The sequence below is a fragment of the Pseudoalteromonas sp. CO342X genome (assembly GCF_004208915.1).
Classification (GTDB): domain Bacteria; phylum Pseudomonadota; class Gammaproteobacteria; order Enterobacterales; family Alteromonadaceae; genus Pseudoalteromonas; species Pseudoalteromonas maricaloris.
Map to the genome: position 1 here is coordinate 403,700 of NZ_SGPH01000016.1, position 57,671 is coordinate 461,370.

Below are 57,671 nucleotides of genomic sequence, written 5' to 3' on the forward strand. Positions count from 1 at the left end.
ACTACTTTCTTTTGTAATTAGCTTATTATTAAAGCCGCTTGATGAAATCAACACCGCCATGGCTGCTATCGCACGCGGTAATGCGGACTTAACCGTACGATTAAATACCGAGCATGAACCCGAATTTGCAGCACTGGCGCAAAATTTTAATGCCTTTACCAGTAGCTTACAGTCTCTAATAGCGAATATTCAGGGTTTAGGCCATGAAGTTTTAAACGATGCTCAACAAACATCTAAAGTTGCAAATAAAGCCAAACTTTCCATTCAAGAGCAATTAGCGAGTATCAAAGTCCTTGATGAAGCAACAACACACATGTCTACAACTGAACATCAAGTAACACAATCTGCCCATGAAGCCGCTGAAGCAATTAAAACCACCGATCAAGTTGCTCGCCAAGGAGAAAAAATCGTTGCAGAAACAACGGAGACAATTCAAGAGCTATCTAATCAAATCAGTTCGGCAATGACCGTAGTTACGGAGTTAGAAAGCTCGTCTACAGCTATTGAGCAAATATTATCGGTTATCAACAGCATCGCTGAGCAAACCAATCTCCTAGCGCTCAATGCTGCCATTGAAGCCGCAAGGGCCGGTGAGTCTGGCCGCGGCTTTGCCGTCGTTGCTGACGAAGTGAGATCGCTTGCACAAAGAACACAAGAAGCCACAACTGAAATCCGTGGAATGATAAGTCAACTACAGTCAGGTTCAGAAAGCGCGGTTACTGTAATGAAGCAAAGCCAACATTATGTCGATAAAACGGTTGAAAAGGCAGACCAAACTCGAGCCGCGCTTGAAGATATGCGTAGTGCCATTCGCCATATTGTCGATTTGAATTCCCGCATTGCTGATATGCTGAATGAGCAAAATGATATTGTAAATAACGTGAATAGCAGTAGCTCATCAATTCGTGGTATTTCCGAATCGGTGTATAGCGAAGCTAAGAGCGTAGATGCCACCATGCAGTCTCAAGTAGAAAAGATAACAACCCAAGAACAACTACTTGAGCAATTCAAAGTTTGATTATCGGTAAACTAAACCGTTACTATAGAGACAGTTGTAAAGCGGCGCGATGCCAAGAGATAAAACATGAAAGCGAATTTGCAGGAATTATTTGAACAGTATTTTCAGATAGCTGAACAGGTTCAGATCAACCTCTACCCGGTTGATGACAATATGGTTCCAGAAAACGAATATCAATTAGAAGCTGCAATTCCGCCGCTATTTAAACTCGCGAACGAAATTAATGAGTTAGATCTTAATGCCCTGCGACCACTTCGTAATCTGGGTGATATTGCCAATGAGTTAGCAGCTTATTTGCAGGCGCAATCACGTAAGATTGATTTAATTATCAGCCATATTCTCGCAACCGAAGAGCCTGACGACAACCATCTATCTTGTGACAGCTACGGCGGCGGCGGCCTGACCGCAACGTTAGAAGCAGATTATGAAGTCGGACAATCGTTACGAACTAAAATATTTTTGCGCAATGAAGCCAGTGCTATCTTTTGCTACTCACAAGTCATTGCCAAGCAAGATGGTAAATTCACCCTCGCCTTTACCGCTATTAGAGAAGCGGATCAAGAGTTGCTCGTACGGGCGAGCTTACACGCCCAGACCAGACAACTTAAGCTAAAGCAGCAAAAAGACCAATAAGGCATTTAACGCATTAAGTGCCTTCTTTAAATGCTCAATTATCTTCACAAAACTTACTGACACACCTGAGGTTAATGATAAACTATAGGCTTATTATTATATGGTGATGATTTAATGAGTTTTACTTTACTCCCAGAATGGGCACCACAAGACGCTATCATGCTTACTTGGCCGCATTCTGATACCGATTGGAGCGACATTCTCAGTGACGTTGAACCTGTGTACGTTGCACTTTGCCAACATATTACCCAAGTTCAAGAAGTCGTTATCGTGGCGCATAATGATGCGTTAAAACAGCATATCGAAAACCTACTCGGCGCAGCTGAGGTTAGCTTAACCAAGTGTCACTTTGTTGTGACGCCTTGCGATGACACCTGGGCCCGTGACCACGGTCCACTTACGACGCAAACAAGTACAGGAAATCTATGTATTAAAGATTTCACCTTTACGGGTTGGGGTAACAAGTTTGCTGCGGATTTAGACAATAAGATCAATCAGCAGCTAGCCAAACAGGTCCTCAACCCAAACTGTACCTTTGAAAAAGTTGACGTGGTACTTGAAGGCGGCGGTATTGAGATCAACGAGTCCAATGTCCTATTGACTACTTCAGAGTGTCTGTTGAACCCAAATCGCAATCCACATCTAAGTAAAACCGAATTAGAACTATTGTTGCAAAAAGAGTTGGGTGCTGAGTCATTCCTGTGGGTAGATCATGGATACTTAGCCGGTGATGATACGGATAGTCATATCGACACGTTAGTGCGTTTTGCACCGGATAACACCTTGGTATATGTAAAGTGCGACGACAAATCAGACGAGCACTATGATGCTCTCAATAAAATGGAACAGCAGCTACGCACATTCCGCACCCCAAATGGCGATCCATACCGTTTGATTAGTTTACCTTGGCCTAGCGCTAAATTTGATAACGAGGGTGAGAGATTACCTGCAACCTATGCAAACTATCTGATCTTGAATAAAACGGTGTTAGTACCTATCTATGGCGACGACAAAGATCAAGAAGCACTGGACAAAGTCTCTCTTGCCCACCCAGAAAGAACGGTAATTGGCGTTAACTGCCTACCAATCATCCATCAATTCGGTAGCCTGCACTGTATTACGATGCAGTTACCAAAAGGTTTTTTAAGGTAAGTACCATGACTGAAAAAAACATCAAAGTTGGTATTGTTCAACATAGCAACTCTACAGATCTCGTAAACAACTTTGCGAAAACCTGTGACGGTATCCGAAAAGCGGCAAGTCAGGGTGCTAAGCTTATCGTTTTACAAGAATTGCACCGCAGCTTGTATTTTTGCCAGACTGAAGACACCGATCTCTTCGACTTAGCGGAAACCATTCCAGGCCCAAGCACAGACTCACTAGGCGCACTTGCAAAAGAGCTGAATGTTGTCATCGTTGCGTCGTTATTTGAAAAGCGTGCAACAGGGCTTTATCACAACACTGCAGTTGTACTTGAGTCTGACGGTACGATTGCTGGCAAATACCGTAAAATGCATATTCCTGATGACCCAGGTTTTTATGAAAAGTTTTACTTCACTCCTGGCGACATGGGCTTTACTCCGATTCAGACTTCTGTAGGCAAATTAGGCGTACTGGTGTGTTGGGATCAATGGTTCCCAGAAGGTGCGCGTCTGATGGCAATGGCGGGCGCTGAGTTTTTAATCTACCCAACGGCAATCGGCTGGGATCCTCGCGATGACAAAGCAGAGCAAATTCGTCAACGAGATGCTTGGATAATTGCACAGCGTGCACATGCAGTGTCGAACGGAGTACCTGTGATCAGCGTTAACCGTGTTGGCCATGAATCAGACCCTTCAGGTCAAAGTGAAGGTATTCAATTCTGGGGCAATTCTTTTGTTACCGGTCCACAAGGCGAAATGTTATTGCATGCATCTGAAGAAGCTGAGGAAATCTCTGTTGTTGATGTTGATCTTGCACGCAGTGAATCTGTTCGTCGCATCTGGCCGTATTTAAGAGACAGACGAATCGATCACTATCAGGATCTTTGCAAAATTTATCGCGATTAATAAATAGGAGTAATCAATGGCGAATGTGCAATGGAACAATTTACCTTGGGTAAAATCAAACAAGGATAAAATTTCGTGGGGTAATTTAGTTGGCAGTAGCTTATCACTGTGTTTGAGTGAGCACATCCAACAGCATGACAACTTAGTTGTACTCGTCACCCCCGATACACCTTCTGCACTTCGCCTTGAACATGAACTGGGGTATCTTTTAAAAGATACCCCAGTCATGATGTTTCCTGACTGGGAAACATTACCCTATGATCACTTTTCACCACATCAAGACATTATTTCTCAGCGTCTTGCGACGCTAAATACACTCAAACAGGAAAAGCAATCCGTACTCATCATTCCTGTTTCAACCCTCATGCTACGTACCGCACCACCAAGCTTCATCCACGGCATGAGTCTTCAGGTAACAAAAGGTGACACAGTCGACGCACAAAGCTTGCGTGATACCTTAACTCAAGCGGGTTATCGTCATGTTCAACAGGTAATGGAGCACGGTGAGTTTGCTGTTCGAGGCTCTATTATTGATTTATACCCCATGGGTAGCCCACTCCCCTTTAGATTAGATTTCTTTGATGATGAGTTAGACTCCATTCGTCATTTTGATATCGAAAGCCAACGCTCAAACGATGAGATTGATGCTATCGATTTATTACCGGCGCACGAATTCCCAACCAATGCAGAAGACATTGAACGCTTTAGAATTAATTACCGTGAAGCGTTCGGCGCAAGCAGTGAAAAAGACAGTATCTATATGCAAGTCAGTAAGGGGAACTGGCCAGCAGGTATAGAGTACTATTTGCCGCTCTTTTTTGATTCGTTAGCGACGGTGTTTGACTATTTGCCTGAAGATACCGTATTTATGCCTTTTGGCGACATTGAATCTGCAGCGCAAACCTTTTGGCAAGACGTATCTAAACGCTACGAAAGTCGCCGGGTTGACCCTCTTCGCCCTCTACTTTCACCAGCCAAGCTATATCAGCCTATAGAGACCTTGTTTGAAGGCCTTAACGGCTTCTCTCGAATAAAGCTTAGTCAAGCAATGCTGGGAACCAAAGCGGGCAATAACAATGTCGCAGCGGAATTAATCGACGATGTCCGCATTGAGCATAAACAAGCTAATCCATATCAAAAAATCCTCGATTACATCGCAGCTGAGAAAAAGCAAAAGTCTCGGGTGTTATTCAGTGTTGAATCAGAGGGCCGACGAGAGTCACTGCTTACCTTATTAAAACCGACAGGACTAAAGCTTAAGCCTTATAAACGCATTGCAGAGTTTGTCTCTAGCGACTCAGATGTTGGTGTGGTCGTCACTCCACTTGCGACCAGCGTGAAACTACTGGATAAAAAATCGCTGTCTATCATCACCGAGCAAGAACTGTTAGGTGTTAAAATCTCCCAAAAACGCCGCCGCAAACATAAATACGAGCAAGGGCAAGATGCGCTGATCCGAAACCTCGCTGAGTTAAAAGAAGGTCAACCTATTGTTCATTTAGATCATGGTGTAGGTCGCTATTTAGGGCTAGAAACCATAGATGCAGCGGGTATTGCTACCGAGTTTGTGACTATCATCTATGCCAATGACGCTAAACTTTATGTGCCTGTCTCTTCACTCCATATGCTCAGTCGTTACTCTGGAGGTGAAGAAGCTTCTGCACCACTTCATAAACTGGGTAATGACGCTTGGGAAAAAGCAAAACGCAAAGCGGCTGAAAAAGTCAGAGATGTTGCTGCTGAACTCCTAGACATATACGCAAAACGTCAAAGTAAACCGGGTTATGCATTTAAGCTAGATGCAAGTGCCTATCGAGACTTTTCTGATAGCTTCCCATTTGAAGAAACAGACGATCAACGCAATGCAATCACAGCCGTACTTGCAGACATGCAATCAAGCCTAGCGATGGACAGACTTGTTTGTGGCGATGTTGGCTTTGGTAAAACCGAAGTGGCCATGCGTGCTGCATTTGTTGCCGTCAACGATAGCAAACAAGTGGCTGTCTTAGTGCCAACTACGCTACTTGCCCAACAACACTTCGAGAACTTTAAAGACCGTTTTGCCGATCTGCCTGTTGAAGTCGGTGTGCTTTCGCGTTTTAACTCAGCGAAAGAACAAAAAGAGACGTTACAAAAACTTGAAGAAGGCAAAATTGATATTGTGATAGGCACCCATAAGCTTATTCAAGAAAACATCAAGTTCGCCGATTTGGGTTTGTTGATTGTTGACGAAGAACACCGCTTTGGTGTGAGGCAAAAAGAAAAGATTAAGCAGCTTAGAGCGGATGTCGACATTCTTACCCTTACCGCTACCCCAATTCCACGTACACTGAATATGGCAATGAGTGGTATGCGTGATCTCTCTATTATCGCGACACCGCCAGCCAAACGATTAGCAGTAAAGACCTTTGTGCGAGAGCGCAACGACGAGCTTATCCGCGAAGCAATTTTGCGTGAAATCAAGCGCGGTGGACAAGTTTACTTCCTCCACAATAATGTCGAGACGATAGACAAGGTCACTGCTGATATCTCCGCGCTCGTGCCAGAAGCCAACGTCACCACTGCCCACGGTCAAATGCGTGAAAAAGAACTAGAGCATTTGATGGGTGAATTCTATCACCAAAAGTACAACGTGCTTGTGTGTACAACCATTATTGAAACCGGTATCGATATCCCCTCTGCTAATACCATCATAATGGATAGAGCCGATAAACTCGGATTGGCACAGTTACATCAGCTTCGCGGCCGTGTAGGACGAAGCCATCACCAAGCATACGCCTACCTACTCACGAAGAATAGCCAAGCCTTAACTAAAGACGCGGTCAAGCGCTTACAGGCCATTGAGCAACTCGAAGACTTAGGTGCAGGTTTTGCCCTTGCCACCCACGATTTAGAGATCCGTGGTGCGGGTGAGTTACTGGGAGACGACCAAAGCGGTCAAATTCAAACCGTTGGCTTTACGCTGTATATGGAAATGCTGGAACAAGCAGTTGAAGCCTTGAAAAATGGTAAAGAACCAACACTCGACAACCTACTTCAGCAGCAAAGCGAGGTTGACCTTAAATTCCCAGCACTGCTACCGGATGATTATATTCATGATGTAAATATTCGTCTTAGCATGTATAAACGCATCGCAAGCACGAAATCACTGGCGGAGCTTGATGAGCTGCAAATCGAATTAATCGACCGCTTTGGGCTGTTGCCAGATGCGGCGAAAAACCTTTTTGCGGTGCAGTCTGTTAAGCTAAAGGCAACTCAATTGGGCATTAACAAGGTCGAGGCAAACCCTAAGGGTGGCTTCTTTGAGTTCAGTAGTCATACAAAAGTTAACCCAACATTCATCATAGGATTGATACAAAGTAGCCCGTCAACCTATAGAATGGAAGGCGCGAATAAACTGAAGTTCCTGATAGAAGAAAAAAATGGCCAAGAGAGATTAAAACTGGTCAATGCGATGATTGATGACTTTGAGAAAAAGGCTGTAGCATGAAAACAATAAAAAGTCTGGCCATCCTAGCGGCTTTGGTAAGTAGCGCGTCTGCACATGCCACCCGTTGGTTTGAAGTAGAAATGATAGCATTTGAGCAAGAGCCTAGTTTCTCTTTGCGAGAAGACTTTAGTATTGAACCTGAGCCGCTCAATCAAAAAAACATCAAGTCACTATTATTCGACGGTTTTAATACCACCGGTCATAAACTATGCTTGGAAGGCAGTGAGGAGTTTGCTGATCAAGATTTTATTCGAGGATTAACGTCGGGCGCACGCTCTAGTTCTTGCGATCCAGATGCAAACTATGTTGAAAAATTTGGCACTTTGCCTCTTTCACCGCAAGTTGAGCCACAAGAACATATGAACTCAATTTATTTGTTGGATGAGTCCCAGCTTAATTTTTCTAACAAAATTGCCGAGTTAAAACGTAAAGGACTCAAGCCACTGTTGCACACTGGTTGGCGATTCCCTGAACAAAGTAACAAGCGTGCTCCCAACATCGAAATTATTGCTGGCAAACAGTTTGCGCCACCATCCAGTTATAGCGTAACTGAAAATGACGATCAGTTTTCGTCACTATCGAAGCGCTTTAATATTCAAGAATCAAAAGAGCAAGTGCATTGGCAACTTGAAGGCTTGATTAAAATTCACGTGAGACACTACCTTTACGTGACCACGGATTTAGATTTAAAGTACGAAGACGGCAACGACATTCGTACTGCTCGTATGTCCCAATATACACGCGTGTATAGCGGCGACATACATTACTTAGATCACCCCAAACTTGGGGTCATCTTTCAAATAAGAAAATACAAACATTAGACGGGCAACCCTATGAAAAAATTACTAACTGCTGCTGCGCTACTCACCCTAGTCGGCTGTTCTAAAGTAAGTTTAGAAAACTACAATAAGCTAGAAGTAGGCATGGACAAAGCTGAAGTTGAGAATATTCTTGGCTCTGCTGATAAATGTGAAGAAAAAACGCTACACACCAATTGCATTTGGGGAAGCGAAAACAAGCACATTAAAGTAACGCTGCTTTCAGATAAAGTAACTCTTTATTCAAAGAAAGGTATTGAATAATCCTGAAACTTGTTATCGAGACTCAATAATAAATTGATTGAGTCTCATACCTTCCATCACTCAGTAGTTAAATAATGTTATAAAATTAGTGTCAAATAAGTTATCTCTCTTTGAACAAATATCCAATTCGTAAACCAATCAATACAATTAATTTTTAATTTCCCCAATACAACAACAATAAATTTAACAATTAATAACAAGATACTAAAAAAACGCGTAAATACTAGCTGCACAGTATAAAATGTAACAAGTTAATTTTGAAAAAGTAAATTATCAATTGAGTGTGTAAATTTGTAATTAATCTAAATATAGTCGCTATTGCATACATAGATATGCTAAAAAAATAGGAATAATTATGAAAATCAATACACTCTCATCGTCGATCAAAGCGGCTTTAGCCGTAAGTGCGACAATCGCAGCGGTATCTCCAGCAGTATACGCAGAAGAACAAGATGCAAATCAAGCTGTAGCAGATAAAGTTGAGCGCATAGAAGTAACAGGTTCACGTATTTCTCGAGTTGATCTAGAGCCGACACAACCTATAGAAACAATTGACTCAGAATATATAAGTAAACGAGGTACAACTAACTTAGCATCAGTGTTAGAGGAAGTTCCTGGTATCGCGCTTGCAGCGACAGCAAACCTTTCAAGTAACGAACAAGCCGCTTCCCAAGGGGTTGGTCAAAGTACCGTTAATTTGTACGGACTGGGTTCTCAACGTACCCTAACTCTTGTTAATGGTTCACGTTTTGTGTCAAGTAACTCACCTGTAGGTGGCGGTAGTGCACCTGGTAGTCAGGTAGATATAAACAATATCCCGGTTTCTCTTATTGAGCGAGTAGAAGTAGTTAAGGTGGGTGGTGCCCCGGTGTATGGCGCCGATGCAGTTTCAGGTGTTGTAAACTTTATCTTAAAAACTGACTATGAAGGTGCCGAATTCTCAGCTGACGTAACAAATTATGATGAAGCAGGTAAGTACGATAAGTCATTCCGCGGTTTATTTGGCGGAAACTTCAATGAAGATAAAGGCAACTTAGTTTTTAGTTTTGAATACCAAGATCAGAAGAGTATCTTAGCATCCGAATTACCATCATGGGTTGACCAATGGGGTGGTTATACGCCTTTGGGATCTGACGCGGTAGTTGATGCCGATGGCAACCCTGTTGCAGGTCAACGTCGTTTATACCCAAATGGTAGAGCTGGAATTCTATCAAACTCTGGTCTTATCACACCAGGACCGACAGCGGTAGTTAATGCGGGTTTAGGTGCGTGGCCAGACGGTTCATTTTTGCAATTTGACCCAAGTGGTAACGGACAATTAATTCCTTTCAACACAGGAACACCTACAGGTAATGCTGTTTGGTCTTCTGGTGGTGACGGCTTAGACCTTGCTGAATCTAATACTGCTCGAGAAGGGTTTGAGCGTTACAACTTTACTATATCAGGTAATTATAAGCTTACAGATGATGTCAACATGTCTGTACTAGGTTTCTTTAACTCATCAGATGCGGTAAATGAAGGCTACCAGCCAAACAAATATAGTTCTGGTCTATTCGGTGGCCTTGGCGCTGCACTTAAATTCGATACAGACTATGTTTACTTACCAAGTGAAACAAGGAATCGCCTTGAAAACTACCTTGGTGGTCCTGGTGAGTTTTATATGCACAAAGCTTGGACTTCACTGGGTAAACGTAAAATTACCAATGAATCTGATGTAAGAAGTATAAAAATTGGCTTTGATGGTTATTTTGAACTGGGAGAAAACGAATGGAAATGGGATGTTTTCTATCAACAGGGTGTAAGCAAAATATTCTCTCAAGACTTTAACATCAACGAAAATCGCTTCTTAGCGGCTATCGATGTAGGTTTTAACAATGGCGCTATTGACTGTAAAGCCAACTATGTCGACGGCTATCACGACAAGTATACAACTAGCGGTTTTGGTGTAACAGAAACCCAATCAGTACTGGGTGAAGTTGGCAAGTGTGTTGCGTACAACCCATTTGGCCCTGCTTCTCAAGAAGTTCTTGATTATATCACCTACCCTGCAATGGGTTATTCACGTGTTGAACAAGATATCCTTCAAGCGTTCACCACAGGTGATATTATCGAATTACCTGCAGGTTATTTAGCAGCCGCATTTGGTTACGAAAGACGTACAGAAAAAGCAAGCTTTAGTGAAGATGGCACAAATGTGTTAAACAGTGGTTTGGCTAATGCATCTACTTCAGGTTCGTATACTACACAAGATTTATTTGCTGAAATCAGTCTACCGCTAGTTTCAAGCGACATGGATATTCCACTTGTAAATACACTGAGCGTTGACGCTTCGTTCCGTAGAATTGACAATGATTCGGCGGGTAAAGACAATGTTTGGGCTGTAGGTCTAAATTACCAGCCAATCAGTGACCTAATGGTTAGAGCTAACTATTCAGAAACCGTTAGAGCCCCGTCTGTTACCGAACTATTTTTACCTGTAATTCTAGACTCTCAATTCGGCACAGATCCTTGTGATATCAATAATATAGATAAAGGTCCAAGCCCAGCAACAAGAAGAGCTAACTGTGAAGCTGCTGGTGTACCAGATGGTTATAAGGCGGTATCAGGAAATGCCTCAAGGGTTGGTACAACTGGTGGTAATGTAGACCTTGAAAGTGAAAAAGCAGAAGGTTTAAATATTGGACTTGTTTATGCTCCAGAGTGGTTTGAAGGCTTCAGCTTTAAAATTGATTATATAAAGATCGATATTGAAGACGCGATTGTTGATTTTACTCTCACCGACATCTTAAATGCATGTTACGACTCTACTAATTACCCGAATGAGTTCTGTGGTAAATTTAGACGAGGCGCAGACTTCCAGATCCCTGCTGATAAAGCGTTTGAATCTGGTTATGTAAATGCTGCACTTCAAGAGTTTGAGACATATGAATATGAGGTCATGTTCAAGCGTCCATTGCACCAATATCCGCTTATTGGTGGATTACTACCTGAAAACTCTGGTGAGTTAGGTATTCGTTCACGTCTATATAACCTTAAAAAAGACGCAAAATCTAATACCGGCTTCGACTTCGAAGACAATACAGGTGAATACGACAACCCTGATTGGCTTGGTGATTTAAGATTTGACTATACTCTCGAAGACATTAACGTGTATTTTGATGTTGAGTACCACGGTGAAGGTAATCGCAACAACGACTCTACTAATTTCTATGATTATATCGATCAAAACGGTAATCCGTATAACAAGATCCAATCACAGACTTTATATACTTTAGGTGGTTCATATTACCTGAATGATAATGCCGTTGTGCGTTTCAGAGTGGATAATCTATTCGATTGGTACCCAAGTGTTCGTGAGCTATCAGTTGCTAGATACACTTATGGCCGCGTATTCAGCGCTGGTTTCACGTACAAGTTTTAAAATTTCTTAGTACGTTATAAATCTAGATGCCATTTCACTCATGAAATGGCATCTTTTTAAGGCTTCTTTTTGCTCCCATGAACAGAGAGCTTAACAGTACAACTTAATACTTGCTCAATTTGAAGGAGCAAATCTGACGCTAACTGCGTTAAAAGTTTCTCATTTAGAACAACTAAATAGCAAAATTTTCGCCTTCCCACAGGATGTAGGTACCTTGGCGTAAGCAGGATGCGGAAGCGGTGTTATTGACAAGATCCTCTCGCCTAAAAATAGAGCACTTAGTTAAGCGCATTGGTATAAGACTTCCAGCTACACACCTACTACACCCAAACTACAATTCCAACGAAGTATATGGGAAGTAATTCACATTCACTAATCAAATTGAACTACGTAAGATTTAGGGTTAAATATATAACTTGCAGATATTTGGAGTTATGCAACCTTGTAAAGAATTGTCTCGCACATCAGAGATGGTGCGCCAATCAATCCAAGTAATTCAATCAGTGAAACTTATCTAGTTTTAAAGCCTTATAATTGATTGAATGGCTATTTTTATCGGCCAAATCATGTTCAGCTATTACATTGACATAATTTCAGCATGACTTTCACAGTAATTTCCAATTAAAAAATTTGAATATTACCGCTTACTACTGTTAAATTTTTACAAATAAAAAAGGGCCGTAAAGGCCCTTTACAACAAGTAGAAACTAGCAAAAACAAGGATTAGCGCATTGCCATCATCATTTTAGCGGGTTCCTCTAGGAAGGTTTTCCATAAATTATTGAAACGTGCGATCGTGCCACCATCAATAATACGGTGGTCGCCAGACCAACTTACTTGCATGATAGAGCGTGCAACCACATTACCTTGTGCATCGAAGCGTGGTAGCTGCTGAACTTTGCCAAGTGCAACGATAGCAACTTCCGGTTTATTGATAATCGGTGTCGCAACCGTACCGCCAATCGCCCCTATGTTTGAGATTGAGATAGTACCGCCTTTCAGAGAATCAGGAGACACACGCCCTTCCCTAGCGGCTTCTGTCAGTTCTGTAACAGATTGGGCAACTTCAATAATCGATTTGCTTTGGCATGATTTAATATTTGGCACTAGAAGACCCAGCTTGCTGTCCACTGCCATACCAATATTATGGTCATCAAAATAAGTGATTTCCGTACAGTCATCATTTACTTTTGCATTCAAAATTGGGAATTCGTTGATAGCAAGTGACAACGCCTTGATAAAAAATGGCATCATCGTCAGCGTCACGCCTTGTTTGGCATATTGCTCTTTCAAAGCGCCACGAAGTGCAATTAAATCGGTTAAGTCAATCTCGTCGCAGTAAGTGAAATGTGGGATCGTCGAAACAGAGGCCACCATCTGTTTGGCCATCGCCGCTTTCATACCTCGTAGAGGCTCAACTCTTTTACCACCTTCTGAGGTAGAAGTCGGCTTTTGTGTTTGAGACTGTATCGGTGTGTTAGCTTCATTCGTGGTCGAAGCGCCACCTACACCGTGCTCAAGGAAATGTTCGATGTCCTCTTTATAAACACGACCATTTTTACCAGAGCCTGGCACTTCAGAGAGGTCAACACCAACTTCGCGCGCCTTGCGGCGTACTGCCGGAGAGGCAATTGCTTTACCATTTTTCGGCAAACTGCGCGTAGCATCATCGTTTGCAGTAGCAGCTTGTGCATTACTTTCTTTAGGCTTGTGGACATCAGCGATTGGATCGTCTGACTTCCCGGCATGAGATGACGCCAACTTCATTTGAAATAGCGGACTATGCACCTGTGCTATCTCACCTTTTTGATAATAGAGTTTTTCAACAATACCATCGTACTTGGCTGGAATTTGCACTAGTGCCTTGTCAGTCATTACATCACAAACGGCCTGATCTTCTTTGATTTCATCGCCTTCAGCGACAAGCCATTCAACAATTTCGCACTCAACAATGCCTTCACCAATATCTGGTAAGATAAAGTCTTCAAGTACAGTACTGGTTGAAGTTGTTGGCGAGGATTGAGGTGCCGATTGCTCCGGCTGAGCTGCCTGCTCGCCGACAACATCCATTGCAAACAAAGGCTCATGCACCTTCGCAATTTCACCTTTTTCGTAATGCAGCTTAGTGATCACACCGTCATGTACTGCAGGGATCTGCACTAGTGCCTTATCCGTCATCACGTCACAAATAGGTTGATCTTCTTTTACTTCGTCACCAACAGCCACCAACCACTCGACGATTTCGCATTCTACGATGCCTTCACCAATATCTGGTAAGATAAATTCTTTAGCCATAACTTATCCTTAAAATTCCATAGAACGTTTGATAGCGGCGAACACTTTCAGTGCATCTGGCACATACTCTTTTTCAAGTGCTAGAGGGTATGGCGTATCTAATCCACAAACTCGCTCAATTGGAGATTCTAAATGCAGGAAACACTCTTTTTGTATGGTTGCTGCAATCTCAGCACCAAAACCATTTGTGATTGGCGCTTCGTGGCTCACGACCAAACGACCCGTTTTAACCACTGACTTGGCTACCGTGTCCATATCCCAAGGAAGAATGCTTCTTAAGTCGATTATCTCACAGCTAATACCCGCTTCTTCAGCTTTTTGCGCCGCTTGTTCAATGATTTCCATCTGCGCGCCCCAAGCCAATAGCGTTATGTCAGTACCTTCTTTAATCACTTCGGCTTTACCAAGCTCAATGCTGTAATCTTCTTCAGGCACTTCACCAACAGAAGCGCGATATAAGCGCTTAGGTTCAAAGAAAATAACCGGGTTATCATCTTTAATGGCAGCACGCAGCAGGCCTTTTGCTTGATACGGGTTACGCGGTACTACAATTTTAAGACCAGGTGTATGTGCAAAGTAAGCTTCTGGTGATTGTGAATGATATAGACCACCTGCAATACCGCCACCGTATGGCGTACGGATTGTTAAGTTACCCACATCAAACTCATTACCTGAGCGATAACGGAACTTGGCCGACTCGTTCACGATTTGGTCAAATGCTGGGAAGATATAATCCGCAAATTGAATTTCAGCAAGCGCAGGGGCACCAAACGCTGCAAGACCATTGGCAAAACCCAAAATACCTTGTTCAGTCAATGGCGTATTAAAAACACGGTGTTTTCCGTATTTTTCTTGAAGGCCTGAAGTTGCACGGAATACACCACCAAAGTAGCCAACGTCTTCACCAAAAATACAAGCCTGCGGATGCTCCGCCATCGTGATATCTAGCGCCGAATTAATGGCGTGTAGCATGTTCATTTTAGCCATTATTTAATTCTCCCTGCGGTGACTGGGTATGCGTCTGGATAAGCTTTAATATGCGCTTTCAATTCATCATATTGCTTATGCAGCGATGGAATTGGCGTGTCATAAACATCTGAGACCAGATCTTCTAATGCAGGCTTCTGTACTTTCTCTGCAACCTTCAATGCAGCCAAGATATCTTCACGGATTTTCTCTTTTTCCGCATCATCTTGGGCTTCATCCAGCCAACCTTGTTTTAGAAGCCATTGCTTAAATCGATTTACCGGGCAACTATTTTTAAATTCCGCTTCTTCGTCTTTAGTACGGTAACCAGACGGATCATCAGAAGTTGAATGTGCACCCAATCGGTATGCAATAGATTCAATCATCACAGGCTCACCGTTTTCAACTGCGATTTTACGCGCGGCTTGTGTCGCGGCGTAAACGGCAAGCGCATCAGCACCATCCACACGGATGGTCTTAATACCATAGCCCACACCGCGAGCAGCAATACCATCACCTTTGAATTGTTCATCCGCAGGTGTTGAAATCGCATAACCATTATTACGTGCATAAAAGATGACTGGTGAACCATGCACTGCGGCCATGTTTAGACCAGCGTGGAAATCACCTTCTGACGCTGCACCTTCACCAAAATAGCAAATCGTGACGTTATCGATTTCAGACGTTAGCTCACCGGTTTCTTTATCAATGTGTTTTAGCTTTTGCCCGTACGCATAGCCCGTTGCTTGAGGAATTTGCGTTCCTAGCGGCGACGAAATAGTCAGGTAATGTAATTCTTTAGAACCATAATGCACAGGCATTTGGCGGCCTTTGCCTAAGTCCTTCTCATTCGAGAATAACTGATTCATGAACTGCTCAAGCGAAAAACCACGATAGTGAATTGCGGCTTGCTCACGGTACTGAGCCATGATCATGTCATCTTCTTTAAGCGCCGCAGCACTTGCCGTAACAGCGGCTTCTTCGCCAAGACATTGCATGTAGAAGCTAATACGTCCTTGACGCTGAGCACCTTGCATACGCTCGTCAAGTAAACGAATAAACCGCATTGTAGAGTAAATTCTTAATGCTGTTTCTTTATCAATATCTGGTGCTGTTGCACCGTCTAAAACATCGCCTTGGTCACTTAAAATCTTTAATGTAGGGATATTGAGTGCATGACCATCTATAAATTCCAGCGCGTGGCTGATATTTAAGGATATATTATTGGGGTTAGTCATAACCTACCTTCTCTTGTTGTCATAACAAACTTACGGAGTTCAAACCCGACTTTCTCATACGAGATCTGGCTTCAGATTGCGTAAGACGAAAAGAGTCTTAACTCACCTCGCATTTATGATTGTGTTAATTGGTCTTGATCACATTCGTGGTTAGTATGAATAACTGGTCTAACAACTTATCAAAGACTGAATAATATTTGCGATTTAAGTAAGTAAATTAAATTAAAGCGTTTCAACTTTACGTTAACGTAAACGGTTATTCAACTAATCCTAGATGAATAACCGTGAAAATGCATCAATGTTTTTGGAAAGATTTTGATACGAAGGCAAGTAGAATTTTACATCTATGATTTATATGAAGTTTTCATCAACCTCTAACGGTACAACGGTTAGTAATGCACGTTGCCCCAAAGCAACATTGGCATTTGGGAAGATAATAGCTTCGCCCTCAACCTCAGCGAAATACTGCTTATCTCCGTCCGTCGCTAGTAATTCACCTTTCGAAAAGCCTGTAAAATTCTCTGCAGAATCAGGGAATGGAAAAGAAAACTCGGCTTGAGTACGATTGATAGTACGATGAACGGTAAATAGCTCAAATTCATCTGCATTAAATTCTTTATATTCTACCTTTTCTTGGCTAATTAATGCTTTTAGAGTTTCCTTGGTTTTTGCAAAGCTCGCCATGTTATTCTCACCAAATGGCTTCACCTGCCCAAGTTCGATAGTGAAAGCATCGGCCCCAAACTGGTAAGAAGAAAAATAACTAAATGTTGTCGCCGCCGAGCGCATCATTAATACGGTATTGACACCGCATGACAATAAAAACTGCAGCTGTGATTTCTTCCACGGCTTACCATGTAAAAACGGATAAACTGCAAACTTTTCGTTTTTAGACCCTCGAATAGCGGTATGAAGGTCATAGTGACAACGATAGCGCTCGTCACCGCCCTGTTCAAAGAAAGCCCTAACATAACCTTCTAGCTTTTGAGCTCGGACCTTTTCGGGGTTATCTGTTTCTTGATTATGTGCACCGTTAAATAGACGGTTTAGATTTTCATCGACAAAACGCTGGCCAATATTAATGGATTTCGGGTTACCAAAAATAAATAACACCCGCTGAGCCAACACTAGCTTGCCGGTAATAATATGTTGGATAAGCTCATCACATATCTCAATTGGCGCGGTTTCATTGCCGTGCACAGCGCTCGATAGCACAATATCTTTCGTTGTTTCACCCGCGGGCGTAAACTGGATCACACCAGTATCATGGACTTCAACCAAGGTACCGTTGTCTAAAGTGAAGTTTACGGGTTCGAGTGTAAATTCGTTATTTCTTGTGATAGTAAGAAAGTCACCGCTTTGTTTTAATTCTGCTAAGTACGTCATAATTCCAAATTGATGTTGTTGAGTAATCCGCATTGGGATACAAAAAAGCCATACGAGGAGTATGGCTTTTAGAAGCTTTTTGTTAACTAATCACTGAGTCAACCAATGTCTTTGCCTCATGTTCAAGTTCAGCTAAATGCGCTTCACCTTTAAATGATTCAAGATAAATTTTGTAGATATCTTCAGTGCCCGATGGGCGCGCCGCAAACCAACCGTTTTCGGTAACGACTTTAAGGCCACCAATAGCCGCGCCGTTACCAGGGGCATTGGTTAATATCTGAGTAATTTTATCACCTGCTAGGGTGTCCGCCTTGATATTGTCCGCGCTCAATGCCTTGAGCTTTGCTTTTTGCTCAGTATTTGCGGGTGCATCGATACGTTTGTATACAGGCGCACCAAATGCTTGTTCAAATGCTTGGTAATGCTGAGATGGCGATTTACCCGTAACAGCTAGGATCTCAGCGGCAAGTAACCCCATGATAAAGCCGTCTTTGTCTGTACACCATGTGGTGCCGTCTTTTCTTAAAAATGCTGCGCCAGCACTCTCTTCACCGCCAAATGCGAGCTCTCCAGCTGCTAACCCGTCTACAAACCATTTAAAGCCAACTGGCACTTCGTAAACTTCTCGACCATTTGCACCACACACTTTGTCAATCATGGCACTAGATACCAATGTTTTACCGATTTTTACTGAGCTCTTCCAGCCTCGGTGTTTAATGAGGTAGTCAATTGCAACCGCTAAAAAGTGATTAGGATTCATCAGGCCATCAGGTGTGACAATGCCATGTCTGTCGAAGTCTGGGTCATTACCAATACCGATATCGTAGTCATCTTTCAGTGCTATCAAATTAGCCATTGCATAAGGTGATGAACAGTCCATGCGCACCTTGCCGTCTTTATCAAGTGGCATAAAGGCAAAACTTGGGTCGACGACGTCATTTACAACCGTTAGCTTCAAGTCGTAGTGTTTGGCGATCACAGGCCAGAAATTAACACCTGAACCACCAAGAGGATCCACACCAATATTAACTCCGGCTCGAGCAATGGCTTCCATATCAATTATATTACCCAAGTCTTGAACGTATGGTGTGATCAGATCTTCATACTTGATAAATCCAGATCTTCTCGCTTTCGCAAACGGGAATAACTCAACTTCAACCAAATCTTCGAGTAGTAGCTGATTGGCTCTATCTTCAATCCATTTGGTGACATCGGTATCGGCCGGTCCACCATTTGGTGGGTTATATTTGAACCCGCCATCTTCTGGCGGGTTATGTGATGGCGTCACCACAATGCCATCTGCAAGCTCGTGTGGATTGTTTAAATTGTGCGAGACAATCGCGTGGCTGATCACAGGGGTTGGTGTGTAGTCATCATTTTCTTGTGTGATAACTTGTACTTCGTTGGCAACCAAGACCTCAATAGCCGAGTTGAAAGCGGCTTCCGACAACGCATGGGTGTCTTTACCAAGAAAAAGCGGACCGTAAATATTGTTGTTTTTACGGTAATCGCAAATCGCTTGAGTGATGGCCAGAATATGCGACTCATTAAACTTAAAATTAAGTGAGCAACCTCGGTGGCCACTTGTGCCAAAGGCGACACAATGCTCTGGATGCGCTTCTAAGTCAGGCTCATTTAAATAGTACGATGAAACCAGCTTAGGTACATTTACCAATAATTCTTTCGATACCTTTTTGCCAGCTTGCGGATGGATCGCCATAAGATTTCCTTACTTATAGGTAGTCTCTAATTTTCTCGGCAGCTTCATCTGTGTAACCTAACACCTTAGCTACTTCATGAAGCATCATTTTCTTTCTAGTCGTATTTGAATTTGTCATCACCCAATATTCACTGTCTGCAATATTTTTCGGGTTCATACTGCTACCACTTTCGAGTAGAGCATTTTTACTCGTAGCGAAGTAAATTCTATCGCGGCCCTTAATTTCAAGCACACTATTAAATTCGGATTTATGTGTACGATGGAGCGCCGATAGGATAAACAAAAAGCGCCCGACTACACCTTTTTGCATGGCGAGCTCTTCTTTATTTAGAATATTAAAGACATTCGCTGCTGGCTTTACAGGTTGGCTTGGTGTTTTTGTTTGTGACTCAGCTGCAATTTCTTGTACTTGTTTTTCTTCCTGCTGTGCGACGGGTTTAGATTCTGTCCCAGGAGTAAGTTTTAATAAACGACGTAAAATCTCAGAAGCACTTTCTCCAATACTTTGTGTGTTACTTGCAATGTATTGATATAGCTCGTCATCTATTTCTATCTTTTTCATGCGTTTCCTGTCATCTATGCTAATTAGGAGCAACTCATTTCAATTGTCACTTAGTATATCCAAATTTAACTTATTACTCTATGGCTTTGCATTTTTACTCTTCAATGTCACAATTAGCGCCAAATTTGGAGGATTTATGCAGTTAAACTATCAACAAATTGGCGACCAAGCCAAACCTAGTGTATTTGTTATGCACGGACTATTTGGTTCTTTGGAAAATGTAAATGTGGTGGCAAAAGCACTTGCTGAACATTTCAATGTGATTAACGTCGATTTGAGAAATCACGGTCGCTCTTTTCATGATGAGCAAATGTCCTATCCAATAATGGCAAATGACGTCAAAGCACTAATGGATGAGTTAAAACTGGATAAAATAAACCTCGTTGGTCACTCGATGGGTGGTAAAGTGGCAATGCAATTCGCCCAGTTATTCCCAGAAAGCATCAACAAACTTGTCGTATTAGATATTGCACCTGTTGACTATCACTCAAGACATGATGCAATAATTGCTGCGCTGAACGAAGTGCAAAAAAGTGATGTATCAAGTCGTAGTGAAGCAGATACCATTATGTCGCAGTATATTGAAACCGTCGGCGTGCGTCAGTTTTTGCTCAAAAGTTTAGCAAAAAATGAAGAAGGCAAACTTGCTTGGCGTTTCAATTTAGATGTAATTACTGAAAAATACGATACAATCACATCAAATATTAATGAAACTCATTCCTGTTTGTGCGATACTTTGTTCATTAAAGGGAATAATTCTGACTACATCCTGCCTGAGCATAGGGATGCCATCGCTCGTTTTTTCCCAAATGCGCGAGCAAAAATAATACAAGGTGCGGGTCATTGGCTACATGCTGAAAAGCCCGAAGCGGTAAATCGCTCAATTATTGATTTTCTTCAATAAAACGAATCGAATTTACCGTTATAAACTTAATTTATGCATTTAGGTTATGTTATAGTAGCCGCCGTTTAAGTATTGAGTAGAGCTCAGATGGTCAGTCAATTTATAAATGAATTTGAAACGCTAGGGCTGTGGTTTGCGCTAGCTGGTATATTCTTTTTCATCGGTATGGCGATTCAGGACGTACTGAAAAAAGGTGACGTGCCAAAGTTCGGACGCTATATCGTTTGGCTGGTGTTGTTTCTTGGTTGCTCTGGATTTATAGCAAAAGGCTTGATCCAAGTGTTTTGGCAAGGCGCAGGTGTTGGATAATGGCCAAGGCTGAAACAGATAGAACGACTATCGACCTATTTGAAAATGAAAAACGTCCCGGACGTCCTAAGACGAATCCACTGCCACGAGAAGTGCAGTTAAAGGTTAACAAGCGCAATCAAATAAAGAGAGATCGTGCTCGTGGCCTAAAAAGGGTAGAATTTAAGGTTTCATCAGAGTTGTATCAAGCGCTAAGTGATATGGCAGAGTCGCAAAACATTAGTCGAAGTGCACTCATCGAGACCATCTTACAAGAAAAGTTAGCGGTTAATAGATAGAAGGTAAGCAATTAATGGCAAGCGTAGGTATTTTTTTCGGCAGTGATACTGGTAATACAGAGCACGTTGCTAAAATGATTCAAAAAGAGCTAGGTAAAAAGCTCGTTGACGTAAAAGACATTGCTAAAAGTAGTAAAGAAGAGATTGCTGAATTCGATTTACTACTGTTCGGTATTCCAACATGGTACTACGGTGAAGCGCAATGTGACTGGGATGATTTTTTCCCTGAGCTTGAAGAAGTCGATTTCGAAGGCAAACTCGTTGCAATCTTCGGTTGTGGCGATCAGGAAGATTATGCTGAATACTTCCTTGATGCGATGGGCATGATCAACGACATCGTCACCGAACGCGGTGCTATTGTTGTTGGCCATTGGTCTACCGATGGTTATGACTTTGAAGCGTCAAAAGCTGTAGTTGAAGAAGGTAAATTTGTTGGTCTTGGTATTGATGAAGACCGTCAGCCAGAGCTAACAGAGCAACGAGTTAAACAATGGTGTGCACAAGTATATGACGAAATGTGCTTAAGCGAGCTGGAAGATTAATTCCATTTGCTTTGCACTTGCTGCCCGAGCAAGTTATTCTTAGGTATAGCGTCGTGAATATTGACCTAAGACAAATTATAACTAACAGATTGAGACAGATTTAATGACTGATCACAACTTAGAGCTTAAAAAGGCTGGTTTAAAAGTAACGCTTCCACGCATCAAAATTTTAGAGATCCTTCAGTCTCCTGATAATCAACACATCAGCGCAGAAGATGTGTACAAGATCTTATTAGACAAAGGTGAAGAAATTGGCCTAGCTACGGTATATCGCGTACTAAACCAATTTGATGATGCTGGTATTGTAACACGTCACCACTTTGAAGGCGGTAAATCTGTTTTCGAGCTGTCTGGCAGCACGCACCATGATCACTTGGTATGTTTAAAATGTGGCAAAGTTGTCGAATTTGAAGATGACGTTATTGAAACACGCCAAGAAGAAATCGCGAACAGCAATGGCATCAAGCTAACAAATCACTCACTATATCTATACGGTGAGTGTGAAGATAAAGAAGCGTGCAAAAAGTACGCTGAGGAAAATGGTAACTAACCTACCTTTCCGCCAATTTAAGCATTAAGCCATCAAATTGCTGGCTTTTTAGTTCGCTAAATTTGGTAGTGTTTAGAAATCTGTGTCATTTCAGTAATATTAAGAGAAAGGAATGACACATGACTCAATCTTTCGACTTCAACAAAACATTAGCCGAACTTCAATCTGGTAAAGGTTTAACTGGCGAAGATGGTGTTTTAACGCCACTCATTAAACAGTTAACCGAAGCTGCTTTAAAAGCAGAGCTAGAACAACATTTAGGCTCTGATCCGCAACCTAACCGCAAGAACGGCACAAGCAAGAAAACGATTAAATCATCCGTCGATCAATTTGAGCTTGAAACGCCAAGAGATCGTACAGACTCGTTTGAGCCTCAGTTGGTTAAGAAAAATCAAACCAAGCTAACGCCTGAAATTGACCAAAAAACCCTTTCCATGTTTGCTTTAGGCATGAGCTACCGGGATATTCGAGGCCACGCTCAGGAAATGTACGGCATTGAAATATCAGAAGCCACTATAACAGGCATAACTGACCAGCTAATACCAGAGCTTAAGGCTTGGCAATCACGAAGTCTTGATACCCTGTATCCGTTCATCTGGCTTGATGCTATTCACTATAAAATCAAAGAGAATGGCCGCTACGTTAGCAAGGCGGTTTACACCGTCCTTGGTATTAATATCGAAGGCCGTAAGGAATTACTTGGTCTGTATGTTTCAGAAAGTGAAGGCGCAAACTACTGGTTATCGGTGTTAACTGATTTACGCAATCGTGGCGTATCCGATATTTTAATTGCTTGTGTTGATGGACTTAAAGGCTTCCCTGAAGCGATTGGCACTATCTACCCTGAAACAGAGGTTCAACAGTGCGTTATCCATCAAATACGTAACTCAATGGAATACGTTGCTTCAAAACACCAGAAAGCATTCATGTTGCACTCGACGAACTCGATGCCAAATGGGGCAAGCTATATCCCATCGTTATCGAATCTTGGCGCCGTAAATGGTCGAATTTATCCGTTTACTTCAAGTATCCTGATTATGTGCGTAAGGCGATTTATAAGACCAATGCAATTGAAGCAGTGCACCGTCAATTTAGGAAGTTAACCAAAACTAAGGGGGCATTCCCGAGCGAAAATAGCTTGATGAAATTATTGTATGCGGGCATATTGAATGCTTCGAAGAAATGGACAATGACAATCCATAGCTGGAATCTGACATTGTCGCAATTAGCCATCCACTTCGAAGGCCGGTTAGATGGTGTGCTAGATATTTAGCAATTTAGGCTTACACAGAATTCTGAACGCCCTCCTAAATTTAGCTACTGAATTAACTCCGATATACCGTTTTCAATTTACTTCGTTGTCTTGACGAACCATAATCACTTTGCTTGAGCATATTCATACAAAGCTGGTATAGCGCACAACTCTCTACCTTGCCATCAAATCAGTCCCTTGAGTAATCTTCTTTAAATACAAAATCCTCAATTTAGTGTTAAAAAGTAGAATGCCCAAGCAATCTATACGATAGTACAATTTAAGCGACCGATTAGCGAGTATCTATAGACACATTTCCAGTGCAGTTCCACTACAATAATACCGAGAATGGCTGTTATAGCTCTTGCAGTATTCCATTCCTTTTTGGTTTCAGCTGTATAAAAAATGAGACTTTTTCCAACCCAGCACATTTTGATGTATATCACTAATAACCTACTTTCTTAAGCTGCTCCACTACATGTGATTTCCTATCTACTATTTTATTGAGAGCCTTTCGTAGACAATACAACATCATGTGTAATGACGTACAGCCTTCAACATCATTTCACATTGTGTACAAGGTATTTACTTTTGACTAAACACTGAATTTATTTTTGTATCGTACACGATTACCATTTGTAAGGCGGGTTTTTATTGTGGACAATGTAACATTTACCATTGAGCAAAATAACTTGTTTTTTCGCTGTTAGTTGACCCCATTTACCAATGGTTGCAAGCAATGCCTCAGAAACTACAGGCTCTCAGTTTAGACCATAATAGTACTAGTCTCACTAAGACAATAATATCTATAAGGCCATGTATTTTATTAAAATCTGCCAATGTTATTCGATTAAATTCATGGTACAAGTTAGGTCATGGTCAACTAAGGAACTACGAAAATATTAAATAAAACGACGAAAAATACCACTTACCTCTTTTTACATTTCAAATCAAAACTTAAAATATAAGCTCAACCTTTTAAAGTATAAAAACACAAAAACTTGAAAGTTATTTATAAAATGTGTACCGTTATTTACAACCACAATTAAAAAGGAATAAAAATGAAAAAAACTATTGTATTTTTTGCATTAATAACATCACTAACATTAAATGCAAATACAAATACAGCGCTTAATTCGAGTCAAAGCAATAATGTAACAACATATTGTGAATATATGCCTTATATCAATGGGCGCTTTTCTTTAGGTGATATACATAGGGTTGTAAAAAATGGAGACGTAGGTTGCAATGAGTATGTAACTGTTACAACTCGAGCAATAGATGTCGGAGGGCCGATTCCAGGTTATGAAGTTCAGCACCGTAGATACAAGCTTTTCCTGAAATATACAAAATAGTAAATCAATGGGTTACGTCAACAATAACGATGTAACCCAATAAAGTCTCTACATCTATCAATTATTTCAATATTATAAGCTATTTTATAGAGCGCTCTACAGGACCATTTTTCCATCTATCAACAAAACTGTCATTTAACTATTGGAATAACTCAATGTAAGACTCAGCTGTTAGAATTACCCGCATCTGTTTTGATTTGTTGCATAAACACCACCTTCCATTTATATGGTCACTATATCGTAGAGTACAATTCCAGCTGATCTTTGTATGCTTTTTTAAAAGCAGCTCTAGAAACGCAAGTCTCTAGATACTTTCGGCAATAACTATATTGTTTTAGCCCATCAAACCTATCGACCAAACGAAGTACATCAGCCATCGCAATGTCTGCAACAGAAAATTGCTCAGCCAACCAGTTTCTCTCCCTAAGATATTCATTCATGTGTTTCAAGCGGCTATGTAAAAATCGCTCTATCGCTTTGCTACCATGATTCTCAAAAGTATCTCCAGAAAATTTCAAAATTGTCCATGGAAGACTCGCCATTTCTACAGAGTTGAGCGCGGCGAATAGCCACTGTATTACCGATGAGCTATTTTCTGTCGATATTAATTCATCGCTATGCTCAGCGATGTATAACAGACCAGCACCACTTTCGAATATGTCCTTATCTTCATGGCTAAGCCAAGGAACTTGGCCAAATGGTTGATGTAAATAATGCGTATTTTCTCGTTCATTGAAAGCGGTAAGCTCTATATCATAGGGTATTCCCGCCTCTTCTAGCGCCCAGCGCAAGCGAATATCCCGGACATAACCTCTTGGCAGCTCAGGCACCCAATCAAACGTGGTAATGGTAAAGTTCGACATATATCATCTCCATGTCAATTGGACTGATAACTCAGCCCAATTTAATAACTAAGGTTAACACTCTACTATGGTCTTAAAGCCAACATAGATAAGCCTTTTGCCATCAAACGGCATTGGATTAGCTTCTTGATCGCAAATAGGATCTTTAAATACTTCTGCCATTCCAGCATCACGGACTTCTTTTGAAGGCCAAGTGATCCAGGAAAACACCACAGTTTCATCAGGCTTACATTTTACAGCCAGTGGAAAAGAGGTAAGCGTTCCATCAGGAACATCATCCCCCCATGCCTCGACAACGCGTTCTGCTCCAAACTTTTTAAACACTTTTGCCGCTTTACTGGCGTGCGCCCGATATTCTTCGCGCTTATTGGTGGGTACAGCGCATACAAAACCATCAATATAACTCATCTTTGACCCCTCTCCTATTCACGTCTTTGTGCTTCATAGCTGACATTATTATCGTCTTGCAACTCGCGAACAGGCCGAATTTCGATGCTGCCATAGCGTGCAGGCGGAATTTTGCTAGCCGCTTGGATAGCCTCATTTAAGTCTTTAACATCAAGTAAATAGAAGCCCGCAAGCTGCTCTTTAGTCTCTGCAAAAGGACCATCGGTAATATCAACTTTACCCGCTCGTACCCGCAATGTTGTCGCACTTTGAGTTGAGAGCAACGCGTTACCCCCTATCATCTGCTCGCGGTCTTTTAATGATTCCCCGCACGCGATGCATTCACGGTTAAGTGCGTCCCATTCATCTTGTGAGAGCTTTTCCATTGCTTGTTCATCGTAATAAACCAAAGCGACATATTTCATAGTGTGTCCAGCTCCTTATTAATTGGTATCTGAATAGCGAGCATCTTTTGCTGCTCGCTTTGACTGAGCTACTCCGTACTCGTGGTCAATTAGCGGCGTTACTAGGTAGCATCACCATCCACGCCACACCGAATTTATCAACGACTTGACCATAAAGGGGGGACCAAAATGTTTCTTGTAATGGCATTCTGACCGTGCCACCATCGGCTAGAGCATTGAATGCACGGTGAGCTTCTTGTTCAGAATCAATTGTTATAGACAGGCTAAATCCAGCAAGCGAAGCATCATCACCACAGCCGTCAGATGCAAAAATCTTCATATCGCCAATACTAAACTCACAGTGCATTACTTTATCTGAAAAGTTTTCTGGTATCGCACCATCTGGGATAGGATCTGGACTTTCGTTAAAGCGCATAAGTAGACCGACTTTGGCATATAGATGCTGTTGATAGTATTCAAGTGCCTCTTCGGTACGCCCTGCAAAAAACAAATAATTGCAAACATGCGCGGTTTGCATCGCAATCTTTTGTCTTAATTGTTCTTCGTCTTCGAGGATTTCGCCGCTGGGATCGATATCCGCAAAGTCAGCCATTTCATAAAACGGTCGAACTTCAATATCAGACTCCTCATTCATGGGATTAGGGCAGCGCTTAACCCATTCTAGCGCCTCTTCCATTGATGTTACTTCCCAAACCCAATAACCCGCAATTAACTCATTAGTCTCTGCAAAAGGCCCTTTAGTTACAATGCGCTCTTCGCCTTTAAAACGAACGCGAACTCCCTCTTTACTCGGCTTTAAGCCGTCACCAGAAGTCATTATTCCAGCATCAACTAAAGCATTATTGAATTCTCCCATCGCAGCCATTAATTCCGCGGTTGGTAGCTCCCCTGCTTCAGACCCTTCACTCGCTTTTACAATCACCATTACTTTCATCGTCAATTCTCCTGTTGTCTTTTGCAAATAACCTCAGGTTAAATAGAGCTGAATAACCAAAGGTTACCTGCGGTTTTAGTAAATAAAGAGCTCTATACACTCTAGTCGAATGCATTCTTTAGAGATCGACAAAGTAAGGAAAAATTTTTTTAATTAATTTTCACCGAGCTTGAGAAGCTTTTGTTTGAGAACCCTTTGCTCTGGTAATTGCGTTGTTAAATTGAGAGCAGTTTTAAATGCATTAATCGCACTAGCCGTTCTGCCAGCACGAGATAATAGTTCGCCATAAGCCGCATGAGCCAAGTGATACCTTTGCATTTCTTTGTGCTCAAATAGCCGCTCTATAATGGTAATACCCGCATCAGGGCCGTCTTTCATAGCGATTGCGACCGCTTGGTTGAGCTCAATAACGGGAGACGGGCTCACTTGGTGTAACTGAGCATATAATTCAATGATCTGTGACCAATCTGTCGCCGCGGCGGTTGTCGCAACTGCATGAGTCGCAGAGATAGCCGCTTGAATGGTGTAAAAGCCATATTCACCGGCGCGCATTATTTCAGCGACCAACTGCGTACCTTCTGCAATCATATTTTTACTCCAAAGGCTTCGGTCTTGATCTTCCAGTAAAATGATGTCGCCGCTGGCATTGGTGCGCGCCGCCTTTCTTGCATCACTCAGGAGCATCAGGGCGAGTAACCCCGCCACTTCTGGATCTGGCGTTAGAGAATAAAGTAAACGAGTTAAACGGATGGCCTCCGAAGTCAGCTCACTGCGTATTGCAAGTTCGCCTTGTGTTGCTGAATATCCTTCATTAAAGACCAAATAGATAACTGTCAGCACCGCATCAAGTCGGTTGTTAAAGTCAGTGTCGTCTGGCAGCTCGAACGGAATACGGGCATCACGGATCTTCGCTTTGCCGCGCACAATTCGTTGTGCCATTGTTGTGTTAGACACCAAAAATGCACTGGCAATTTCTTCTGTTGTTAGTCCACAGACCTCCCGCAGAGTAAGCGCAACTTGTACTTTTGGATCAATAGCCGGATGGCAGCAAGTAAAAATTAACCGCAATTGGTCGTCTTCAATTGCATTAGCGCTTTGTTCTTGAGCTTGGCCTGCGATGTCAGAAACCCCCTCCACTTCAGTAGCAGCAACTTCTAGCTTTTCTCTTTGACGTTGCTGTTTACGTATTGCATCAATCGCTTTAAAGCGACCAGTAGAAATTAACCAAGGGACTGGGTTTTCTGGCATGCCTTGAGTTGGCCAATGTTTTAACGCCACATTAAACGCGTCTTGCAATGCTTCTTCCGCTAACTCAAAGTCACCTAGAAGGCGGATCAGTGTGGCGTAAATTTTCCGGCTTTCTTGCTTGTACAGCACTTCTATAGACTTACGAATAGCATTGCTATCGCAAGCAAGTTGATTGCTCATCACTTTCCTTCGTCAGCTAGGTTATCGCCATTTGAATTGGTATAGTCACTATTTCATAAATCAGCAAGAGCCTCAACTTGACACCATCACTCTGAAAGACTCAGCAGATTGGTTTTAGCCTTGGCAGATCCACCTTCTTTTTCCTATACTCTGCTCGCGATGCAATTAAAGCAACCGGGGTTTGCATTGTGAATATGCACATATTCGATTTTATGGTCGTCAAATATGGTATGGAGGCAGTCTTTAATTTCCATTCCTTTTACTATTTGCGCCTCAATCATTACACCCAAGCTGTCGTAGGCCCTGATGGACAGTGATCTGGTTTGCAAGATTTCTGGCACTTCATTTACTTTAGGCTCTGCCAGTACTGCATTTTCCCTCACAAAGATAGGCCCAGAAGAGCGATATGGCGATAAAGTAGTATGGTGCTGATAATGTAATAACAACACCACCTCCCCAATCTCGGCTTCTTGTAGGGAAACGCGACAAGGGTAGCCGGGTTTAGCGTCAACGACGAGCTTCTTGGCATGTAATGCCGCTAGCTCTTCATCACTTAAAGAAAATAAATGCTTAAATTGTTTGTAGTCAATCGCGTTAATTTGAAATTGTGTTGTCATGTTTACCACTCCTGCTTTCACTATAATTAGTGTAAAGAACTAGTAGTTAATGACTGGCCAGAAGTGGTACTAACACCTAAGTGTTAACAACAAATGTTTTGGGGTTTTTGGGAAAGAAAAAGTCAGGCTGACGGTCGCATAAAGCAAACTCACGTGTATTTTTATAGGGCAGCTTCATAAACCCTGCTACGCCATAATCTTGAATACTAACCGCGTATTGCATGATCCGAGTCAGTAGCGCCTTAAATTGCGTTTCTTTATTAGCATCAAGTAGCCGGTAGTAATAATGGATTTTCATCCTATCTTGCAATGATTCAAAAATGATGCAACCTGTATGATGGATCTGATTTAACTCGAACACGCATTGAATTATCTGTCTGGGCAGCTGCAGTTGCTCGTCTGGATCTTTGCCGTCTTCAAAGTATGAATGCGGGCGTGTAATTTCATTGCTCGAAATATCGCTAACGCTAAACTCGAGTTCTGGCAGATGGTCAAATTGGAACGCACCGGTGCCGTCACGAGTCAATTGAATGGTTTGTCGCGCGTCGAACAAACAGCATTTAAACAAGCCTTTTTGTTTGATCCCCTGCGCAATCATTACAGTGGCATTCAACGCGTCTTTAAATGCAAGGCTTAATGTTTCATCATGTAAAATAAGACTCGACTCAACAAATACTTGCGTGTCTTTCCAGTGAAAACTGAGACCACCAACGACCGGGTATTTTGCCAGTCTGCTGATTGAGGCCAAAAAGGCTTTCTCGGTATCGCCGGTATCAAACAAAAACTCTTTATAGTATCTATCTAATTGCGCGTCGTTTACGTCTCTTAGATTGTGTTTATCGTCAGCACGACGCAAAAACTGCTTGCGTGAGCTATAGACGACCGTTTCAGGCTTAACTGTGGTTTCGTAGGTCCAAAAAGGAATGCGGGACTTTTTCTCTGACAGCGTTAAATCCGGTAAATACATTTTTGCCATTGCTGGCATATTACGAACAAAGTAATCCCCTGCGCTATCCCTCGTTGCTTTGTCTTTGCTAAGCATGCCATCCAGCACTTGCGCAAATACTTTTGGCAGCCCCAAAGCGCTAGCAGGAATGACCTGAGCACCAAAACGACATGATTGTGCACTAGCCAGTGCATAAATCGTCGATGCAACGCCTTGTTCATCGAAGCGAGGAGAAGATTGTGCACCCGACATTTGCTCATCGCCAATAAAGTACACATCTCCCATCCGAGCGTTAGTCGTACTTACATCAGATGACATCAAATCCATGATATTGCTGGCGATAGGCTCACCATGCACGTCCACCTGAGCATAGACTGAGCTTCCCCAATCAACCAAAGAGAAACCATCGGAAGCTTCATCCCATACGATATTAGATGGCTTAATATCTCCATGAACAATGGGCTGAGGAGACATGCCATTGCGACGCTCACGCAAATCAACCAACACATTCCTGAGTTTTAGCGCGAGGCTCACCAACTCATGCGCTTTAAAACGGCCCTTTTTGAGTGAGATCTTTTCTAAGTCTTCACCAGGGGCACGCTCCATCATTAAAATGCCTTGCTTTTTTACTCGCTCGAAGGCATAGAAGTTTGGCACCATCGGGTTGTCGATTTGCGACAACATATAGCCTTCATCTTCAAGCCTATCACGCACACTTTGGGCAAGCGTGATCCGAGAAAATTTAAACACCCAGTCTTTCCCCATATCACTTGTACCAGCAAATACGAAGCCAAATGCACCGGAGCCAATTACCTCAACATGTTTATAGCCAAGTTGGCTCAATTGTTTTTTACAGATATTCAGCCATTGACGGTGCTTTTTTGCATCATGATGAGACAGTAAGTAGATGGACTGCTGTTCGTTGATATAGAAGTGTTGGATGGATTTTTCAGACATAATTGTACGCAGAAAAAGTAATAAAAAAGGTCGGCATTAGCCGACCTCATTGGGTATTAACCTTGCTGTTCTATCTTAGCCCACGAATCACGTAGACCAACAGTTTGGTTAAACATTAGCGCTTCTGACTTGTTATCACGACAGAAGTAACCTAAACGCTCAAACTGATAACCTTGTTCAGGTTTAGCGTTTGCAAGCGCTGGCTCAAGTTTGGCATTTGCAATGGTTACCAAAGAGTCTGGGTTTAACACTTCCGTGAAATCTTCAGCAGCCGCTGGGTTTGGCACAGTAAATAGGCGGTCATACTGACGCACTGGCGCTTCAATACAATGTGAAGCAGATACCCAGTGAATTACGCCTTTCACCTTGCGACCATCTTCTGGGTTTTTACCCAAAGTATCAGGGTCGTAACTACAGTAGATTGTCGTAATATTACCGTTTTCGTCTTCTTCAATACGCTCAGCCTTAATCACATAAGCATTACGAAGACGCACTTCTTTACCTAGCACCAAACGCTTGAACTTTTTGTTCGCTTCTACGCGGAAATCTTCTTGTTCGATGTAGACTTCGCGGGTAAACGGTAGCTCACGCTCGCCCATGTCTAATGTTGGGTGATTAGGTGCTTGTAGCATTTCAACTTTATCGGCATCAAAGTTTTCAATGACTAGCTTAACAGGGTCAAGTACCGCCATTGCGCGTGGTGCATTTTCGTTTAAGTCGTCACGGATACACGCTTCAAGCATGCCCATTTCAACCATGTTGTCCATTTTGGTTACGCCAATGCGCTTACAAAATTCGCGAATTGCAGCTGGTGTATAACCACGACGACGAAGACCTGCAATTGTCGGCATGCGCGGGTCATCCCATCCTTCAACATGGTTATCAACAACCAAGTCATTAAGCTTACGCTTCGACATCACCGTGTATTCAAGATTTAAACGAGAAAACTCGATTTGCTGCGGATGACACTCGATGCTGATGTTATCTAGCACCCAGTCGTACAAACGGCGGTTATCTTGGAACTCTAATGTACAAAGTGAATGCGTGATCCCTTCAAGCGCATCGGAAATACAGTGCGTAAAGTCATACATCGGATAGATGCACCACTTATCACCAGTTTGATGATGGTGTGCAAAACGTACACGATAGATGATAGGGTCGCGAAGCACCATAAATGAGCTTGCCATGTCAATCTTAGCACGAAGAACACATTCCCCTTCTTTAAACTCGCCATTTCTCATTTTTTCGAATAAGGCTAAGTTCTCTTCAGGTGAAGTGTCACGATAAGGGCTATTTTTGCCAGGCTCAGTCAGCGTGCCGCGATATTCACGCGCCTGCTCAGGCGACAAGAAGCAAACGTACGCTTTGCCATTTTCGATTAGCTCAACTGCGTAGCTATAGAGCTTGTCAAAGTAATTTGATGAATAGCAAATTTCGCCATCCCATTCGAACCCTAGCCACTGTACGTCTTGTTGGATCGACTTAACGTAATTGATGTCTTCTTTTTCTGGGTTGGTATCGTCAAAGCGTAAGTTGCACTTACCTTGATAATCTTGGGCAATACCAAAATTTAAGCAAATTGATTTAGCATGGCCAATGTGTAAAAAGCCATTTGGCTCAGGTGGAAAACGTGTGTGCGTGGACGCATGTTTGCCACTGGCAAGATCCGCATCAATAATGTTGCGAATAAAGTTTGATGGGCGATTTTCAGTTTCCGCCATAGGAAATCTTTCCTCTGAATTATGCTCTTAGTTAACCTCGGCATTATTACAAAAACTCAGCCGAACTTACAGCAATTATCTGCGCTGTATCAGGATTTATTCATTTGGTTAAATGTTCATCAGATTTTTGTGACAAATTTTGTTCTAGCGCAATATTTCCGTCACAACTTCATCCTATAGTTGCGCCATCTCAGTGTTTATACCACAAACACTGCTTAAGTCACGTTACCGAGGAAAGGACAAAAGTAATGGCTTCAATGAATTTGAATCGTGTTTATATATCAACTAAGGCTAGGAACAATCACTATATTCTTGCTGAGTTTAAACCGGATGATGCATTCTATGCATGTTTTGACTCCAGCAGCGCGTGTTACGAGCGCTTGTCTCGCCAGCTATTCGCACTGTGTGACGAATATGAGCTGCATAATGTACATGTAATTGCGAACGATAAATTGCCGGTGGTGCGTTACCATGACGAAGCCTATACTATGCAAACAGAAAAGCAGATTTTGTTTTTCTATAATCCTAAGTTCCACGAAGCGCACCAAAATTATCTCAATGACGGATACCAAGCGCGTAAAATCCGCTTATTATTTTTAGCCACGGGTAATGAATTACGCGCCAATGCAGCGACCTTCCACAACAAAGTGAAAAAGGTGCTAGATGCACTTAAAGAAGGCTTTTCTCCGCTAGAACCTCAGTTTAGAGTGCGAGACCACCAACATTTAACCTATGACCTATTTGCTAAAGCGAAAGGTGACAAAGAGTCGTATGGTTATAAGTTGCGTGCACTTTACCCACGTTATCAAGCCAGAAACTGCACGTTACCAGAAGAATATAGTGAAATGACCTACGCGACCTTTAACATTCCAGTGTCACGTGCAATAAAAACAGAGTTCCAAAGCCAAATGCGCCCTGGTGATTACGGACAATTCTATCGCACACTAGAAGATGCATTTCTATCTTCTTGTGCCGATAAACAGCTCAATATGGTAGCAATGGTAGCCGATGGCCGTCTGCCTATCATCAGAAGCGCCAAAATCGATAAGTCCGATACTAACCGAGAGCTACAAAAGCTGAGTTTTGATACCGGCTCCGGTGACAATCAAATTTACTCGCTGTTTAACGAAGCAAACCTAATGGACACCATTCGCTTTGTGATCGTTGCCAATGACAAAGACAAAAAAGACATGGGCTATGGTCGTTTTATGAATCACGTAGAAACGGCTATTAAACGCTTTGTTGCGCAACTTCCTGTTAATGTTGAAAAGCAAGATGTCAATGTACGCTTCTTCCAGCATATTAGTTACGACTATTAATAGATAAAAGGGAGCATGTTCTATTAGGGTGTACTTTTGTCACCCTAAGGCAAAGGAATATGCTCCAATTTATCACCGGGGATCATATCGAACCTACCCTCACGCCAATCTTGCTTCGCTTGTTCAATACGGGATTTACTAAAAGAAACAAAGTTCCAATCAATATAAGGGATTTTTTTAAACGCCTCTCCGCCGAGCAATACCACTCTGCTATTCTCATTGAAATGTAATTGCGCGTCGTCGTCTTCAAGTAATACAAATGCTCCTGCACTATATGATTTATTCGACACCACCACTTCGCCGTAAATCACATATACGCCAACTTCTTGTATCTGATAAGGCCTTTCAATATGTCCGCCAGCTTTTGCCATCACATCAACATAAAACATAGGTGAAAATGTTGGGACAGGAGAATGCAAGCCATACGCACTGCCGATAATGACCCTAGCCATCACTCCTTCTAGTTGCCTAGTAGGCAAGTCAAAACGGTTTATATGTGAGAAACTGGGTTCAACTTCAGCATTTTCTTCCGGTAGCGCCACCCAGCATTGCAAACCATGAATAGTATGTGATTGCGCTTTGGTTTCAAACGATTCTCTCTCCGAGTGTACAATGCCGCTCCCTGCCACCATCCAATTTACATCCCCTGGGTGGATCTCTAGTTGATTACCAAGAGAGTCACGATGGAGCAAGTTACCTTCAAACAAATATGTGAGAGTTGCAAGCCCAATATGTGGATGCGGCCTTACATCGATACCATCACCAGCACTGAAGTTACCGGGGCCCATTTGATCAAAAAAGATAAAAGGACCTACCATACGTTTCGCACGCTGCGGAAGTACACGGTTTACTGAAAGACCACCGATGTCATGTGCTTTGCCATTTAGTTGAATTGCCATTACTTTGCTCCATCATGTTTTGTTTTATTATGGAGCTCAGTAACCAGAAGTAAAATACGCAATTAAAGATACAAGCATTCTAGAAAATAGAATCACACCGATTTGTACCAAGTGAGGCCTGAATACGGTTGCTGCTGCAAACTTTTTAACCGACTTTGCAAACTACCACTATGGATCTCGAGTTTGTGATGATCGGGGTCATAAATATAGAGCGAGTCTCCTTCGCTGCTATTTTGCTGCCATAAGCCGACTCCATTATCCAATAATGTTTTAGAAAAAGTTGTAAAGTCTTCGGCAGCAATATTGAACGCTATATGACTGTAATCTGAGCTTGGAGATACCTTACCTAAAGATAAGCAAAGCCATACGTCACCAAGCGCTAAATATGCCCCTTTGTCCCAAGTTACCCAAAGCTCGCATCCCAGCAAGTCGCAGTAAAAATCCAGTGATGTTTTTAGGTTAGACACTGTGATTGTGATGTGATTTAAGCCGGTTAGCACACTCCCTCCGCTAGACATGAAAAAAGCCGCGACCATAGGTACAACGGCTTTAACAACCAGAATTATTTTTCTTGATGTAGGCTAGCTACAAAAAGAAGCGTTACAGTGCCTGTTCAAGCTCTGGTAACGCATCAAATAGGTCCGCAACAAGGCCATAATCAGCCACTTGGAAAATAGGCGCTTCTGGGTCTTTGTTGATAGCGACAATGACCTTAGAATCTTTCATACCTGCAAGATGTTGAATAGCGCCGCTGATCCCAACTGCAATATATAAGTTAGGCGCCACAATCTTACCGGTTTGGCCCACCTGCATATCGTTAGGCACAAAGCCCGCGTCAACTGCAGCACGCGATGCACCAATTGCGGCCCCTAGTTTGTCAGCAATACCATTTAGCAAGGCAAAGTTTTCACCGTTTTGCATACCACGGCCACCTGAAATAACAACCGGTGCGGCAGTTAATTCAGGGCGCTCAGATTCAGTTTGTTCAATGCTCACAAACTCACTCACTTGAGAGGCAATACTTTGCGAGCGATCCTCAATGTCACATGCTGCTTGAGTCTCTACGGCATCAAATGCTGATCCACGCACAGTGATAACTTTTTGTGAGTCTAATGATTTTACAGTCGCAATTGCATTACCCGCATAAACTGGACGCTTAAAGGTGTCTGCATCAATCACATCGATAATTTCTGAGATCTGTGATTTGTCGAGTAACGCCGCGACACGTGGCGCGATATTTTTACCTGTGGTAGACGCTGAAAACAAAATGTGTGAAAAGTCACTTGCTAATTCAACAACTAGCTCAGATGTGTTTTCTGCCAATTGATGTTCGAATGAAGCATCGTCAACAGCAACCACCTTTTGTACGCCAGCGATCTGTGCAGAGTGATTGGCAGCCTCAGCAATGTTGTGACCTGCAACTAATACGGTAATGTCGCTAGCTATTTTTGTTGCAGCAGCAACCACCTTAGCGGTTTCAGGTTTCAATACACCATTTTCATGCTCAGCAATAACTAATACGCTCATGAGATCACCTTTGCTTCTGTTTTTAACTTGTTTACTAACTCTTCAATGCTCTCAACCATCACGCCACCAGAGCGCTTAGCTGGCTCTTCAACTTTCACCAATTCAATACGAGGAGCTAAATCAACGCCTAACGAATCCGCAGCGATTACGTCTAGTGGTTTACGCTTAGCTTTCATGATATTTGGCAATGAAGCATAACGAGGTTCATTTAAACGCAAGTCTGTTGTCACGACAGCTGGAAGTGATAGCGATACCGTTTGCAAACCGCCATCAACTTCACGCGTCACTTGCACTTTATCGCCTTCAACTACAACTTTAGAGGCAAAAGTGCCCTGAGCACGTTTAGTTAACGCCGCTAGCATTTGTCCCGTTTGGTTATTATCAGAATCGATAGACTGTTTACCTAGAATGACCAGCTCTGGAGTTTCTTGTTCCACTACCTTAGCCAGCAGTTTTGCAATGTGTAGAGATTCAAGCTTTGCGTCTGTTTCAATGTGGATCGCTTTATCTGCACCCAGTGCAAGCGCCGTTCTCAATTGCTCTTGGCAAGCTTTATCGCCAATTGATACGGCAATAACTTCCGTTGCGGTGCCAGCTTCTTTTAAACGAACCGCCTCTTCTACTGCGATTTCACAAAATGGGTTGATCGCCATTTTAACATTGCTCAAATCAACATCACTGTTGTCAGATTTGACTCTTGCCTTTACGTTGTAATCAATCACGCGTTTGATTGGCACAAGTACTTTCATGGTTACTCCATCATCTGGTTATTCTCTAAGCTGACGTCTACGTCAACAAATTATTTTATTGGTTTCAGACTACTTCCTGTTGACGTAAACGTCAACCTCAAATAACCTTAGTTTAACGAAAATCAAACTAAAGCCTCTCTTTAGTTAATCTACCGTCAAATAGTGTGAGGTTAATAATGGTCGAACGTGAAACCATGGAGTTTGATGTTGTGATAGTTGGTGCAGGTCCTGCGGGTCTGTCTTGCGCTATCCGACTCGCTCAACAGGCTCAAGAAAAACAACAAGAATTAATGATCTGTGTAGTCGAAAAAGGCTCAGAAGTAGGTGCACATATCTTGTCGGGTGCAGTATTTGAAACCAAAGCACTAGACGAACTTATCCCTGATTGGGCTGCAAAGGGCGCTCCCGTAACAACGAAAGTGACGGGTGACGACATTTATTTATTCAAAAATGAAACCAATGCCACCAAACTGCCTCATTTAGTGGTACCAAAAACATTTAAAAATGACGGCAACTATATTGTTTCGATGGGGAATGTTTGCCGTTGGCTCGCTGAACAAGCAGAGCAACTTGGCGTTGAAATTTTCCCAGGCTTTAGCGCCCACTCTCTAATTGTTGAAGAGCAACAAGTTAAAGGTATTATTACCGGTGATATGGGCCTAGATAGAGATGGCCAGCCTAAAGACAGCTATATGCCTGGAATGGAGCTTAGAGCGAAATATACCGTATTTGCTGAAGGTTGCCGTGGCCACTTAGGCAAACAACTTATAGCTGAGTTTAAACTGGATAAAGACGCTTCCCCTCAACACTATGGGATCGGCTTTAAGGAAATTTGGCAAGTAGACCCAAGCAAGCATAAAGAAGGTCTTGTTGTACACGGCACAGGTTGGCCGCTCGACAATGATACCCATGGCGGTTCATTTATGTATCATGCTGAGAACAATCAAGTCGTGGTCGGGTTAATCATCGACTTAAATTACACTAATCCACACCTAAGCCCATTTGATGAATTTCAGCGTATGAAGCATCACCACACCTTTGCAAGTGTACTTGAAGGTGGTGAGCGCATTGCCTATGGTGCTCGCGCAATCGCCAAAGGTGGCTTCCACAGCCTACCTAAAATGCATTTCCCAGGTGGTTTATTGATTGGCTGTGACGCAGGTACCCTCAACTTTGCCAAAATTAAAGGCAACCATACAGCAATGAAGTCCGGTATGCTTGCAGCCGATGCCATCATTGAGGCACTCGGCCAAGAGAGCGCTCCGTCAGACTTGGTAAGCTTTGCCGACAAATTTAAGGCAAGTTGGCTTTATGATGAGCTTTATCAATCTCGTAACTTTGGTCCAGCAATGCATAAGTTAGGTCGTATTATGGGTGGTGCCTACAATATGATTGACCAAAACATTTTCTCAGGTTCGCTACCATTTACTATTAAGGACGAACATCAGGATCACGCACAGCTTAAGCTTGCATCTGAATCGCAAACTATAAGTTACCCAAAGCCGGATGGTAAATTAAGTTTTGACAAACTTTCTTCCGTATTTTTATCGAATACCAATCATGAAGAAGTGCAACCATGTCATTTACAGTTAAAAGATTCTGATATACCAATCAAAGTCAATTTAGCTAAGTTTGATGAGCCTGCACAGCGCTACTGCCCCGCAGGCGTGTATGAAGTAAACGAAAACGAGCAAGGTGAAAAGCAGTTTGTCATCAATTCGCAAAACTGTATTCATTGCAAAACCTGCGATATTAAAGATCCGAGCCAAAATATAACCTGGGTCACACCAGAGGGTGCCGGTGGTCCAAACTATCCAAACATGTAATACCATAAATCCTAAATTGCGGGGGCGAAATGCCCCTTTCTTTCCTATACTTAGCGTATATTTTTAAAAATAGAGCTGAGCCTATGCCACAACAATCCGTCACCTTTCGATTTTTAGCAGAGCCCACCGACGTCAACTTTGGCGGTAAAGTACACGGTGGTATGGTCATGAAATGGATTGATCAAGCTGGATATGCTTGCGCCGCGGGTTGGAGCGGTAGCTACTGCGTTACCGTTTCAGTAGCGGGCATGCGCTTCCACCGCCCAATTCTTGTGGGTCAGATTGTTGAAGTTTCCGCGCGCATTGCCCATACCGGGAACACCAGCATGCAGATTTTTATTCAGGTGCGCTGTGGCGATCCAAAAACGCAGCGACTTGTCGAAACCAATCACTGTATTATCAGCTTTATCGCTATGGACCAGGCTGGGTATCCAATTCAAATTCCGCAGTTTAAAGCGAAAACCGAAGAGGAGAAAAAATTAGAAGCCTATGCGGTGAAAATGAAGGAAATAGCGATCCAGACTGAATCGCTATTAGAAGAAACCTTGTCCGATAGTAAATAACATAAAAGTCTGATAACAAAAATTGAAGTGTAGAAGTTCAGCTACGATTGAACTTCTATCAGTTTAAAGGAGCTATTCGGCTCACCAAAAACCAAGACATTACACTCACCCCAACTTTTCGGTATATTCCACTGCATATTTTCAGCAAATTTAAATTGTGAAAACTGGTTATCACATCTTACTTCAAGGGTATGAAGTGCGCCTGAAACCTCAGTGATAGCGAAATTTGGTCTGACCAATGCGTGCGTCCAGACATCATCATTTTTGATTTCAGCGGCTATAACAAGCATCTTGCTCTTATCTGCTATTAAAGCAACGATTTCATCTATGACAGGTTGAACTGCCGACTTGTAAGTGTCTTGTCCATCTAATTCCATTAGTTTTTTATGGTTTTTCAGCGCTCCTTTATATTCCTGCAGCTGGGTTTGGAGCTTAATTGCATTGATAAGTGCGTTGGAGTAGAGTTCAGGTTTAACGATATCCTTGCCGTGCCAGATGATCCCTTTATGCGCCTCAAGTTCTTGTCTAGGTTCAGCTGTTAGTTGAAAGTATCGCGCTTTTACTAAGTTAAAAAACGCTTCTTCATATCGATTCCAACGACCTTTTTTTGCCAGTTTATCAATATGTTCTTTAGCTTCTTCTAGTTTACTTTCGTCAAGGAGGTTATTGATGTTGCGATAACTTCTCACAAAACCTCGAGATGCCCCTTCTTCCGCATCTGACATATTGAATGAAAACATCACACTATTTTTGCACTGCTTAATCGGTTTACCATCTTTTGTTGCTGGAGAATATTGCCAACGTTTGATTGCTCGCAGTGCAGCGCGTTCGAAGCCTTTCTGTCCAGATGAATCCTCCACTATCGGAGACGCCACCGAACCATCCTCATTGATGATATAGCTCAGCGTAACCCAGCCTTCACCGCCGACTAACGCAACATTACGTGGATACTGAGGAGCAACTCTTTCAACAGCCGATGCATTTACGATTGTAGATAAATGTAAGTTTGGCTCGCTTTGCGCAAATGCGTCTGTTGTGAGTGAAGCGAATAGAACTGAGGTCATTAAAGTAGATTTAATAAAATTTTCCATATCAAATTGTCCGTTATTGATAGCAGCTAAAATATAGCACAGACTTTATATTACCAACATTGCTCCTGAAATAGGGACCTTATTTTTAGGATTTTGACTCTGATAAGATCCGTACGTCCTGTGAAAAACGCGTGCCTTGCTGGTCCTGCACTTTAATGGGAGCTAGATAATGTATTGGCTGTAGAGCCTATGAAAACTAGAACTCAAGATACAAAATCATTTGGGAATATTGGCTGGCTAGTTAAGCTGCGCTAAAGCAAATTTCTTGCTAATGTAAATATGGCTTTTTCACTTGCAGCGAGCGCGTCGCGTTTGCTTAAGTTGCCTTCTTTTAATAATTGTAAGCTTACTTTTTCCGCTTCTTGACTGAGCAGTACATCCATTTTAGTTGGACTTACCGCCCCTTCGGTTAAATCATTAATTATTGCTTGCAACGATGCTCTGCGCTCCGATATCGCGCGGATCAAAATAGGCTTTAGAGGAGAAGATTTGCAGAGTGCTTCTTGACAGCTTTGGTCAACCTTTCTATGAAACTCCATTATTTACACTCATCTCGTTTCAGGCGATTAAATGCTTGTAATTTTTCTCGTAAGCCTTGAATTGGTTTTATGTCTTCGACCAATTGCTTGTATTCGTATGCTCTAGTACCAATAATGTGTTCGTTATCTGTGCGTAAACTCGAACGTAAGCTATTTTGGGGCGAAAAAGTATACCGATTCATGTTGCGACTTCCATCAATATTCCATTATTTACAAGGTTATGCGAAAAATCTGAATAAATGAATTACATGACATTACAGGGCTAATTACGAGCAGGATTTTGTGAAAGTCAGGATCAATAGTAAACTTCGCTCATCTTAATTAAAACAGAGACCATAGTGGAACAAATCACTATCGAGCCCATCGGCTTTATCCAATCTCCTTATAAACAGAAGTTCGCTATCCCGAGACAACCAAGGCTTGTCCCAGAGGCAAAAGCCAAGCTTAGATTTGTTGGTGAATTCAATCGCGAAGAATTTGTTCGTGGTATTGAAGCGTTCACGCATATTTGGTTGTTGTTTCGTTTTCATGAAACCGCTGATAAGGGCTACTCTGCGCTTGTACGCCCTCCGAGACTCGGTGGCAATGAACGTAAAGGCGTGTTTGCGACTAGAGCGACTTTTCGACCCAACGGGATTGGCATGAGTGCAGTAAAGCTTGAGGGCGTAGAATATAAAAATGGTCAGCTGGATCTGTTGCTCTCCGGTGTAGATTTATTGGACGGTACACCAATCATTGATATAAAGCCGTATCTCCCCTATTCAGATGCCTTGGTGGATGCCACAGCAGGCTTTGCTGATACTCGGCCAGAAACGCAAATGTCTGTTAGTTTCTCAGACGAGGCTATTGTTTTTATTGAAAAACAAAAAAACTATCCTGAACTTCAGCAATTCATTACCAATGTACTGAAGCAAGATCCTCGTCCAGCTTATAAAAAGAAACGCACATCACAGCAGGACTATGGTATGAGTTTGTATGATTTTAATATCCGCTGGACAGTAGATGGTGAGCATAACCATGTCACTGAAATTTCGTTAGCAAAATAGCAAATTCAGCGGCTTGTCAATAAACTTATAAATTATGAAGATGTTTAGGTATTAAAGCTTTTTAAGCGGCTACTGCACTGCTAGAATAGCCGCCAATAAGAGAACAATAAGTAACTTATACTGGAATAATAATGCGTACGAGTGAATATATATTAGCGACTCTAAAAGAGACGCCGTCTGATGCAGAGGTGGTAAGCCACCAGCTAATGCTTAGAGCGGGTATGATCCGTAAATTGGCTTCAGGTCTTTATACTTGGCTACCATCAGGCCTAAAAGTTTTCCGCAAAGTAGAGCGAATTGTCCGTGAAGAAATGGACAAAGCGGGAGCGATTGAGCTGCTAATGCCAGTGATCCAGCCTGCAGAGCTATGGGAAGAGTCAGGCCGTTGGGAACAGTTTGGTCCTGAACTACTTCGTATTAATGACCGTCATGGCCGTCCATTTGCACTTGGTCCAACGCATGAAGAAGTGATCACTGATCTTGTACGTCGCGAAATCAACAGCTATAAGCAACTGCCGATCACACTTTATCAAGTCAGTACGAAAGTACGTGACGAAGTTCGTCCACGTTTTGGTGTGATGCGCGCGCGTGAATTCACCATGAAAGATGCCTATTCATTCCACATGACTGATGAGTGTCTTGAAAAAACGTATCACAAGATGTTCCAAGCTTACTGCAACATTTTTGATCGTTTAGGCGTTGACTACCGTCCTGTTATTGCTGACAGTGGTTCAATTGGCGGCAACCTATCGCATGAGTTCCATGTACTTGCAGAGTCTGGTGAAGATGCAATCGCATTCAGTGATGAAAGTGACTACGCTGCAAACATTGAAAAGGCAGAAGCGCTTGCGCCAACTGAAGCTCGCCCAGCGCCAAGTAAAGAGCTTAATACGTTTGACACACCAGAAGCTTTCACCATCGCTGAACTAAAAGCAAAACATGGCGTTAAACCACACCGTGGTGTGAAAACACTCATCGTGTATGGTGCACCAGACGAAGATGGTAAACGCGGCCTTGTCGCGCTTATCGTTCGTGGCGATCATGACTTAAATGAGCTGAAAGCTGAAAAATTAGCACTAGTGGATTCACCGCTCGAGATGGCGAGCGAAGAAGACATTGTTAACACTATTGGTGCAAAACCAGGCTCTTTGGGGCCTGTTGGTCTTTCAATGCCTGTTATTGTCGATCGCAGCGCAGCTATCATGGCTGATTTTGTTGCTGGTGCAAACAAAGATGGTGTTCACTACAGTGGGATCAACTGGGACAGAGACGTAAGCGCTTATACTGTTGAAGATATCCGTAACGTGGTTGAAGGCGATCCAAGCCCTTGTGGTAAAGGTAAAATCCTTATCAAACGTGGTATCGAAGTAGGTCACGTGTTCCAGCTTGGTACTAAGTACTCTGAAGCAATGAAAGCTGGTGTACTTGGCGAAGAAGGGAAAAACCAAACATTAACCATGGGTTGTTATGGTATTGGCGTTTCTCGTATCGTTGCCGCAGCAATCGAGCAAAATAACGATGATTACGGTATCAAATGGCCTGTTGCTATTGCGCCATTTGAGTTGGCAATCGTGCCAATGAATATGCATAAGTCTCACCGTATCCCAGAGATCGCAGAAAAGTTCTATGCAGATCTACAAAATGCGGGAATTGATGTGTTATTCGACGACCGTAAAGAGCGTCCGGGGGTTATGTTTAACGATATGGAACTTATCGGTATTCCATACACCCTAGTGATTGGCGAGCGTAACCTTGATGAAAATAAGGTTGAGCTGAAAAATCGTCAAACTGGCGAAAAACTAATGCTGGATATTGGATCTGCGGTTGAAACAATCGTTAATGCAATTAAAAGCAAATAAGCCTACGTAAATTGTATAATAAAAGAGCATACAGATGTATGCTCTTTTGTCATATTAGCTTCTCCTAACTGCCCCGCCACTGTCATCTTTGCCTCTTAGCATTGTCATTATTACGCTAAAGAGCCAAGCCATGAAAACAACATACTATCCGAGTATTTGGATCTCAGACGTACACTTGGGCTACAAGGACTGTAAAGCGAAGTTCTTGCTAGATTTTCTCAACAAAACTGAATGTGATGTACTCTATCTGGTTGGTGATATCGTTGATCTATGGTCAATGAAACGCCAGTTTTTTTGGGATCCATCCCACTATCAGGTATTAGAATGCATACAAAAAAAAGCGGGATCTGGTACACGCGTTATCTACATACCGGGTAATCACGACGAAACCTTCAGAAACTATGTTGGGCAAACGCTTTTTAAAGTCGAAGTGCATAAAACCTTTATTCATACCACTTCCGCAGGTAAGCGGTTTTTATTACTACACGGTGATGATTTTGACTCGGCAACAAGATACAACAAATTGATCAGTATCATTGGGGATGCCGCTTATGATTTTCTACTCTTCTTAAATCGCTGGACCAATCGTGTACGGCGCTTATATGGCGGTCATTATTGGTCGCTTGCATCTTGGCTGAAAAAACGCGTGCATAAAGCCAGAGAGGCCATTGCCGCATTCGAGAATGCAGCAATTCATGAAGCGAAGAAACAAGGTGTCGACGGTATTATCTGCGGGCATATCCACCAACCAGAGATCCGTGTCGTAGATGGTATTGTGTACTGCAACGATGGTGATTGGATAGAAAACTGCACGGCATTGGTTGAAAACCAAGAAGGTCGTATCGAATTGCTGCATTGGTCAGATGTACAATCTGTCCTCAACGTAGTTGAAATTGACAATGTTAAAACCGATAATGTTGAAGCCGCTTAATTAGCGGCTTTAGTTCTTTCGGTCACTCTTCTTTTAATAGCTTATGCAGTAAATCGATGCGTTTATTGATACGCTTGTTTTGCACGTGTGCCTCTGCGCTTAAGCTCATCATTAAAATCAAAAAGATGTATAAAACGGGTTGTTCAATAATTTCCGGATAGCGATAAATTAAAAATACGACTGCCGTTAGCATACCGATGATCTGGTAGAATCGTCGCTTATTATTAGGCCTCAGCGAATTAAACTCTTTTAGTATCGCTTCCTTTCGCGACATATCCTCAAACAGCGCTTGAGGACAATCCTGATTTTTCTTCATATGCTTTCACTTATGTATAGCGAAGTTATATTCGAAATAAACAATCGCCGTTGGTTAACAATACTTGTTGCCCAAAATGGGGAATTACACAAGCTTTATCACTTAAAAAGACGTTTTATGAAAACAATCTCCGCTTTTGTCAGGTGTGTTATATCACAAATGTGGTCATTGCCCAGACAATAATACCGATAATAAACACTAGAATGCCATATTGAAAATGCCTCACCATTGGGAACACCGCTTTATCCGTACGCTCAATAGACAAAGGATATTGCCAATGCGTTAACGCAAGTAAGAGTGGTTCGGCTTCTACGCTCATGCCAGAAAGTGAAACCGTTGCGCCATACTCAGTATCAAAGACCAAATCAACAATATGATTACGACGAGTCGACGCGGTTAACCTATCCAAGTCGCTGACTGTAAACGTATTCCAGTGTACCTTAATATCGTTAACTTCATCCTTTTTTACCTCACGTGCTTGTTTATCTGTAAACAGTAACGCAGGTAGCAGCAAACTATTTTCCTCAACCTTAATTTGGTTACAGGGCGATTGGTAAACAAAATAGTGTTTATTACTGATGAGTAAAGACGTCAACCAATAGCTCAAATACGTGAGCACCAAAAATACCAAACCAGCTATGTAATTTTGTGACGAGTAAAGAATAAAGCAGGTCATTAGAGCAAAAGCCCCTACCACCATCCAAACAATATGCAGCTTATGCTTAGGCGTCGGTAGTGCACATCGTAACACGGAGAATCGCGCTTCAATATCGCGATTGCTATTCATAAATAAAGGAAATAATCTTGCAAGGCTAGTGGAAGTTGAGCTCGTAGCTGATCTTCTATCTACATCCGCGCCCGCCGTTGGTTGAACGTTATGGTCAAGAGCTGATGCAGACAAAAGCGCGGTGAGTTTATCAGCTTGCCGTAAACACGAAAATGAATAGACCGCAGGCTCCTCACTTTCTGATAGATAACTTATACCAATATAATTGAGTTGCTTGTTACCACCCGAAGATACATCAGTCACAGTTGAAAGCGGTATCACACACTCGTCTATTCGCCAAACACTTACATTCAATAACGATAGTTGTTTAGTGATAACAAACTGCTTTTGTGCAGGGTCAAACATTAAACGATTACGGTATGACAATAGTAACAAAGAAATCACTAAGTAGATCAGAGCTTCCAAAAAGCTTGACCCGACTAAGTGAAAAACCGACGATAACAAGAATAAAATGGCAATGCCTTTAGTAACTGATCCACTGACTGACTTAAGTACCGTGGTTGATGTCATCCTACATTCCTTGAGTGACTAAAATTGAAACCTACGACTTCCGCAAGCTATCCAAATAAACAGCAGGCTAAATTACAAAAAGTTAAGCACTGAATAAGGCGTTTATCGTACAGAAAAACGCCATAACTCTCAATGACTCACGCCTAGCTGAAACTTTACCTAAACAATACGGTTTCTTTATTAAACCATTTAACGCAGCACACGAGTAACCCCGCTGCTAAAACAGCAGAAGCGCCAAAAATTAATGCGACGTATCCATAATCAACCGTGCCTTTGATGATTTCTTTAATCGCTAATGCGACATTGGTAATTGGGATCAATGCGGTTTTTGCGGTTAACTCCATATTTGGCATTAAAGACATCACAATGGGAATGAAGATCCCCATGCTAAGTGGTCCCATGTAGTTTTGTGCTTCTTTAAAGGTTCTGGCGTAAATTGAGATGGCAAGTGTTAGCGACGAAAGCATCACAGCAACAGGAAGCAACAACGCAAAAATCAAGACAAAGTCTAATAATGCAACCGACGAGAAGGCGTTTTTAATAACATCTAGTTCGACAAAGCTACTGGCAATCCCTATCCACAGCGCCATACTGGAGACCGTGATAAGCGCACAGAATATTGAACTGCTCAATACGGTTAAAAATTTACCTAACACCAGCTCCGTGCGTGAGATTGGTGTTAATAACAGCGTCTCTAAAGTGCCACGCTCTTTCTCTCCAGCGCCTAAATCAATAGCTGGATAGCTCGCCCCCATCAATACCAACGGAATTAACATGTAAGGGATAAACGCACCTAACTTCTCGCCTAAATTTTCGCGTTTGTCAGCAGTATCCACTTTAGTAATCGATATGGGTTGGAGTACTGCCGCTTGCTCCGCTTGCGACAATCCCAGTGAGGTTAACTTATCCGCTCTGAGTTCATCAGAAAACTTCTTAGCAAGTTTAGACAAACGGTCATAAATAAAGTTGATAGATTGCGCATCGTTAAACACGATTTTCCATTCACTTTTTACGCCAGACTCTAGATTTTCAACCGGATCGGATGGAATAAAAACCCCAACATCGATCACGCCACTTCGTACCGCATCACTCAGCGCTTCGACGCTATCAAGCTTAAGCTCACCAGCATATTTCTTAAAACTTTTATGATAAAAAACCTGCTCAGAGAACTTTTCAGCATAAGCTTCATTTACGATGTAATACGTATGGACTTCTTGCTTTGCTTCCATGGCGGCTTGTGAAGCCATAAAGCCCACTAACGCCATAATCACGGGAAATACCAACATCGGTAGTGCAATCACAAAAAACAGTGTTTTGCGGTCGCGCAGCAGCTCTCTAATTTCTTTTAAAAATACCTCAAACATGCTGTGCTCCCGTTAACAAATTTAAAAATGCCTGATTTAGCTCTTCACTTTGCCCCTTTGCTTTAAACTCAGCCAAACTGCCATCAAAACAGGTGATCCCTTTATCGATAACAGACACCCTATCGCACAATAACGCGACTTCATCTAAGTGATGGGTAGAAAATATAACGGGTGTACCACGTGCTTTGAGGTCGCGAATAAAAGAGATAACTGTTTGTGTGGTCATAATATCAAGGCCAGTCGTAGGCTCATCTAGTACCACGACTTTAGGGCTATGTACCACCGCCCTTGCTATATTGGTCTTTTGTTTCATACCGGTCGATAGGTGTTCAGCCCTTTTATCTAAAAAGGTCTCCATCTCTAAGCGCTGAAACAGCTCATCACATTTCGCTTTTAATGCTTTTCCTTTTAAACCATGAAGTCGTGCAAAATATTCAACATTTTCTTTGGCGGTAAGACGCCCATATAACCCTGTTGACCCTGACAGAAAACCGATGGCTTTGCGTGCAACAACTGGCTTTTTCACAATATCCTGGCCATCCACTAAGATAGTGCCGGCATCCGGCGTCAGCGCAGTTGAGAGCATACGCAAAGTGGTGGTTTTTCCCGCCCCATTGGGGCCGAGCAATCCAAGTACTTCACCTTGCCCACAGTGCAGGTTAACCTCTTCTACACTGTGAAAAAAACCATCACGCTCGCGAGGATCCGTCTGACTCTTTTTCTTTTTGTGTTCGCGAGTCAGGGCGAAGCGTTTTTTTAATCCATTGATAGCTATCATGCTATTTCCTTCTTTTCGGCCTGAAATAGTCCGTATTTTGATAAAATTCTAAATCTTGTGGCTCATGCCAGTTTGGGATCCCAAGCAGCGGAATGGGTGACATTTTGGTATTGTCTTCAAGCAGCCCATCATTGATCAGTGCGACCAATTTATCATCTAACCAACGATATTGTTCGCTTAGTGAAAGTTGCCAAAATGCAGCATCAACATTGATACACACCAGTTTTCCCGTTAGCCCAATAAAGGGATTGGTTAGCATCTCGTAGTTTGCGTGGCCAAATACAAAAGGCTTTAGGTTTTGCTGCCATTCTGAGCGATTATCGTAAAATACATTCTGCCATTGGTGTGATTTAAAGGCATCACGCCATTTATCATCATCGATTGCCAACACCAAACCACACTCATCAAAAAGTGTTAACGCATTGCGCTTTTTACTTCGCTGCTTTAAACCAAACTGTGCTATTTCTTCGATATGTAGGGCATTTAACAAAGCTTTTGTTTTTGGGAATAAACACCAAATCAACGCACCAAATAAGTCGTGCCAGTTTTGACTACGCGTCGGTACCTGATGGGTTTCAAAGATAATCTCTTCATAGTATTTATCGCCAAAGTCTATCGTTTCATCGGCCACAAAGCGGGTATCATACTGTTGCAAGCTAATGCTGTTTACGTGCGAAGACAGCCACTGGGGGCTTGGCCAGTCTTGTTGGCTTTTTAAGTCAAAAAGCTGATTTAAATGGGAAAATGGTTCAGCATGTAAACATGCAACCTGCCACGCCTCAGGCGCTGTAAACTTTTTCATTTGATTGAGATACTTATCATGCAATTAGCCGACTATTTTACTGAAGCGCCTGATACTTGGCAAAAGCCAATTGTAAATGAGCGTAACAGGCTACATCGCATGCTAAAAGTAAGGTAATTATTAAAAATTGTGCTGTGCTTTATACCAGCTACGGATTTTCATTAATTTCTATCTCCTCTAGCCGTCTTGTCCCGCTCGAACTTTTACGCATTTTATGTTACTACTTATGGGTTCCTAACAAGTAAAAGAAAGGCAATTATGAAACTTAAACTGACGCTCAGCGCTTTATCTATGGCGGTGCTGGCGGGCTGTGTTAGCACTAGCAATAGCCCCCAAGACATCGATACTGCATACAATAGTATTAACGATGCTCAACTCAGAGCCCATATTAAAACCCTTGCCTCTGACGAATTTGGCGGCCGTGCTCCGTCAACAAAAGGTGAAGAGCTAACGCTTGCCTATTTAACCAAACATTTCAAAGCGCTTGGCTATCAGCCAGGTAATGGCAACAGCTTCTTACAAGAAGTGCCGCTTGTTTCGCTTGAAGCCGATCCTAATATGACGTTAACAATCGGTGGCAAAAACTACGAATATAAAAAAGACATGGTGATGGGCTCGGCCCGTATCAGCGAACTCGAGTCAATCAAAGATTCAGAGCTGGTTTTTGTTGGCTATGGCGTAAATGCTCCAGAGTACGACTGGAATGACTACGAAGGCCTAGACGTGAAAGGCAAGACAGTGGTGATGCTAGTGAACGATCCAGGTTTTGCTAATCCTGATTCGGGTAAATTTACCGGTGAAGCTATGACCTATTATGGTCGTTGGACGTACAAATACGAAGAAGCTTCACGCCAAGGCGCAGCAGGTGCGATCATTATTCATGAAACAGCGCCGGCTTCTTATCCTTGGAGCGTAGTAGAAAATTCTTGGAGTGGCCCACAGTTTGGCTTCCAAAAAGAAAATAACAATATGGACCGCGTTGCGGTTGAAGGCTGGGTAACAGTAGACGTTGCTAAAGAGCTGTTTCAAAAGGCTGGACTTGATTTTGACACCGCAAAGAAAAAGGCAGCAGCTGGCGCATACCACGTTGATATGGGCAACCTAAGCGCGTCAGTTACCGTCAAAAACACCATCAAAAAATCAACTTCGTATAACTTTATCGCCACCCTACCAGGTAGTAATAAGTCTGACGAGCACATCATCTACTCAGCACACTGGGATCATTTAGGTACCGATCCAAACCGTAAAGGCGATCAGATCTATAACGGCGCGCATGATAATGCTAGCGGTACAGGCGGTATGATTGAGGTAGCTGAAGCCTTTACTAAACTGCCAACTCGCCCTAGCCGTTCAATTACGTTTTTGGCTGTGACGGCTGAAGAGCAAGGTCTATTAGGCTCAAAATTTTATGCTGCAAACCCTGTTATTCCAGCAGAGAGAACCGTTGCTAACATCAATATGGATAGCCTAAATTTATTGGGTAAAGTAAAAGACATCAGCGTAGTCGGTATTGGTAAATCTGAGCTTGATGAAATGCTGGAAACCGCAGCAAAAGCGCAAGACCGCGTCGTTTCAGGGGATCCACGTCCTGCCGCTGGTGGTTACTATCGCTCTGATCACTTCGCATTTGCGAACATGGGTGTGCCTGCCATGTACGCCGGTGGTGGAACCGAAGCACGAGACGAAGAGACTGAAACCTACCGTAAACGTATGGGCTTAGTATTGCGTGGTTGTTATCATCAGCCGTGTGACCGCTACCGTGAAGAGTGGGATTTAAGCGGCGCGATACAGGATCTACAGCTGTTCTTTAAAGTTGGCTACGATGTCTCTGAGCAAGATGCATGGCCGAAATGGAAAGCAACCGCAGAGTTTCAAAGAAAATAATACAAATGATATTGATTTTCATTTAAAATAAAATTAAAGTGCAACTTAGACAATACACGGGTTGCACTTTATGTTTTCATCTCTACTTCGATACTCTCAACCAGCACATGGCGCTAAGGTGAGTTTATTGTTCAACAAACGGCTAATTTTACCCCTCGTTATTATTGTACTTTTAGCATTTGAAACGGCGAGACCAATTGTGGTCAGCGCACTGAGTGATGCATTCTTTCAAGTCAGCGTTTTTGTTGCTGCTACCCTGCTCGTGTACTACTTTCTTGTTGACAGAATTCCACAGCTTAATCTCAGTTATCTGAGTACCAAATCCCCTATTCTCGAAATAGCCATGGCGTCAATATTGGGTGCGCTGCCTGGCTGTGGTGGTGCGATTATCGTGGTCACCCAATTTACCAAAAAACAAGCGAGCTTTGCTTCAGTTGTCGCAGTGCTTACTGCGACGATGGGAGATGCAGCGTTTTTGCTACTCGCCAAAGAGCCCCTGACAGGCCTTACTATCATCGCGATGGGCGTTGGTGTGGGTATCGTGAGTGGGCTATGTGTGCACTTAATTCATAAACCCGACTTTTGTGTCCCGCAGACCATCAATGAGGTCGAAGAAGAAACCTTACACGCGAGCCGTGCGTTTAGTTTAAGCCGTAAGGTGTGGAAGCTATGCTTACTGCCTAGCCTTGCAATTGCGCTCGCGATTGCTTTTAACGTCGACTTAGCACCTTTTGATACAGAAATTGCTTGGCTTGGAGCAGCATTGTGTCTTTTTGCTGTGTGTGTGTGGGCACTTAATTCAAAAGGCGTAAGCTATAAAGATATCACCTGTGAAGAAGGTGAATGCGACCCTCCGTCAAAACTCACTAGAGTACTACAGGACACACACTTTGTGACCGCTTGGGTCGTTGCAAGCTTTTTGCTTTACGAGCTATCTACTGCGTATTTAGGGCTTGATCTCGCGGTTTGGTTTAAAGACTATGCGCTGTATGCACCACTGGTGGCCATTCTTGTCGGATTATTACCTGGCTGTGGACCCCAAATTGTTGTTACAACGCTGTACCTGCAAGGCGTCGTGCCATTTAGTGCCCTTGCAGCCAATGCCGTTGCTAACGATGGCGATGCGTTATTTCCAGCGATAGCATTGGCACCAAGGGCAGCACTATTTGCCACTATCTACTCTGCAGTGCCTGCATTTATCGTGGGCTACGGCCTCTACTACATTAATTTGGCTTAATATTTGAGCACGTCGACGAAGTGATCTGAGGCAGGCTCAGTGCGCTAACTCATACACGATCTGGCAGTTTAAGGTTATGAGTTCAACCAAATCTGACCGTCCGTAACTAATTAATGGCCGAAAAGAGCGAATAGCGGGCGGTCAAATAAACTTATTTTTGGACAAAAATGTTTTAGGTCGTCGGCTGTATTAGGTGAGTTTCGCATAAAAATTCCTATGGGCTAACGCCGCATTAAGGTATGAGTAACGCTTGGCTATACTTGAGCGAAGCCAAAATGCCAAGTGTTGCGGATAACTATTAAGTCCTTTGTTAGCACTATAAGTACTCTTGACCAACACTTTGCAGCACAGAAAGCATTGCCAACACTTCAGATGCTACATAGCTACCATTATTACCTTCGAAACCATAGCGCCATGAAACGAAATGTTTACTATTTGTTTCAAAGAAACTTTCAGCAGATAACCCCATCTCTAGAGCATCGAACTTGCTCACTATTTTCTCTTTGTACTCACAAGGTAAACCACCAAACAAATTCTGTAAGTTATGACCTTGTTGGCTAACGTTGCCTATGACTCTTTCGTATTGAACAACCCCTTCGCAGTACACAGAAGGTTTTTTAAAAACTGTCTTTCCATCAAAACATTTCAAATATAGTTCAAGCGCGAAACTAGCATTTACTATAAAAGGCGCACCGCGATATTTCATTAACTCTGATTCATGTAATACGTCTGCCGCAATATGAAATGCTTCTGCCTGATAATAAATTTTAGGTTCTACTTGCCTTACCACTTTCATCGTAACCTCATATAGTGCTAACTCCTCAATCAGTCGACGCGTTAGCGGTCGGCTGCACTAATTTGTTAGGGTTTACAAGCTTGCTCTTTAACCAATTATTTATATCGCTTACTATCTTTTCGCGCATGCTTTCGCCATTAATATTCGCGAACCCATGATCGAGCGCTTCATATCTTCGGTATTCAATGTTTTGCTTTTTAATCTCTCTAAGGTTAGTGATCATTTCATCGACTTTGTCGGGTGATACAGATAAATCTCCACCCCCTTGAAGAATAAGCAAAGGTGTGTTCACCTTTTTTAGAACGTCAAATTGATCAATAGATAGCATCTGTTGCCACCACTTGTAACCATGTCCACTTACTTCGAGCTTATCTGGTTTGTTGTTAAGAATGTGAATTGAAAACTCTTTAAAACCAATGATACTTGCTTCCGCTTCTGTACTATTTGCGGCGTTCGCAGAAATATTGTGTGTGACATCATCAATGAACTTTCTCCCCCCTCCATTGAAAGTGATTGTTGCAGTTATACCGTCAATTGTCGCTGATACTAAATTCGCTATAATTGCCCCTTCACTACCACCTAAAACAACAAGATTAGAGTATTTATTTTGTTTCCGTATAAAGTCTAAAACTTTCATAACGTCAGTCACACGCTGATCCGGACTGTCGTTTTGAATGTATTGTGCTGGACAGTCTTTACGTTCAGCATCTTCGCTATAGGTCAGCGCGCTATCAATACCGTATTTTTCAATTAAGAGGACGTCTGCCTCTGGCCACACATTCTGATAATCTGTAAATATTGTTTCGATTTTTAGAACGCTGTTGCAATCAGATCCCTGAAGAATCAACAGCAACGTATCACTCTGTGACTGAGGGAGCGATCGAAGGAGGTAATAAGATATATTAGTGCCATCATCTCTACTTACGGTATGAGTGCTGATGTTTTTCGCATTCAAAGAAAAAGTAAAAATAGTAATGCTAAATATACTCCAGTTTACATTTGCTACCCTAACACCCTTGTTAACGGGCAGCAAAACATAGCGGCGATTTTGTTGAACACTTGGACTTGCACAAAACTAAATCGCCGCGGAGTTTTGACGTCCCTGTTGAGCAGTTTGTTATATGCCTATTTACGTTTTTGACCTTATTAGAGAAAATCCGCCATCGACATGAATTCGGAAATTGTTATTAAAGCCACTTTTAATCGTGACATCGGTTAGCGTACTACATAATTGTTCTTTAGGGCATAGTGAATGGACAAGCTCAAAAACATAGCCACCTTGAGCTAAGTAGATTGTGATTTCTTCGCTCATATTCAGCCAAACCACATAGTTTCCATCTATTTTTAGAAATACAGTTGCTAAAGAACCATGAAAACCAACATCTCTAGTGATTTTTACAGGGATAGTACGAATGTCGTCAGGCTTATATAGACTTTGATCGTACAACCTGTCTTTAGATGCAAGTTTTATATCCTCTGCTTTTGGTGGTTGAGTAGCACAGCCAGAAAGAACTACTGAAAGTAAAATAAATGGTAATACTGCTTTTTTCACAAAATATCCTTTTTCCATTTTATTTAATATGACCGCCAGATGATAAGGCATATAAAAATTTAATAGTGGGTGATGAGATGGACGCTCCCAAATCGGCGTCAATGCGCCAAACTGAAAGTTGCAAACACAGTTATTAGGAGAGTCCATCATGAATAACGTTAGCACGCTTTCAATTGATCTAGCAAAAAATGTATTCCAACTTTTATCGTTTGATAAGCAAGGTAATAAATGTTTTTCCAGAAGGTTAGATAGAGCAAAGCTCTTGCAAACATTAACCCAATTACCTGCTTGTAATGTTGTTATGGGATCATGCTCAACGTCTCATTATTGGGGGCGGTACTGCTTACAAGCTGGGCACCAAGTTCAGCTTATCCCTGCGCAACATGTTACCCCTTTTGTCCGTGGCAATAAAAACGATAAAAATGATTGTATGGCGATTTATGAAGCGAGCCTTCGACCTAACATTCGCTTTGTTCCTGTAAAAACAGAGCATCAACAAGCAATCCTAGCACTACATCGCTATCGGGAACGGCTCATACATAATCGAACTGCCTGCATCAACCAAACATGTGGTTTGTTACTTGAATTTGGCATCGTCATCAAGAAGAGCTTAAAGTCTTTTCGTGCAACCATTGCTGATCTGCTCAACCGTAACTTACATGGAGCTTTAAATCTACTCCTCAGAGACGTTTATGAAGAAATGCAAAAGTTAGACGCCAATATTAAAAATGTAGAGGCACAATTTAAGCAGTTTAATGAACAGAGCCAAGCTGCTCAAATTATCCAATCCATCCCCGGAATTGGGATTATCAACACATCGGCATTGAGTGCCACAATAGATAAAGGAGAAGCATTTTCTAATAAAAAGGAGTTGGCTGTGTGGCTTGGGATCACACCACGTCAATATGCTTCGGGTGAAACCAATAAGATGGAAGGGATCACCAAACGAGGTGATCGTTATCTTAAGAAAACAACTCATTCATGGTGCCCGTACAGTGGTCAATCATGCGCACAAAAAGCAGGATGATTTAAACAAATGGATCAACGCATTGGTAGAACGTCGCGGTAAAAATAAAGCGGTGGTAGCCACGGCCCACCGATTGGCTCGCTTAATGTGGATATTGCTACAAAGAAATGAACCTTATAAAGCCCAATATACACAAAGTGAGGCGCAATCATGACTCAAATTATGGCTATCAAGGAGCCCGGGCCTCGAGCCCGAGTGGGTGTTTATGAGCCCTTGATAGCCATATTCTCATTGCTGTAAACATAACGATGAACAAAAGGTCAAACCTACCTAGTTAGACCCGTTATAGACAAGGCATTCAATGCCGCGTGGGTGTATTCTACTTTTTGGGTGGCTAGGTTCGAAACTCATTAGGGGCGCTGAAAGTCAGTTAAGCCCGAATATATGTCAGAGCAGCACCTTATTTAGGGTGACTCAAAGTGACTGTTTATCAATACATACAAATAGTAAATGAGAGATAAATAAAAGAAGCAACAAGGCTGTTAAAACAACCTTGTTGGATGAGTATTACTTGACAGCAGCAGAGCGTCCATATATGTCATCAATGATTTCTTAAGACGGATGGATAAAAGTGCATTACCCAAACGGATAATCTGTTAGATGAAACGCCCTGTGCGGACCCGCATGCAGGGTGTTGTGGGGGCTGAGGGCTAGATACCCTCGGCCACCCGATTAGCTGGGCTTGTTAAATATAATAGATTTCAATTCGTTAGGTGTAATTGTATGTCCTTTTCGGTGTAACATTGCATGACAATTGGGGCATACGGGAATTAGATCTTTAACGGGATCAACTTCATATTCACTTTTTATTTCTGATAATGGCACTATGTGATGAACATGAATGAACTCCTTGCCACGTTCACCATAAGTTTTTTCAAAGTCAAACTCACAAATCTTACAGAGATACCCCAATTCATCCAAACAAGCCTGACGTGCCTGAGG

General features: G+C 42.4%; 52 protein-coding genes and 2 pseudogenes (2 of these 54 running past the window's edge). 24 read left to right on the plus strand and 30 right to left on the minus strand.

What is annotated here, in order from left to right; translation table 11 throughout:
• From EXT47_RS08800 to EXT47_RS08835, 8 genes are all read left to right on the plus strand, one after another.
• A protein-coding gene (locus EXT47_RS08800; RefSeq protein WP_165383803.1) for a methyl-accepting chemotaxis protein crosses the window boundary here: on the plus strand, positions 1 to 1,018 show its 3' portion. It extends 851 nt beyond the left edge of the window; the window shows 1,018 of its 1,869 coding nt (coding positions 852-1,869); its start codon lies beyond the left edge, outside the window; the stop codon is at positions 1,016 to 1,018.
• Positions 1,019 to 1,084: 66 nt separating this feature from the next.
• Positions 1,085 to 1,651, plus strand: a complete 567-nt coding sequence (locus EXT47_RS08805; RefSeq protein WP_130126342.1) for a PilZ domain-containing protein — start codon at positions 1,085 to 1,087, stop codon at positions 1,649 to 1,651.
• 114 nt (positions 1,652 to 1,765) lie between these two features.
• On the plus strand, positions 1,766 to 2,803 hold the full coding sequence (locus EXT47_RS08810; RefSeq protein ID WP_130126344.1) for an agmatine/peptidylarginine deiminase: 1,038 nt from the start codon (positions 1,766 to 1,768) through the stop codon (positions 2,801 to 2,803).
• A 5-nt stretch (positions 2,804 to 2,808) separates the two neighbouring features.
• Positions 2,809 to 3,699 (plus strand): carbon-nitrogen hydrolase, encoded by an 891-nt coding sequence (locus EXT47_RS08815; protein ID WP_017217436.1) that lies wholly within the window; start codon positions 2,809 to 2,811, stop codon positions 3,697 to 3,699.
• A 16-nt stretch (positions 3,700 to 3,715) separates the two neighbouring features.
• Positions 3,716 to 7,189: a transcription-repair coupling factor gene (mfd, locus tag EXT47_RS08820; protein ID WP_130126346.1), complete on the plus strand. Its 3,474-nt coding sequence runs from the start codon at positions 3,716 to 3,718 to the stop codon at positions 7,187 to 7,189.
• A complete protein-coding gene (locus EXT47_RS08825) occupies positions 7,186 to 8,010 on the plus strand; it encodes a CsiV family protein (RefSeq protein WP_130126348.1) in 825 nt (274 codons plus the stop codon). Before mfd ends, EXT47_RS08825 begins: the two co-directional genes overlap by 4 nt.
• 12 nt (positions 8,011 to 8,022) lie before the next feature.
• Positions 8,023 to 8,271 (plus strand): lipoprotein, encoded by a 249-nt coding sequence (locus EXT47_RS08830; RefSeq protein ID WP_039495925.1) that lies wholly within the window; start codon positions 8,023 to 8,025, stop codon positions 8,269 to 8,271.
• 355 nt (positions 8,272 to 8,626) lie between these two features.
• Positions 8,627 to 11,692 carry a TonB-dependent receptor gene (locus tag EXT47_RS08835; protein WP_130126349.1) on the plus strand — a complete coding sequence of 1,022 codons (3,066 nt, stop codon included), beginning with the start codon at positions 8,627 to 8,629 and terminating at the stop codon, positions 11,690 to 11,692.
• Between the two features lie 723 nt (positions 11,693 to 12,415).
• Here the strand turns inward: EXT47_RS08835 and EXT47_RS08840 are convergent.
• The 6 genes from EXT47_RS08840 to seqA form a co-directional block, all read right to left on the minus strand.
• Positions 12,416 to 13,987, minus strand: a complete 1,572-nt coding sequence (locus EXT47_RS08840; RefSeq protein WP_130126351.1) for a dihydrolipoyllysine-residue acetyltransferase — start codon at positions 13,985 to 13,987, stop codon at positions 12,416 to 12,418.
• Between the two features lie 9 nt (positions 13,988 to 13,996).
• Complete coding sequence (locus tag EXT47_RS08845) at positions 13,997 to 14,974, minus strand: alpha-ketoacid dehydrogenase subunit beta (RefSeq protein ID WP_010604720.1); 978 nt, start codon at positions 14,972 to 14,974, stop codon at positions 13,997 to 13,999.
• Positions 14,974 to 16,191 carry a thiamine pyrophosphate-dependent dehydrogenase E1 component subunit alpha gene (locus tag EXT47_RS08850; protein WP_130126353.1) on the minus strand — a complete coding sequence of 406 codons (1,218 nt, stop codon included), beginning with the start codon at positions 16,189 to 16,191 and terminating at the stop codon, positions 14,974 to 14,976. The genes EXT47_RS08845 and EXT47_RS08850 overlap by 1 nt, the downstream gene beginning before the upstream one ends.
• Positions 16,192 to 16,542: 351 nt before the next feature.
• Positions 16,543 to 17,577, minus strand: a complete 1,035-nt coding sequence (astE, locus tag EXT47_RS08855; protein WP_069020670.1) for a succinylglutamate desuccinylase — start codon at positions 17,575 to 17,577, stop codon at positions 16,543 to 16,545.
• An 82-nt stretch (positions 17,578 to 17,659) separates the two neighbouring features.
• Positions 17,660 to 19,297 (minus strand): phosphoglucomutase (alpha-D-glucose-1,6-bisphosphate-dependent), encoded by a 1,638-nt coding sequence (pgm, locus tag EXT47_RS08860; protein ID WP_069020671.1) that lies wholly within the window; start codon positions 19,295 to 19,297, stop codon positions 17,660 to 17,662.
• Positions 19,298 to 19,310: 13 nt separating this feature from the next.
• Positions 19,311 to 19,859: a replication initiation negative regulator SeqA gene (gene seqA / locus EXT47_RS08865; RefSeq protein WP_039495937.1), complete on the minus strand. Its 549-nt coding sequence runs from the start codon at positions 19,857 to 19,859 to the stop codon at positions 19,311 to 19,313.
• Positions 19,860 to 19,995: 136 nt separating this feature from the next.
• On the opposite strand from seqA, the gene EXT47_RS08870 reads away from it, so the two are divergent.
• The 7 genes and pseudogenes from EXT47_RS08870 to EXT47_RS08900 all read left to right on the plus strand — a co-directional run bounded on the left by EXT47_RS08870 (position 19,996) and on the right by EXT47_RS08900 (position 25,049).
• Positions 19,996 to 20,763, plus strand: a complete 768-nt coding sequence (locus EXT47_RS08870; RefSeq protein WP_039495940.1) for an alpha/beta fold hydrolase — start codon at positions 19,996 to 19,998, stop codon at positions 20,761 to 20,763.
• Positions 20,764 to 20,850: 87 nt separating this feature from the next.
• On the plus strand, positions 20,851 to 21,072 hold the full coding sequence (locus EXT47_RS08875) for a DUF2788 domain-containing protein (protein WP_010372701.1): 222 nt from the start codon (positions 20,851 to 20,853) through the stop codon (positions 21,070 to 21,072).
• Positions 21,072 to 21,350, plus strand: coding sequence for a LexA regulated protein (gene ybfE, locus EXT47_RS08880; RefSeq protein ID WP_010372698.1), 279 nt, complete (start codon positions 21,072 to 21,074; stop codon positions 21,348 to 21,350). Before EXT47_RS08875 ends, ybfE begins: the two co-directional genes overlap by 1 nt.
• 14 nt (positions 21,351 to 21,364) lie before the next feature.
• Positions 21,365 to 21,892: a flavodoxin FldA gene (gene fldA, locus EXT47_RS08885; protein WP_130126355.1), complete on the plus strand. Its 528-nt coding sequence runs from the start codon at positions 21,365 to 21,367 to the stop codon at positions 21,890 to 21,892.
• Between the two features lie 103 nt (positions 21,893 to 21,995).
• Positions 21,996 to 22,442, plus strand: a complete 447-nt coding sequence (fur, locus tag EXT47_RS08890) for a ferric iron uptake transcriptional regulator (RefSeq protein WP_010372691.1) — start codon at positions 21,996 to 21,998, stop codon at positions 22,440 to 22,442.
• 119 nt (positions 22,443 to 22,561) lie between these two features.
• Positions 22,562 to 23,715, plus strand: a pseudogene (locus EXT47_RS08895) (IS256 family transposase).
• A gap of 1,040 nt (positions 23,716 to 24,755) precedes the next feature.
• Positions 24,756 to 25,049, plus strand: coding sequence for a hypothetical protein (locus EXT47_RS08900; protein WP_045963822.1), 294 nt, complete (start codon positions 24,756 to 24,758; stop codon positions 25,047 to 25,049).
• Between the two features lie 233 nt (positions 25,050 to 25,282).
• On the opposite strand, the gene EXT47_RS08905 is transcribed toward EXT47_RS08900, so the two are convergent.
• The 8 genes from EXT47_RS08905 to glnS all read right to left on the minus strand — a co-directional run bounded on the left by EXT47_RS08905 (position 25,283) and on the right by glnS (position 33,327).
• Complete coding sequence (locus tag EXT47_RS08905; protein ID WP_130126357.1) at positions 25,283 to 25,912, minus strand: glutathione S-transferase family protein; 630 nt, start codon at positions 25,910 to 25,912, stop codon at positions 25,283 to 25,285.
• Positions 25,913 to 25,966: 54 nt separating this feature from the next.
• A complete protein-coding gene (locus EXT47_RS08910) occupies positions 25,967 to 26,320 on the minus strand; it encodes a DUF1428 domain-containing protein (RefSeq protein ID WP_130126359.1) in 354 nt (117 codons plus the stop codon).
• Between the two features lie 14 nt (positions 26,321 to 26,334).
• Positions 26,335 to 26,724: a YciI family protein gene (locus EXT47_RS08915; protein WP_130126361.1), complete on the minus strand. Its 390-nt coding sequence runs from the start codon at positions 26,722 to 26,724 to the stop codon at positions 26,335 to 26,337.
• 85 nt (positions 26,725 to 26,809) lie between these two features.
• Positions 26,810 to 27,658, minus strand: a complete 849-nt coding sequence (locus EXT47_RS08920) for a YciI family protein (RefSeq protein ID WP_130126363.1) — start codon at positions 27,656 to 27,658, stop codon at positions 26,810 to 26,812.
• 153 nt (positions 27,659 to 27,811) lie between these two features.
• Positions 27,812 to 29,086: an RNA polymerase sigma factor gene (locus EXT47_RS08925; protein WP_130126365.1), complete on the minus strand. Its 1,275-nt coding sequence runs from the start codon at positions 29,084 to 29,086 to the stop codon at positions 27,812 to 27,814.
• Between the two features lie 143 nt (positions 29,087 to 29,229).
• Complete coding sequence (locus EXT47_RS08930) at positions 29,230 to 29,703, minus strand: DUF1203 domain-containing protein (RefSeq protein ID WP_130126367.1); 474 nt, start codon at positions 29,701 to 29,703, stop codon at positions 29,230 to 29,232.
• Positions 29,704 to 29,779: 76 nt separating this feature from the next.
• On the minus strand, positions 29,780 to 31,606 hold the full coding sequence (locus EXT47_RS08935) for a protein kinase (protein ID WP_130126369.1): 1,827 nt from the start codon (positions 31,604 to 31,606) through the stop codon (positions 29,780 to 29,782).
• Positions 31,607 to 31,662: 56 nt separating this feature from the next.
• A complete protein-coding gene (gene glnS, locus EXT47_RS08940; RefSeq protein WP_130126371.1) occupies positions 31,663 to 33,327 on the minus strand; it encodes a glutamine--tRNA ligase in 1,665 nt (554 codons plus the stop codon).
• Positions 33,328 to 33,575: 248 nt separating this feature from the next.
• Here glnS and EXT47_RS08945 point away from each other — a divergent pair, with 248 nt between their 5' ends.
• On the plus strand, positions 33,576 to 34,646 hold the full coding sequence (locus tag EXT47_RS08945) for a DUF3083 family protein (RefSeq protein WP_130126373.1): 1,071 nt from the start codon (positions 33,576 to 33,578) through the stop codon (positions 34,644 to 34,646).
• 44 nt (positions 34,647 to 34,690) lie between these two features.
• On the opposite strand, the gene EXT47_RS08950 is transcribed toward EXT47_RS08945, so the two are convergent.
• The 4 genes from EXT47_RS08950 to EXT47_RS08965 form a co-directional block, all read right to left on the minus strand.
• Positions 34,691 to 35,545, minus strand: a complete 855-nt coding sequence (locus tag EXT47_RS08950) for a pirin family protein (RefSeq protein WP_130126375.1) — start codon at positions 35,543 to 35,545, stop codon at positions 34,691 to 34,693.
• Positions 35,546 to 35,637: 92 nt separating this feature from the next.
• The gene (fos, locus tag EXT47_RS08955; protein WP_039496029.1) at positions 35,638 to 36,045 is read right to left on the minus strand and encodes a fosfomycin resistance glutathione transferase; all 408 of its coding nucleotides are present in this window, start codon (positions 36,043 to 36,045) and stop codon (positions 35,638 to 35,640) included.
• A gap of 100 nt (positions 36,046 to 36,145) precedes the next feature.
• Positions 36,146 to 37,072, minus strand: a complete 927-nt coding sequence (locus EXT47_RS08960) for an electron transfer flavoprotein subunit alpha/FixB family protein (protein ID WP_039495958.1) — start codon at positions 37,070 to 37,072, stop codon at positions 36,146 to 36,148.
• A complete protein-coding gene (locus EXT47_RS08965; protein WP_039495960.1) occupies positions 37,069 to 37,821 on the minus strand; it encodes an electron transfer flavoprotein subunit beta/FixA family protein in 753 nt (250 codons plus the stop codon). Before EXT47_RS08965 ends, EXT47_RS08960 begins: the two co-directional genes overlap by 4 nt.
• Positions 37,822 to 37,997: 176 nt before the next feature.
• Between EXT47_RS08965 and EXT47_RS08970 the strand changes: the two genes are divergently transcribed.
• Together EXT47_RS08970 and EXT47_RS08975 are read left to right on the plus strand one after the other, a co-directional pair.
• Positions 37,998 to 39,647 (plus strand): electron transfer flavoprotein-ubiquinone oxidoreductase, encoded by a 1,650-nt coding sequence (locus tag EXT47_RS08970; protein WP_130126377.1) that lies wholly within the window; start codon positions 37,998 to 38,000, stop codon positions 39,645 to 39,647.
• A gap of 83 nt (positions 39,648 to 39,730) precedes the next feature.
• Positions 39,731 to 40,210: an acyl-CoA thioesterase gene (locus EXT47_RS08975; protein WP_010372647.1), complete on the plus strand. Its 480-nt coding sequence runs from the start codon at positions 39,731 to 39,733 to the stop codon at positions 40,208 to 40,210.
• A gap of 41 nt (positions 40,211 to 40,251) precedes the next feature.
• On the opposite strand, the gene EXT47_RS08980 is transcribed toward EXT47_RS08975, so the two are convergent.
• The 3 genes from EXT47_RS08980 to EXT47_RS08990 form a co-directional block, all read right to left on the minus strand.
• The gene (locus EXT47_RS08980) at positions 40,252 to 41,301 is read right to left on the minus strand and encodes an energy transducer TonB (RefSeq protein WP_039495965.1); all 1,050 of its coding nucleotides are present in this window, start codon (positions 41,299 to 41,301) and stop codon (positions 40,252 to 40,254) included.
• 251 nt (positions 41,302 to 41,552) lie between these two features.
• Complete coding sequence (locus EXT47_RS08985; protein ID WP_039495966.1) at positions 41,553 to 41,840, minus strand: hypothetical protein; 288 nt, start codon at positions 41,838 to 41,840, stop codon at positions 41,553 to 41,555.
• Positions 41,840 to 42,022 carry a hypothetical protein gene (locus EXT47_RS08990; protein ID WP_039495968.1) on the minus strand — a complete coding sequence of 61 codons (183 nt, stop codon included), beginning with the start codon at positions 42,020 to 42,022 and terminating at the stop codon, positions 41,840 to 41,842. Before EXT47_RS08990 ends, EXT47_RS08985 begins: the two co-directional genes overlap by 1 nt.
• 156 nt (positions 42,023 to 42,178) lie before the next feature.
• Here EXT47_RS08990 and tsaA point away from each other — a divergent pair, with 156 nt between their 5' ends.
• From tsaA to EXT47_RS09005, 3 genes are all read left to right on the plus strand, one after another.
• Entirely contained in the window at positions 42,179 to 42,886 is a 708-nt protein-coding gene (gene tsaA, locus EXT47_RS08995; protein WP_039495969.1) for a tRNA (N6-threonylcarbamoyladenosine(37)-N6)-methyltransferase TrmO, read from the plus strand.
• 131 nt (positions 42,887 to 43,017) lie between these two features.
• The gene (locus tag EXT47_RS09000) at positions 43,018 to 44,745 is read left to right on the plus strand and encodes a proline--tRNA ligase (RefSeq protein ID WP_130126379.1); all 1,728 of its coding nucleotides are present in this window, start codon (positions 43,018 to 43,020) and stop codon (positions 44,743 to 44,745) included.
• 130 nt (positions 44,746 to 44,875) lie between these two features.
• Positions 44,876 to 45,676, plus strand: coding sequence for a UDP-2,3-diacylglucosamine diphosphatase (locus EXT47_RS09005; RefSeq protein ID WP_010604698.1), 801 nt, complete (start codon positions 44,876 to 44,878; stop codon positions 45,674 to 45,676).
• 22 nt (positions 45,677 to 45,698) lie between these two features.
• On the opposite strand, the gene EXT47_RS09010 is transcribed toward EXT47_RS09005, so the two are convergent.
• From EXT47_RS09010 to EXT47_RS09030, 5 genes are all read right to left on the minus strand, one after another.
• Positions 45,699 to 45,992, minus strand: a complete 294-nt coding sequence (locus tag EXT47_RS09010; RefSeq protein WP_039495974.1) for a hypothetical protein — start codon at positions 45,990 to 45,992, stop codon at positions 45,699 to 45,701.
• A gap of 148 nt (positions 45,993 to 46,140) precedes the next feature.
• Positions 46,141 to 47,289: a hypothetical protein gene (locus EXT47_RS09015; protein WP_039495976.1), complete on the minus strand. Its 1,149-nt coding sequence runs from the start codon at positions 47,287 to 47,289 to the stop codon at positions 46,141 to 46,143.
• A gap of 155 nt (positions 47,290 to 47,444) precedes the next feature.
• On the minus strand, positions 47,445 to 48,653 hold the full coding sequence (locus EXT47_RS09020; protein ID WP_130126381.1) for an ABC transporter permease: 1,209 nt from the start codon (positions 48,651 to 48,653) through the stop codon (positions 47,445 to 47,447).
• Positions 48,646 to 49,431: an ATP-binding cassette domain-containing protein gene (locus tag EXT47_RS09025; protein ID WP_010604694.1), complete on the minus strand. Its 786-nt coding sequence runs from the start codon at positions 49,429 to 49,431 to the stop codon at positions 48,646 to 48,648. Before EXT47_RS09025 ends, EXT47_RS09020 begins: the two co-directional genes overlap by 8 nt.
• Before the next feature lies 1 nt (position 49,432).
• Positions 49,433 to 50,233: a DUF3025 domain-containing protein gene (locus EXT47_RS09030; protein WP_130126383.1), complete on the minus strand. Its 801-nt coding sequence runs from the start codon at positions 50,231 to 50,233 to the stop codon at positions 49,433 to 49,435.
• Between the two features lie 258 nt (positions 50,234 to 50,491).
• Between EXT47_RS09030 and EXT47_RS09035 the strand changes: the two genes are divergently transcribed.
• The gene (locus tag EXT47_RS09035) at positions 50,492 to 52,117 is read left to right on the plus strand and encodes a M28 family metallopeptidase (protein WP_130126385.1); all 1,626 of its coding nucleotides are present in this window, start codon (positions 50,492 to 50,494) and stop codon (positions 52,115 to 52,117) included.
• Positions 52,118 to 52,187: 70 nt separating this feature from the next.
• Positions 52,188 to 53,354, plus strand: a complete 1,167-nt coding sequence (locus EXT47_RS09040; protein ID WP_052258305.1) for a putative manganese transporter — start codon at positions 52,188 to 52,190, stop codon at positions 53,352 to 53,354.
• Between the two features lie 316 nt (positions 53,355 to 53,670).
• Here EXT47_RS09040 and EXT47_RS09045 read toward each other — a convergent pair whose 3' ends face one another.
• From EXT47_RS09045 to EXT47_RS09055, 3 genes are all read right to left on the minus strand, one after another.
• The gene (locus EXT47_RS09045) at positions 53,671 to 54,150 is read right to left on the minus strand and encodes a hypothetical protein (protein ID WP_010604690.1); all 480 of its coding nucleotides are present in this window, start codon (positions 54,148 to 54,150) and stop codon (positions 53,671 to 53,673) included.
• A gap of 25 nt (positions 54,151 to 54,175) precedes the next feature.
• The gene (locus EXT47_RS09050) at positions 54,176 to 55,003 is read right to left on the minus strand and encodes a S9 family peptidase (RefSeq protein ID WP_205991256.1); all 828 of its coding nucleotides are present in this window, start codon (positions 55,001 to 55,003) and stop codon (positions 54,176 to 54,178) included.
• 276 nt (positions 55,004 to 55,279) lie between these two features.
• The gene (locus tag EXT47_RS09055; RefSeq protein WP_205991257.1) at positions 55,280 to 55,852 is read right to left on the minus strand and encodes a hypothetical protein; all 573 of its coding nucleotides are present in this window, start codon (positions 55,850 to 55,852) and stop codon (positions 55,280 to 55,282) included.
• Between EXT47_RS09055 and EXT47_RS09060 the strand changes: the two are divergent.
• Positions 55,851 to 56,883, plus strand: a pseudogene (locus tag EXT47_RS09060) (IS110 family transposase). The gene EXT47_RS09055 and the pseudogene EXT47_RS09060 sit on opposite strands and share 2 nt — an antisense overlap.
• A gap of 518 nt (positions 56,884 to 57,401) precedes the next feature.
• On the opposite strand, the gene EXT47_RS09065 reads toward EXT47_RS09060, so the two are convergent.
• Positions 57,402 to 57,671, minus strand: partial view of an HNH endonuclease gene (locus EXT47_RS09065; protein ID WP_130126387.1) — the end only. It continues 438 nt past the right edge of the window; only the last 270 of its 708 coding nucleotides appear in the window; its start codon lies beyond the right edge, outside the window; its stop codon occupies positions 57,402 to 57,404.

Coding starts and splice junctions, on each gene's coding strand:
- EXT47_RS09040 (WP_052258305.1), top strand. CDS start 52,188: ATGTTTTCATCTCTACTTCGATACTCTCAACCAGCACATGGCGCTAAG.
- EXT47_RS08990 (WP_039495968.1), bottom strand. CDS start 42,022: ATGAATCGGTATACTTTTTCGCCCCAAAATAGCTTACGTTCGAGTTTA.
- EXT47_RS09000 (WP_130126379.1), top strand. CDS start 43,018: ATGCGTACGAGTGAATATATATTAGCGACTCTAAAAGAGACGCCGTCT.
- EXT47_RS09010 (WP_039495974.1), bottom strand. CDS start 45,992: ATGAAGAAAAATCAGGATTGTCCTCAAGCGCTGTTTGAGGATATGTCG.
- EXT47_RS09025 (WP_010604694.1), bottom strand. CDS start 49,431: ATGATAGCTATCAATGGATTAAAAAAACGCTTCGCCCTGACTCGCGAA.
- EXT47_RS08825 (WP_130126348.1), top strand. CDS start 7,186: ATGAAAACAATAAAAAGTCTGGCCATCCTAGCGGCTTTGGTAAGTAGC.
- EXT47_RS08945 (WP_130126373.1), top strand. CDS start 33,576: ATGGCTTCAATGAATTTGAATCGTGTTTATATATCAACTAAGGCTAGG.
- EXT47_RS08870 (WP_039495940.1), top strand. CDS start 19,996: ATGCAGTTAAACTATCAACAAATTGGCGACCAAGCCAAACCTAGTGTA.
- mfd (WP_130126346.1), top strand. CDS start 3,716: ATGGCGAATGTGCAATGGAACAATTTACCTTGGGTAAAATCAAACAAG.
- EXT47_RS08845 (WP_010604720.1), bottom strand. CDS start 14,974: ATGGCTAAAATGAACATGCTACACGCCATTAATTCGGCGCTAGATATC.
- EXT47_RS08875 (WP_010372701.1), top strand. CDS start 20,851: ATGGTCAGTCAATTTATAAATGAATTTGAAACGCTAGGGCTGTGGTTT.
- EXT47_RS08965 (WP_039495960.1), bottom strand. CDS start 37,821: ATGAAAGTACTTGTGCCAATCAAACGCGTGATTGATTACAACGTAAAG.
- EXT47_RS08980 (WP_039495965.1), bottom strand. CDS start 41,301: ATGGAAAATTTTATTAAATCTACTTTAATGACCTCAGTTCTATTCGCT.
- astE (WP_069020670.1), bottom strand. CDS start 17,577: ATGACGTACTTAGCAGAATTAAAACAAAGCGGTGACTTTCTTACTATC.
- EXT47_RS09055 (WP_205991257.1), bottom strand. CDS start 55,852: ATGATGGACTCTCCTAATAACTGTGTTTGCAACTTTCAGTTTGGCGCA.
- EXT47_RS08920 (WP_130126363.1), bottom strand. CDS start 27,658: ATGAAAGTAATGGTGATTGTAAAAGCGAGTGAAGGGTCTGAAGCAGGG.
- EXT47_RS08815 (WP_017217436.1), top strand. CDS start 2,809: ATGACTGAAAAAAACATCAAAGTTGGTATTGTTCAACATAGCAACTCT.
- EXT47_RS08900 (WP_045963822.1), top strand. CDS start 24,756: ATGAAAAAAACTATTGTATTTTTTGCATTAATAACATCACTAACATTA.
- EXT47_RS09030 (WP_130126383.1), bottom strand. CDS start 50,233: ATGAAAAAGTTTACAGCGCCTGAGGCGTGGCAGGTTGCATGTTTACAT.
- glnS (WP_130126371.1), bottom strand. CDS start 33,327: ATGGCGGAAACTGAAAATCGCCCATCAAACTTTATTCGCAACATTATT.
- EXT47_RS09035 (WP_130126385.1), top strand. CDS start 50,492: ATGAAACTTAAACTGACGCTCAGCGCTTTATCTATGGCGGTGCTGGCG.
- EXT47_RS09020 (WP_130126381.1), bottom strand. CDS start 48,653: ATGTTTGAGGTATTTTTAAAAGAAATTAGAGAGCTGCTGCGCGACCGC.
- EXT47_RS08850 (WP_130126353.1), bottom strand. CDS start 16,191: ATGACTAACCCCAATAATATATCCTTAAATATCAGCCACGCGCTGGAA.
- EXT47_RS08950 (WP_130126375.1), bottom strand. CDS start 35,545: ATGGCAATTCAACTAAATGGCAAAGCACATGACATCGGTGGTCTTTCA.
- EXT47_RS09015 (WP_039495976.1), bottom strand. CDS start 47,289: ATGACATCAACCACGGTACTTAAGTCAGTCAGTGGATCAGTTACTAAA.
- EXT47_RS08810 (WP_130126344.1), top strand. CDS start 1,766: ATGAGTTTTACTTTACTCCCAGAATGGGCACCACAAGACGCTATCATG.
- EXT47_RS08970 (WP_130126377.1), top strand. CDS start 37,998: ATGGTCGAACGTGAAACCATGGAGTTTGATGTTGTGATAGTTGGTGCA.
- EXT47_RS08935 (WP_130126369.1), bottom strand. CDS start 31,606: ATGTCTGAAAAATCCATCCAACACTTCTATATCAACGAACAGCAGTCC.
- ybfE (WP_010372698.1), top strand. CDS start 21,072: ATGGCCAAGGCTGAAACAGATAGAACGACTATCGACCTATTTGAAAAT.
- EXT47_RS08915 (WP_130126361.1), bottom strand. CDS start 26,724: ATGAAATATGTCGCTTTGGTTTATTACGATGAACAAGCAATGGAAAAG.
- fldA (WP_130126355.1), top strand. CDS start 21,365: ATGGCAAGCGTAGGTATTTTTTTCGGCAGTGATACTGGTAATACAGAG.
- EXT47_RS08840 (WP_130126351.1), bottom strand. CDS start 13,987: ATGGCTAAAGAATTTATCTTACCAGATATTGGTGAAGGCATCGTAGAA.
- EXT47_RS08925 (WP_130126365.1), bottom strand. CDS start 29,086: ATGAGCAATCAACTTGCTTGCGATAGCAATGCTATTCGTAAGTCTATA.
- EXT47_RS08805 (WP_130126342.1), top strand. CDS start 1,085: ATGAAAGCGAATTTGCAGGAATTATTTGAACAGTATTTTCAGATAGCT.
- EXT47_RS08930 (WP_130126367.1), bottom strand. CDS start 29,703: ATGACAACACAATTTCAAATTAACGCGATTGACTACAAACAATTTAAG.
- EXT47_RS08905 (WP_130126357.1), bottom strand. CDS start 25,912: ATGTCGAACTTTACCATTACCACGTTTGATTGGGTGCCTGAGCTGCCA.
- EXT47_RS08985 (WP_039495966.1), bottom strand. CDS start 41,840: ATGGAGTTTCATAGAAAGGTTGACCAAAGCTGTCAAGAAGCACTCTGC.
- EXT47_RS08835 (WP_130126349.1), top strand. CDS start 8,627: ATGAAAATCAATACACTCTCATCGTCGATCAAAGCGGCTTTAGCCGTA.
- EXT47_RS08830 (WP_039495925.1), top strand. CDS start 8,023: ATGAAAAAATTACTAACTGCTGCTGCGCTACTCACCCTAGTCGGCTGT.
- pgm (WP_069020671.1), bottom strand. CDS start 19,297: ATGGCGATCCATCCGCAAGCTGGCAAAAAGGTATCGAAAGAATTATTG.
- EXT47_RS08975 (WP_010372647.1), top strand. CDS start 39,731: ATGCCACAACAATCCGTCACCTTTCGATTTTTAGCAGAGCCCACCGAC.
- fur (WP_010372691.1), top strand. CDS start 21,996: ATGACTGATCACAACTTAGAGCTTAAAAAGGCTGGTTTAAAAGTAACG.
- EXT47_RS09045 (WP_010604690.1), bottom strand. CDS start 54,150: ATGAAAGTGGTAAGGCAAGTAGAACCTAAAATTTATTATCAGGCAGAA.
- EXT47_RS09005 (WP_010604698.1), top strand. CDS start 44,876: ATGAAAACAACATACTATCCGAGTATTTGGATCTCAGACGTACACTTG.
- EXT47_RS08910 (WP_130126359.1), bottom strand. CDS start 26,320: ATGAGTTATATTGATGGTTTTGTATGCGCTGTACCCACCAATAAGCGC.
- EXT47_RS08960 (WP_039495958.1), bottom strand. CDS start 37,072: ATGAGCGTATTAGTTATTGCTGAGCATGAAAATGGTGTATTGAAACCT.
- seqA (WP_039495937.1), bottom strand. CDS start 19,859: ATGAAAAAGATAGAAATAGATGACGAGCTATATCAATACATTGCAAGT.